The sequence below is a fragment of the Massilia mucilaginosa genome (assembly GCF_011682145.1).
Lineage (GTDB): Bacteria > Pseudomonadota > Gammaproteobacteria > Burkholderiales > Burkholderiaceae_D > Telluria_A > Telluria_A mucilaginosa.
The window spans coordinates 1-48,065 of the sequence record NZ_WHJH01000054.1 but is presented as its reverse complement, the minus strand read 5'-3'; the positions used below and the strand labels follow the sequence as shown (position 1 = coordinate 48,065).

General features: G+C 64.8%; 50 protein-coding genes. 26 read left to right on the top strand and 24 right to left on the bottom strand.

Translation table 11 applies throughout. The annotated features are described in order from the left end of the window. Positions 1-209: 209 nt before the first annotated feature. Both F2P45_RS28225 and F2P45_RS28220 read right to left on the bottom strand, forming a co-directional pair. Complete coding sequence (locus F2P45_RS28225) at positions 210-575, bottom strand: hypothetical protein (RefSeq protein WP_166881542.1); 366 nt, start codon at positions 573-575, stop codon at positions 210-212. 82 nt (positions 576-657) lie between these two features. Beyond that, complete coding sequence (locus tag F2P45_RS28220) at positions 658-795, bottom strand: hypothetical protein (RefSeq protein ID WP_166881541.1); 138 nt, start codon at positions 793-795, stop codon at positions 658-660. 226 nt (positions 796-1,021) lie between these two features. Here F2P45_RS28220 and F2P45_RS28215 point away from each other — a divergent pair, with 226 nt between their 5' ends. Next, positions 1,022-1,327: a hypothetical protein gene (locus F2P45_RS28215; RefSeq protein WP_166881540.1), complete on the top strand. Its 306-nt coding sequence runs from the start codon at positions 1,022-1,024 to the stop codon at positions 1,325-1,327. A 206-nt stretch (positions 1,328-1,533) separates the two neighbouring features. On the opposite strand, the gene F2P45_RS28210 is transcribed toward F2P45_RS28215, so the two are convergent. Beyond that, positions 1,534-1,728 carry a hypothetical protein gene (locus F2P45_RS28210; RefSeq protein WP_166881539.1) on the bottom strand — a complete coding sequence of 65 codons (195 nt, stop codon included), beginning with the start codon at positions 1,726-1,728 and terminating at the stop codon, positions 1,534-1,536. 149 nt (positions 1,729-1,877) lie between these two features. On the opposite strand from F2P45_RS28210, the gene F2P45_RS28205 reads away from it, so the two are divergent. Next, the gene (locus F2P45_RS28205) at positions 1,878-2,561 is read left to right on the top strand and encodes an SOS response-associated peptidase family protein (RefSeq protein ID WP_166881538.1); all 684 of its coding nucleotides are present in this window, start codon (positions 1,878-1,880) and stop codon (positions 2,559-2,561) included. Between the two features lie 41 nt (positions 2,562-2,602). Here the strand turns inward: F2P45_RS28205 and F2P45_RS28200 are convergent, their stop codons facing one another. Then, positions 2,603-2,869 (bottom strand): hypothetical protein, encoded by a 267-nt coding sequence (locus F2P45_RS28200; protein WP_166881537.1) that lies wholly within the window; start codon positions 2,867-2,869, stop codon positions 2,603-2,605. A 145-nt stretch (positions 2,870-3,014) separates the two neighbouring features. Between F2P45_RS28200 and F2P45_RS28195 the strand changes: the two genes are divergently transcribed. Then, positions 3,015-3,926: an alpha/beta hydrolase family protein gene (locus tag F2P45_RS28195; protein ID WP_229505344.1), complete on the top strand. Its 912-nt coding sequence runs from the start codon at positions 3,015-3,017 to the stop codon at positions 3,924-3,926. A gap of 71 nt (positions 3,927-3,997) precedes the next feature. On the opposite strand, the gene F2P45_RS28190 is transcribed toward F2P45_RS28195, so the two are convergent. Next, the gene (locus F2P45_RS28190) at positions 3,998-4,294 is read right to left on the bottom strand and encodes a 2Fe-2S iron-sulfur cluster-binding protein (RefSeq protein WP_166881536.1); all 297 of its coding nucleotides are present in this window, start codon (positions 4,292-4,294) and stop codon (positions 3,998-4,000) included. 106 nt (positions 4,295-4,400) lie between these two features. On the opposite strand from F2P45_RS28190, the gene F2P45_RS28185 reads away from it, so the two are divergent. Beyond that, positions 4,401-5,435: a L,D-transpeptidase family protein gene (locus F2P45_RS28185; protein WP_229505343.1), complete on the top strand. Its 1,035-nt coding sequence runs from the start codon at positions 4,401-4,403 to the stop codon at positions 5,433-5,435. Positions 5,436-5,471: 36 nt separating this feature from the next. After that, positions 5,472-6,203: a M23 family metallopeptidase gene (locus F2P45_RS28180; protein WP_166881535.1), complete on the top strand. Its 732-nt coding sequence runs from the start codon at positions 5,472-5,474 to the stop codon at positions 6,201-6,203. A gap of 12 nt (positions 6,204-6,215) precedes the next feature. Here F2P45_RS28180 and F2P45_RS28175 read toward each other — a convergent pair whose 3' ends face one another. Further along, positions 6,216-7,352 carry an HAF repeat-containing PEP-CTERM protein gene (locus tag F2P45_RS28175; RefSeq protein WP_166881534.1) on the bottom strand — a complete coding sequence of 379 codons (1,137 nt, stop codon included), beginning with the start codon at positions 7,350-7,352 and terminating at the stop codon, positions 6,216-6,218. A 156-nt stretch (positions 7,353-7,508) separates the two neighbouring features. Then, entirely contained in the window at positions 7,509-9,263 is a 1,755-nt protein-coding gene (locus tag F2P45_RS28170) for a M4 family metallopeptidase (RefSeq protein WP_166881533.1), read from the bottom strand. A gap of 206 nt (positions 9,264-9,469) precedes the next feature. Here F2P45_RS28170 and F2P45_RS28165 point away from each other — a divergent pair, with 206 nt between their 5' ends. Then, on the top strand, positions 9,470-10,630 hold the full coding sequence (locus F2P45_RS28165; RefSeq protein ID WP_166881532.1) for a glycerophosphodiester phosphodiesterase: 1,161 nt from the start codon (positions 9,470-9,472) through the stop codon (positions 10,628-10,630). Between the two features lie 63 nt (positions 10,631-10,693). On the opposite strand, the gene F2P45_RS28160 is transcribed toward F2P45_RS28165, so the two are convergent. After that, complete coding sequence (locus F2P45_RS28160) at positions 10,694-12,823, bottom strand: TonB-dependent receptor (protein ID WP_166881531.1); 2,130 nt, start codon at positions 12,821-12,823, stop codon at positions 10,694-10,696. A 127-nt stretch (positions 12,824-12,950) separates the two neighbouring features. Here F2P45_RS28160 and F2P45_RS28155 point away from each other — a divergent pair, with 127 nt between their 5' ends. The 3 genes from F2P45_RS28155 to F2P45_RS28145 all read left to right on the top strand — a co-directional run bounded on the left by F2P45_RS28155 (position 12,951) and on the right by F2P45_RS28145 (position 17,428). Next, a complete protein-coding gene (locus tag F2P45_RS28155; protein ID WP_166881530.1) occupies positions 12,951-14,132 on the top strand; it encodes a PepSY-associated TM helix domain-containing protein in 1,182 nt (393 codons plus the stop codon). Between the two features lie 291 nt (positions 14,133-14,423). Continuing rightward, positions 14,424-17,009: a TonB-dependent receptor plug domain-containing protein gene (locus F2P45_RS28150; protein WP_166881529.1), complete on the top strand. Its 2,586-nt coding sequence runs from the start codon at positions 14,424-14,426 to the stop codon at positions 17,007-17,009. Between the two features lie 131 nt (positions 17,010-17,140). After that, entirely contained in the window at positions 17,141-17,428 is a 288-nt protein-coding gene (locus tag F2P45_RS28145; protein WP_166881528.1) for a hypothetical protein, read from the top strand. A gap of 82 nt (positions 17,429-17,510) precedes the next feature. On the opposite strand, the gene F2P45_RS28140 is transcribed toward F2P45_RS28145, so the two are convergent. After that, a complete protein-coding gene (locus F2P45_RS28140; RefSeq protein ID WP_166881527.1) occupies positions 17,511-18,203 on the bottom strand; it encodes a sigma-70 family RNA polymerase sigma factor in 693 nt (230 codons plus the stop codon). A gap of 160 nt (positions 18,204-18,363) precedes the next feature. On the opposite strand from F2P45_RS28140, the gene clpP reads away from it, so the two are divergent. Then, positions 18,364-18,984 (top strand): ATP-dependent Clp endopeptidase proteolytic subunit ClpP, encoded by a 621-nt coding sequence (clpP, locus tag F2P45_RS28135; protein WP_166881526.1) that lies wholly within the window; start codon positions 18,364-18,366, stop codon positions 18,982-18,984. Positions 18,985-18,989: 5 nt separating this feature from the next. Here clpP and F2P45_RS28130 read toward each other — a convergent pair whose 3' ends face one another. From F2P45_RS28130 to F2P45_RS28120, 3 genes are all read right to left on the bottom strand, one after another. Next, positions 18,990-20,009: a PDDEXK nuclease domain-containing protein gene (locus tag F2P45_RS28130; RefSeq protein ID WP_166881525.1), complete on the bottom strand. Its 1,020-nt coding sequence runs from the start codon at positions 20,007-20,009 to the stop codon at positions 18,990-18,992. Positions 20,010-20,186: 177 nt separating this feature from the next. Next, a complete protein-coding gene (locus F2P45_RS28125; protein WP_166881524.1) occupies positions 20,187-21,551 on the bottom strand; it encodes a sensor histidine kinase in 1,365 nt (454 codons plus the stop codon). Next, positions 21,545-22,204, bottom strand: coding sequence for a response regulator (locus tag F2P45_RS28120; protein WP_166881523.1), 660 nt, complete (start codon positions 22,202-22,204; stop codon positions 21,545-21,547). The genes F2P45_RS28125 and F2P45_RS28120 overlap by 7 nt, the downstream gene beginning before the upstream one ends. 88 nt (positions 22,205-22,292) lie before the next feature. On the opposite strand from F2P45_RS28120, the gene F2P45_RS28115 reads away from it, so the two are divergent. Next, the gene (locus F2P45_RS28115) at positions 22,293-23,522 is read left to right on the top strand and encodes a serine hydrolase domain-containing protein (RefSeq protein ID WP_166881522.1); all 1,230 of its coding nucleotides are present in this window, start codon (positions 22,293-22,295) and stop codon (positions 23,520-23,522) included. 1 nt (position 23,523) lies between these two features. Here F2P45_RS28115 and F2P45_RS28110 read toward each other — a convergent pair whose 3' ends face one another. Both F2P45_RS28110 and F2P45_RS28105 read right to left on the bottom strand, forming a co-directional pair. Then, positions 23,524-24,462, bottom strand: coding sequence for a LysR family transcriptional regulator (locus tag F2P45_RS28110; protein WP_166881521.1), 939 nt, complete (start codon positions 24,460-24,462; stop codon positions 23,524-23,526). Between the two features lie 79 nt (positions 24,463-24,541). Continuing rightward, positions 24,542-25,336: a MipA/OmpV family protein gene (locus F2P45_RS28105; RefSeq protein ID WP_166881520.1), complete on the bottom strand. Its 795-nt coding sequence runs from the start codon at positions 25,334-25,336 to the stop codon at positions 24,542-24,544. A gap of 310 nt (positions 25,337-25,646) precedes the next feature. Here F2P45_RS28105 and F2P45_RS28100 point away from each other — a divergent pair, with 310 nt between their 5' ends. From F2P45_RS28100 to F2P45_RS28075, 6 genes are all read left to right on the top strand, one after another. Continuing rightward, complete coding sequence (locus tag F2P45_RS28100) at positions 25,647-26,939, top strand: NAD(P)/FAD-dependent oxidoreductase (RefSeq protein WP_166881519.1); 1,293 nt, start codon at positions 25,647-25,649, stop codon at positions 26,937-26,939. A gap of 154 nt (positions 26,940-27,093) precedes the next feature. After that, positions 27,094-27,681 carry a DUF2799 domain-containing protein gene (locus tag F2P45_RS28095; RefSeq protein ID WP_166881518.1) on the top strand — a complete coding sequence of 196 codons (588 nt, stop codon included), beginning with the start codon at positions 27,094-27,096 and terminating at the stop codon, positions 27,679-27,681. Between the two features lie 159 nt (positions 27,682-27,840). Further along, complete coding sequence (locus F2P45_RS28090; protein WP_166881517.1) at positions 27,841-28,263, top strand: DUF2141 domain-containing protein; 423 nt, start codon at positions 27,841-27,843, stop codon at positions 28,261-28,263. A 13-nt stretch (positions 28,264-28,276) separates the two neighbouring features. Continuing rightward, the gene (locus F2P45_RS28085) at positions 28,277-29,773 is read left to right on the top strand and encodes a carotenoid oxygenase family protein (RefSeq protein WP_166881516.1); all 1,497 of its coding nucleotides are present in this window, start codon (positions 28,277-28,279) and stop codon (positions 29,771-29,773) included. Continuing rightward, positions 29,773-30,936: a sensor histidine kinase gene (locus F2P45_RS28080; RefSeq protein WP_166881515.1), complete on the top strand. Its 1,164-nt coding sequence runs from the start codon at positions 29,773-29,775 to the stop codon at positions 30,934-30,936. Before F2P45_RS28085 ends, F2P45_RS28080 begins: the two co-directional genes overlap by 1 nt. Further along, positions 30,867-31,703, top strand: coding sequence for a LytR/AlgR family response regulator transcription factor (locus F2P45_RS28075; protein ID WP_188130242.1), 837 nt, complete (start codon positions 30,867-30,869; stop codon positions 31,701-31,703). The genes F2P45_RS28080 and F2P45_RS28075 overlap by 70 nt, the downstream gene beginning before the upstream one ends. Positions 31,704-31,886: 183 nt before the next feature. Here F2P45_RS28075 and F2P45_RS28070 read toward each other — a convergent pair whose 3' ends face one another. Next, positions 31,887-32,984 carry a hypothetical protein gene (locus tag F2P45_RS28070; RefSeq protein WP_223164847.1) on the bottom strand — a complete coding sequence of 366 codons (1,098 nt, stop codon included), beginning with the start codon at positions 32,982-32,984 and terminating at the stop codon, positions 31,887-31,889. A 471-nt stretch (positions 32,985-33,455) separates the two neighbouring features. Between F2P45_RS28070 and F2P45_RS28065 the strand changes: the two genes are divergently transcribed. Then, a complete protein-coding gene (locus tag F2P45_RS28065) occupies positions 33,456-33,995 on the top strand; it encodes a pentapeptide repeat-containing protein (protein WP_166881513.1) in 540 nt (179 codons plus the stop codon). A 230-nt stretch (positions 33,996-34,225) separates the two neighbouring features. Here the strand turns inward: F2P45_RS28065 and F2P45_RS28060 are convergent, their stop codons facing one another. Next, a complete protein-coding gene (locus F2P45_RS28060) occupies positions 34,226-34,609 on the bottom strand; it encodes a carboxymuconolactone decarboxylase family protein (RefSeq protein ID WP_166881512.1) in 384 nt (127 codons plus the stop codon). Positions 34,610-34,913: 304 nt separating this feature from the next. On the opposite strand from F2P45_RS28060, the gene F2P45_RS28055 reads away from it, so the two are divergent. Together F2P45_RS28055 and F2P45_RS28050 are read left to right on the top strand one after the other, a co-directional pair. After that, on the top strand, positions 34,914-35,360 hold the full coding sequence (locus F2P45_RS28055) for a hypothetical protein (RefSeq protein WP_166881511.1): 447 nt from the start codon (positions 34,914-34,916) through the stop codon (positions 35,358-35,360). Positions 35,361-35,373: 13 nt separating this feature from the next. Next, positions 35,374-35,994, top strand: a complete 621-nt coding sequence (locus F2P45_RS28050; RefSeq protein ID WP_166881510.1) for a LysE family translocator — start codon at positions 35,374-35,376, stop codon at positions 35,992-35,994. 29 nt (positions 35,995-36,023) lie between these two features. Here the strand turns inward: F2P45_RS28050 and F2P45_RS28045 are convergent, their stop codons facing one another. Continuing rightward, positions 36,024-36,218 (bottom strand): DUF3606 domain-containing protein, encoded by a 195-nt coding sequence (locus tag F2P45_RS28045; protein WP_166881509.1) that lies wholly within the window; start codon positions 36,216-36,218, stop codon positions 36,024-36,026. 165 nt (positions 36,219-36,383) lie between these two features. Here F2P45_RS28045 and F2P45_RS28040 point away from each other — a divergent pair, with 165 nt between their 5' ends. Together F2P45_RS28040 and F2P45_RS28035 are read left to right on the top strand one after the other, a co-directional pair. After that, a complete protein-coding gene (locus F2P45_RS28040; RefSeq protein ID WP_166881508.1) occupies positions 36,384-37,169 on the top strand; it encodes a hypothetical protein in 786 nt (261 codons plus the stop codon). A 2-nt stretch (positions 37,170-37,171) separates the two neighbouring features. Continuing rightward, entirely contained in the window at positions 37,172-39,445 is a 2,274-nt protein-coding gene (locus F2P45_RS28035; protein WP_166881507.1) for a hypothetical protein, read from the top strand. A gap of 21 nt (positions 39,446-39,466) precedes the next feature. On the opposite strand, the gene F2P45_RS28030 is transcribed toward F2P45_RS28035, so the two are convergent. The 3 genes from F2P45_RS28030 to ybiA form a co-directional block, all read right to left on the bottom strand. Beyond that, positions 39,467-39,940: a DUF6623 family protein gene (locus F2P45_RS28030; RefSeq protein WP_166881506.1), complete on the bottom strand. Its 474-nt coding sequence runs from the start codon at positions 39,938-39,940 to the stop codon at positions 39,467-39,469. A 208-nt stretch (positions 39,941-40,148) separates the two neighbouring features. Further along, entirely contained in the window at positions 40,149-40,592 is a 444-nt protein-coding gene (locus F2P45_RS28025; RefSeq protein ID WP_166881505.1) for a lysozyme inhibitor LprI family protein, read from the bottom strand. Between the two features lie 45 nt (positions 40,593-40,637). Continuing rightward, on the bottom strand, positions 40,638-41,081 hold the full coding sequence (gene ybiA, locus F2P45_RS28020; protein ID WP_166881504.1) for a riboflavin biosynthesis intermediates N-glycosidase: 444 nt from the start codon (positions 41,079-41,081) through the stop codon (positions 40,638-40,640). 131 nt (positions 41,082-41,212) lie between these two features. Here ybiA and F2P45_RS28015 point away from each other — a divergent pair, with 131 nt between their 5' ends. Continuing rightward, positions 41,213-41,509, top strand: a complete 297-nt coding sequence (locus tag F2P45_RS28015; protein ID WP_166881503.1) for a cupin domain-containing protein — start codon at positions 41,213-41,215, stop codon at positions 41,507-41,509. Positions 41,510-41,548: 39 nt separating this feature from the next. Here the strand turns inward: F2P45_RS28015 and F2P45_RS28010 are convergent, their stop codons facing one another. The 3 genes from F2P45_RS28010 to F2P45_RS28000 form a co-directional block, all read right to left on the bottom strand. Continuing rightward, on the bottom strand, positions 41,549-41,896 hold the full coding sequence (locus F2P45_RS28010; protein ID WP_166881502.1) for a YggL 50S ribosome-binding family protein: 348 nt from the start codon (positions 41,894-41,896) through the stop codon (positions 41,549-41,551). A gap of 155 nt (positions 41,897-42,051) precedes the next feature. Then, complete coding sequence (locus F2P45_RS28005) at positions 42,052-42,495, bottom strand: lysozyme inhibitor LprI family protein (protein ID WP_166881501.1); 444 nt, start codon at positions 42,493-42,495, stop codon at positions 42,052-42,054. After that, entirely contained in the window at positions 42,483-43,241 is a 759-nt protein-coding gene (locus F2P45_RS28000; RefSeq protein WP_229505342.1) for a LysM peptidoglycan-binding domain-containing protein, read from the bottom strand. The genes F2P45_RS28005 and F2P45_RS28000 overlap by 13 nt, the downstream gene beginning before the upstream one ends. Before the next feature lie 271 nt (positions 43,242-43,512). Here F2P45_RS28000 and F2P45_RS27995 point away from each other — a divergent pair, with 271 nt between their 5' ends. Together F2P45_RS27995 and F2P45_RS27990 are read left to right on the top strand one after the other, a co-directional pair. Then, complete coding sequence (locus F2P45_RS27995; protein ID WP_166881500.1) at positions 43,513-44,136, top strand: hypothetical protein; 624 nt, start codon at positions 43,513-43,515, stop codon at positions 44,134-44,136. A gap of 157 nt (positions 44,137-44,293) precedes the next feature. After that, a complete protein-coding gene (locus tag F2P45_RS27990; protein ID WP_166881499.1) occupies positions 44,294-45,331 on the top strand; it encodes a DUF4349 domain-containing protein in 1,038 nt (345 codons plus the stop codon). A gap of 36 nt (positions 45,332-45,367) precedes the next feature. On the opposite strand, the gene F2P45_RS27985 is transcribed toward F2P45_RS27990, so the two are convergent. Further along, positions 45,368-45,898 (bottom strand): hypothetical protein, encoded by a 531-nt coding sequence (locus F2P45_RS27985; protein ID WP_166881498.1) that lies wholly within the window; start codon positions 45,896-45,898, stop codon positions 45,368-45,370. A gap of 190 nt (positions 45,899-46,088) precedes the next feature. Between F2P45_RS27985 and F2P45_RS27980 the strand changes: the two genes are divergently transcribed. Beyond that, on the top strand, positions 46,089-47,729 hold the full coding sequence (locus F2P45_RS27980) for a DUF4394 domain-containing protein (RefSeq protein ID WP_166881497.1): 1,641 nt from the start codon (positions 46,089-46,091) through the stop codon (positions 47,727-47,729). The last annotated feature ends 336 nt before the right edge of the window (positions 47,730-48,065 follow it).

The following is a 48,065-nucleotide window of genomic DNA, read 5'->3' as shown; positions in this document are numbered from 1 at the left end:
TGGAGGGGATCGTGGGAGGTCAATGGCAAGAGAAAGGGCATCTGAGAACATAGTTCCAGAAGTTAACACTTCTGGGATTTGTTTACAAGAAGCGACAGTCAAGAGCTTAACTTAACGGCATTAGGGTCTGACCTCGGTTAAGCAAGAATGTTAAATGTTTCGAGTCAGAGCTCTGACCCCGGTTGGCGGGGCAGGAAATAGCCGGAGGCTTATTTGTCCTGGGCGTCGATGTCGGCCAGCGATTCGCGGCCTTTGTCGGTAACGTTGTGGCCGCCCGCTTCGAGCGCGACGATGTGGGATTTTTTGCCGAGGAAGACCAGCACGTCGGCGTCAACCAGCGCCGCCGGATCGGCCAGCAGCGCGCGCAAGCCGGCGATGCAGCGGCGCAAGAACAGCACTTGCTGCCCTTTGTCCGTCAGCGCAAGCTTGCCGTCTTTGCTGTACTGGATCATTTTCAGGCCCGCCAGACGCTTGGCGTTGCGCCCGACGCAGGCGTTGAAGCGGTCATGCCTCGCCCCGCCCAGAATATGTCCGAGCGCGTCGTATTCGTCTGTCGTCAATTTCTCGTTCTTCATTGCTGATTTCCATGTGGCCAATTTTCGGCCCCCATGGTAACCGCGCAGGCTGCCCGGGGCAACCTGCATTCGCTGACAACACTTATTTTAGTGTGCGGAACAGGAACCAGACCGCGCCAATGCTGACCATCGCACACAGCAGCAGCGCCACTTGCACGCCACGCGAACGCAGCACCGAGCCACGGCCAAGGTAGATCTTGTTGTGTAAGGAATTGCCCATCACGTTCTCCCGGAACAAAAAAGCGCTTGATGGATCGATTATAGAAAGCCGCCGTCCTTCGCGGTGTGATGAGGAGCACAAAATATAACAAATGTAGATGGATAGCAACACATCAGCCGACTGCCACCGCGCCATGCCTATTGCGCGCCAGCGAATCCCTTGCACTGTTAGCATCATTGCGAGAGCGCCGCGCCAGTGCGGCACTCCCCATACAAAGGAGAATCCCATGCACGCCACCTCATCCTTCCCGGATCCGGCCCAGGCCAAGTCCCTCGTCGACGAGGCCGATATCGGCAGCGGCGAAAAACCGCCGTCCCAGCTCGACACCGAGGAGATGATCCGCCAGATCCCGGCCCTGCCGCCGTCGGACCAGAACGATGCCGACAACGACAGCGACACCGACACATCGGCCGCCGGACAATTCGACGGCGGCGAGAACCGCGGCAAGCGCGAACACGACGCCTCGCTCGAACGTGACGAGCCGAGCGAACAACTCGACCAGCTCGATCCGGTACCGCCCAAGGGCCAGTAAGCGCCCATCAAGCGGCCGGCGCGCAGCAATGCGTTCCGGCCCGGCATGCAAACAGGCGCGCAACGCTCAAGCCGGATTCGTACGCGAACAGGCACGTCAGGCCAGCCGGCGTCGACGCGACGCAGCGCGGGCCAGCGGCGGTCTCACCCGGACAGCGGCAACGCCATCACGCCGGCGGCGACGCCATCATGCCAACGGCAACGCCGTCACGCCAGCCGGCGACTTGAGCAAGCCTTGATCGGCGGCACCGGCATCACCGGTTCTTCAACCGGCGCATTGACCGGCGGCGGCACGTCGTCCGGTACCGGGCTCGGCTTCGGATCGGTCGGCGGCGCGCCGTCCGGGTCGGGGGTGGAATGTGCGCGCTGCGGCGCTGTGCTCGAAGTGTCGTTGTATGACATGGATTGCCTTTCCTCAGGTGTTATCAAAAGTGGTGCCCGGTCCGGCGCACGGCTGGCGCGCGCGTGCAGCTTGCGGGCCTTTTACGGTATCGTTGATCCTTCCGGGCGCCTCGCCCGGCCTCATGACAACGCGTAAAAGGTGACAACGCATGTGCGGACGTCTCGATCAAAACCATACTGCCATTGAATATGTCGGTGCGATGCACTGGCGCGGCGGCGCGCCCCGCGTCGACACCCAGGCCGCCCCCAGCTACAACGCGCCGCCGGGGACCTGGCGCCCCCTGATGCGCGTGGTCGACGACCAGCTCGTCGTCGAGGATGCCTTCTGGGGCTACCGCGCCTCCTGGGCCGCCGCCAGGCTGCCGGTGTCGATCAACGCGCGCCTCGAAAAAATCAGCAACAATTACTGGGCGCGCCTGCTCAAGAGCGGCCGCGCCATCGTCCCGGCCGACGGCTGGTACGAATGGACCGGCGAAAAAGGCAAGAAGCAGCCCTGGCACATCCACCTCAAAACGCGCGAACCCTTGTTCATCGCGGCCATCGGCGCTTGCGGAAAGGAACGCGAGCAGCCGGCCGAGTCGGGCTTCGTGATCGTCACCGCCGATGCCGAGGGCGGCATGGTCGATGTGCACGACCGCCGTCCGATCGTCTTCAGCGCCGAGGATGCCGCCCTGTGGCTCGATCCGGACCTGTCCGCGCAGCAGGCCGAGCAACTGGCCCGCTCGGTCGCGCTCGGCCCGGATGCCTTCGACTGGCATCCGGTCGCCAGGGATGTCGGCCGCGCCGGCAACGAAGGCGCTCACCTGGCCGCCCAGCTCGACCTGCTGGGCTGAGCCCGGGCCGCGCCGCGACAATTTGCGGGACCTGCGCCGGATCAGCCGGCCGGCGTCTGCGCCAGCGCCAGCGCCAGCAGATTGTCGACCTCGGTCCGCGCGACCTGCACGCCGGCCAGGCAAGCCACTTCCGGCGTGGCATGGCCGCCCGCGGTCTGGCTGCGCGTGATCGCCGGCGCCGGATCGGTATCCTGCCCGCCCTGCCCGGTCTTGGTGATGCGGTATTCGAAGTCCCACAGGTCGCCGCAATCCTTCATCGGCGTGACCACGATGGTGAAACCCTTGTACTCTTCCGTTGTAATTTGCATATCATCCTCACTGTTGTTCGCAGCCTAGCATGGAAGGGCCGAACATTGCCCGGACCATGCCAATCGTGCGCGCGCCGGCGCCATTGCCCACCAGGAGCGGCGACTTGGGTATAGTGGCAATTCCCTTCGCTTCCACCTGCCCGCAATGAAGACCGCCCTGCCCGCTTTCCTGGTCCCCGCCCTGCTGGTGCCCGCCCTGCTCGCCTCGAACGCCGCCGTGGCCGCGCCGATGACCCTGGCCGATTACCTGGCCTTGTCGGGACCTGCGCCGACCGCGAAAATCGCCTACGGCAGCGCGCCGTCGCAGTTCGCCGAACTGTTCCGCCCGGCCGGCCCCGGCCCGTTCCCGGTGGTGGTGCTGGTGCACGGCGGCTGCTGGACGGTGGAGTACGGCGGCATCGGCCAGATGCGCAATGTGGCCGGTGCTTTGGCCGCGCGCGGCATCGCGGTGTGGAATGTGGAGTACCGCCGCGTCGACGAGGAAGGCGGCGGCTATCCCGGCACCTACCTCGACATGAACGCCGCGCTCGACAAGCTGGCCGCCGAGGCCCCGGCGCACCAGCTCGACACCAGCCGCATGCTCGCGATGGGCCATTCGGCCGGCGGACAGCTGGTGCAGTGGATCGCCGGCCGCAGCCGCATTCCCGCCAGCAGCCCGCTGTTCCAGCCCGGAGCGCTGCCGGTGCGCACCGTGATCAGCCTGGGCGGCCTGGCCGACCTGCGCCGCGAACAGGCGCTGATCAAGACCAGCTGCGAGCGCGACATGGTGCAACTGGCCGGCACGCCCAGCGCCAGCCGCCCCGACATCTACGCCGACACCAACGCCGCCGACCTGATGCCCAACGGCAGCCGCACGGTGCTGGTCACGGGCGAACTCGACACCATATCGCCGCCGCGCGTGGCCCACGACTACGCGGCGCGCGCCATCGCCGCCGGCGACCATGCCGAAGTGCTGATCCTGCCGGGCGCCAGCCACTACGACGAAATCGCGGCCAGTTCGCCGTCGTGGAAACTGATCCTGCCGGTGATCGAAAACGCGCTCGGCATGCGCAAGTAGATGGCCGGCGCAGCGGGCGCGGGGTGAACAGGCTGGAGCGATGCCGGCGCTGCCATTCCAGCATGCAATGCTCAAATGGCGTCCACCCGCCGCGCTGACGGCGCCAGCAGCACCACATCCGAGCGCGCCAGCGCCACGCACGGCAGCGTGTCGCCGGCGCGCTTTTCATCCAGGCTCAGCCCCGGCCACGCGATCAGGTAGCCCACCTCCCCTTGCACCAGCCGGCACAGGCAGGTGCGGCAAGTCCCATTGCGGCAGGAACTTGGCAGATTCACGCCGGCCGCCTCGGCCGCCGCCAGCAAGGTTTGTCCCGCTTCCGCCTCGAAGCGCCAGCCGCCCGGCCGCACGGTAATCAGATAACTGTCCATGCGCGCATTTTACCCGCCGCCAGCTTCTCGCCATGAGTACGCTGCCGCACAGACGTTATATCCGACCGGAACTATTCTTCGCTATCCGATTACCAAGGGGCTTGAATTGAAACCAACTTCGCTTTGCCTGATCGCCGCCCTGTTCGCCGGCGCGGCCACCGTTCCTGCCGCCATGGCCGCCAGCGCGCCGACCGCCCTGACAGCCGAGGCGGTCAATAATGCGGGCAAGACGCCCGAGCCGCCCGCGACCGGCGCCAAGCCCGGCAAGGCGACCAAGGCCGCCAAAGCAGCCAAGCCGTCGGCCGCCACCCTGCTGCGCGCCCAGGTCCTGCTCGACCGCGCGCACTTCTCGGCCGGCGAGATCGATGCCGCAGCGGGATCGAACATGCGCCTGGCGCTGGCTGGTTTCCAGAAAAGATCCGGCCTGGAACCGTCCGGCACGCTCGATGAAGCGACCTGGGCCGCCCTGAACGCCGATACCGCCGACGCCCTGGTCACGTACACCCTGCTCGACACCGATGTGGCTGGTCCGTTCGACGCAATCCCCGCGAGCATGGCCGAGAAAGCCAAACTGAGCGCGCTCGGTTACAGCAGCGTGGCCGAAGCCCTGGGCGAAAAGTTCCACGTCAGCCCGGCCCTGCTGGCGCGCCTGAACCCCGGCAAGGACCTGAGCCGCGCCGGCGAAGCGATCCTGGTGCCGAACGTGCTCGACACCGAGCCGCTGCCCAAGGCCGCGAAAATCGTGGTGGACCGCTCCGACCGCTCGCTGACCCTGCTCGACGCCGCCGGCACCATCCTGGCCCAGTTCCCGTCGTCCACCGGCAGTTCGCACGATCCGCTGCCAATCGGCAGCTGGAAAGTCAACGGCATCGCGCGCAACCCGGTGTATCACTACAACCCGAAACTGTTCTGGGATGCCAGCCCCGGCGACAAGAAAGCCAAGCTGCCGGCCGGCCCCAACAATCCGGTGGGCGTGGCCTGGGTCGATCTGTCGAAAGACCATTACGGCATCCACGGTACGCCGCTACCGGCCTCGATCGGCAAAACCCAGTCGCACGGCTGCATCCGCCTGACCAACTGGGACGTGGCCACCCTGACCGGCTCGGTCGGCTACGGCACCGAAGTGCTGCTGCAGGAATAATGAAGAATCACCCTCACAACGAAAAAGGATAATCTTATGAAATGGCTTCTGACTTTCCTGGCCGGCCTGGTGCTCGGCGCCGGCTCCCTGTTCGTCTACCTGCGCGCCGTGCCCAAGCCGGCCGATGTGGTCGTGGTGGCGCCTGCCGCCCCGGTCGTCGCCGCCGCCGTACCGGCCGCGACCGGGGTGTCGCTGCCGAGCGCGGACCTGCCGGGCGCCCCGGTGGTCAGCACCGATCTGACCGAACTCGACCTGCCGCTGCGTCCCGGCATGAGCGAGGTGGCCCTGCCGGCCGTGAATGGCGCGGTCGCCACGGCGGGCGCCAGCGGGGCTGCGGCCGGCGCCAAGCTGTTGCTGCCGGTGGAAGGCATCAAGCTGGCCGACCTGCGCGACAATTTCGACCAGCCGCGCGGCGCCGACCGCCACCACGAAGCGCTCGACATCATGGCGCCGAAGGGCACCAAGGTGCTGGCGGTGGCCGATGGCAAGCTGGTGAAGTTGTTTAACAGCAAGCCGGGCGGCCTGACGGTGTACCAGTTCGATCCAAGCGAAAAGTACGCGTACTACTACGCGCACCTGGACCGCTACGCCGATGGCGTGAAAGAAGGCATGGACCTCAAGCGCGGCGATCTGGTCGGCTACGTCGGCGTGACCGGCAATTCGGACCCGAACGCCCCCCACCTGCACTTTGCCGTGGTTGAACTGACTGCCGAAAAGAAATGGTGGAAAGGCACGCCAATCAACCCATTCCCCTTGATCGGCGAATAATCCCCGTACTGATTAGTTGCGGCCGATGGCGCGCAGGCGCCGTCCGCGCCGCGCGCCTAGCAGCATCAGGCCGGCGCCAAGCAGCATCAGGGCCGGCGTGCCCGGCTCCGGCACCGCCACCGAACCATCGTCCAGGGTCAGCAGGAATCCGCGGCACGCACCCAGGCTGTTGCAGCCGTGCGCGGTGATCTGGCCCAGGTCGTTGATGTCGGCCGCGTAGTTCAGGGTCCAGCCGAAGCCGGGTCCGACCAGCGCGTTAAGGTCGAACATCTGGCCATCCGAATACAAGAACGCATGCAGCGCCTTGCCGCCGGCGATCTCGGAACTTCCCACCGCCTGCCCGGCATTATTGATGCCGTAGCTGTAGCTGTTGACGCCGCCCAAGGTGCTCAGGTCGTTCATCACCCCATTCTCGAATACAAACGCATGCACGCTGGCGTCGCCCGCCAGGTACGAGGATCCTACCACCGCGCCGCTGTCGTTGATCCGGTGGGCCTCGCTGTAATTGCCGCCCAGGGTGCCCAGGTCGGTCATCCCTTTGCCGTCATCGAGGAAGGCGTGATAGCCGCTGGCCAGGTCGGCCCGTCCCACCACCATGCCGCTGGCGTTGATGTCGGTGCCCATGCTGCCGGCGCCGCCCAGGCTGCCGAGGTCCTGCATGCGGCCGTCCGGCATGAAGCGGAAAGCGGCCTGGGTACCATCGGCGCGGTCGGCGCTGCCGCTCACCTGGCCGGCACTGTTGATGCCCGTGGCGAAGCTGTTGCGTCCGCCGAGGGTGCCGAGCGACGCGATCCTGCCGCCGTCAAAGGTGACTGCGCGCGACTCGCCGCTGCCATTGAGCACCTGCCCCGCCGCCACGCCGGCATCGTTGATACCGCTGGCAAAGCTGCGCGTCGCGCGGTCGGGACTGAGGCTCTGCATGGTTCCGCCGCGCGACAGGTAGGCGCTGCTGATATTGTCGCTGTTGAGCGAGTAACCCACCACCGAACCGCTGTTGTTGATGGCGCGCACGTCGCCGCTGGTGCCGCCAAGCGTGCCGAGCGTCTGGACAGAGTAAGCAGGCGCGGCCTGGGCGGCGCTCGGGATCAGGAAAGTGGCGAGGAGACTTGATAGCAGACTGAGCTGAAACAGACGCGGTATGGCAGACATGGGGGACTCCGGGAAACAGAACAAGAAAACGGGCAAACCGGAGTCATCCGGCGTGCCCGTCGATTCTAAACCGGATTTCCGCACGCACTTTATGCTGCCTGTAAAATAGTTCCGAACGCACACACTTTTCCAGCAAGAATCATTAGCTGAATGCCATTACTCGTTCCGGTCCGCGCCCACATTCACGGCCGCGTAGGCGCGCTGCACCGCCACCGCCTCCTTGCTGTCCTTGCCATACAATTCCTCGGCCGCGGCCAGCACCTTGGCGCGCGCATCCTTGTAGTCGGTGCTCGACGTGAAGCGCGTGGTGGCGGCGTTGAACCAGATCCGGTACGCCTTGTCGAGGCCGATGCCGCTCATCGCGCGCGGCGTGCCGGTCAGGAAGGTGCTGTGGGCCTCGCTGGCCGGGTCCGCGTTCGATCCCTGCGCCAGGAAATAGAACATGCGGTTGTTCGGGCCGCTGCTGTAGTGCACGTCCAGCCGCCGCAGCCTGGCCGACCAGGCATCCGGACTGGTGCCGTCCTTGCTCGGGCGAATCATGTAGCGCAGAGGCGTGCCGGTTTTGCTGATTTCCTTGCCGATCATCCAGTCGTTGCCCTCGGCCGGAATCAGCGCGCCGCCCTTGCCGGCGCGCGCATACGCTTCCACCACTTCGCCGGTGATGTCGGACGACGATTCGTTCAGAGCGCCCGACTCGCCGGCGTACACCAGGCGCGAGGTGGCGTCGGTCACGCCGTGCCCCATTTCGTGGCCGACCACGTCGAGCGCGCCCAGGCTGTTGAAGGTCGAGCCGTCGCCGATGAACATGCACTTGCAGGTATCGCTGTAGTAGGCGTTGTCGTAGGCGGTGTTGACGTGGGCGGCGATGTAGGTGGCCGTGTCCTGCCCGTCCAGCGCATGCCAGCCCAGCACGTTTTTCAGCATGTCGTAGGTGTTGGCCAGGCCCCACATGGCGTTCACCGCCGCGGTCTGGCCGTTGGCGTCGGTGGTGCTGCCGCCGGCCAGGTATTGCTTGCCATCGCCCCAGTTGTTGCTGCTGTTGGTGAACAGGTCGCCGGCCCTGGTGCCGTGATCGGCATTGGTGACCGCCAGCCCGCCGAACCTGCCGCCTTTGGCGCGCAGCGGATCGACCATCCGAAAGCCGGCGCCGTCATCGCTGGTGCTCAGCGGCACCTCGCCGTTGTACTGGCTCTTGCCCTTGCCGGTGGCGCTTTGCAGCATGCTCCACTGCGCCAGCACGCGTCCGCTGCGGGCGCTGACCACGGTGTCGTGATACACCGGCTGCGGCCCGGCGCGCAGGCGCGTGGCGACCAGCCAGGCCAGCTCGTAGCCGACCACCACGTCCGTCATGTCGAGCGCGTTGAGGGCATCGTCGGGCTTGCCCAGCGCAGCCGGCAGGCGCTCGCTCCAGACCAGCGGATAGATGATCAGTTCGGCCGTGGGCGGGATCTCGGCCACGGCGCCGGCGCGCACCGAGCGCAGCGCCAGGGTGATGGCGTGCGCCGCCGACAGTGCCGGCAGCACGGAAAATCCGGTCTTGGCCGCACCGGGCTGACCGGCGTTTTCACGCCCCAGCTGCAGGCGCCGCTCCGCGACCGATTCGCGCACGATCCTGCTGGCGGCGTCGAGCAGCAGCACCGATTCCGAACCGAACACGCGCACGCCTTTGTAGGTATGGTGGGCGCGTACCACCGTGCTACCCTGTACGCCAGGATGCTGGCTGGCGACCAGGAAATGATGGTCGCCAGCGAGCCCCTGGCGCGCCCGCTGGGCGCTTAACTGGGGCAGCAGTTGCGCCGTCAGCGCGGCCGCGTTCGGCGCCAGCGGACCGTTCATCAGCGGCGGCGCGCAGGCGCCCGCCAGGTGAAAGGCGCTGATCGCGACAGCCAGCAAGGTCGGGCGAATTGTCATCAGGCATCTCCAGGTTCAAGGTCTTGCACCAGAAACGGCGCGGGCGACATCGATTGTCACAGCAGAACACCATGAAGAATTTGCTCAAACGCAAAGACAGGCCGGAATTTGTTGCACGCCCAGTCATCGTACGGTCATGCAAGCTTGCTACTCTCTGCGTTTTGGCAGTGCTAACGTTTTTCCCAACCCAATCGGAGTCTGTTGCGATGTACCACGCGTCCCGTACCACCCTGTCCCTGATGTGCGCCGCCAGCGTTGCGGTCCTGATGACCGCTTGCGGCGGCGCTGATGCCCCCGACCTGCAAAATCCGGGCACCAGCTGGCCGCCGCAGCCGACCGTCACCGCGCACCGCGGCGCCTCGGCCCTGCGTCCGGAACACACCCTGGCCGCGTACCAGAAAGCGATCGAAGATGGCGCCGACATCGTCGAGCCGGACCTGGTCGCCACCAAGGATGGCGTGCTGGTGGCGCGCCACGAGAATGAAATCTCGGGCACGACCAACGTCTCCGCCCTGCCGCAATTCGCGCCCCGCAAGGTGACCAAGACCATCGACGGCATTCCCGTCACCGGCTGGTTCACGGAAGACTTCACCCTGGCCGAACTGAAAACCCTGCGCGCCAAGGAACGCATTCCGGCCAACCGCCCGCTCAACGCCGCCTACGACGGCCAGTTCGAGGTGCCGACCCTGCAGGAAGTGGTCGACCTCGTGAAAAAGGAAAGCAGCGCCCGCAACAAGACCATCGGCATCTACCCCGAGACCAAGCACCCGACCTACTTCCAGAAGATCGGCCTGCCGCTCGAAAAGCGCCTGGTCGATTTGCTGGTGGCCAACGGCTACCGCGGCAAGCAAGCGGCGGTGTTCCTGCAATCGTTCGAAGTGGCCAACCTGAAGGAACTGCGCAAGCTGACCGACATGCGCATCGTGCAGCTGATCGACAATCCGGCCAACCCGCCGGCGCCGAACGGCGCGCCGCGCAATACGCCTTACGATTTTGTCGCCGCCGGCAGCAAGAGCACCTACAAGGACATGATCACCCCGGCCGGCCTGAAAGAAATCGCCACCTACGCCGACGCGGTCTCGCCGTACAAGGACGTGATCATTGCGCGCACGGCCGCCAATGAACTGGGCACGCCGACCAGCTTTGTCGCCGATGCGCGCGCCGCCGGCCTGAAAGTGCACACCTGGACGCTGCGTCCGGAAAACCCGTTCCTGCCGACGAGCATGCGCCGCGGCGACGTGACCTCGCCGAGCCAGCGCGGTAACGGCGCGGCCGAAATCACGGCCTTCCTCAAGGCCGGCATCGACGGCTTCTTCACCGACGATCCGGCTGTCGGCCGCGCCGCGGTGGATCAGTTCAAGAAGTAAACATGCGAGGCCGCGCCGCGAGGCCGTGCCGCTACCGGCGGCACGGCCTCGCGGCGCCAAGCTTTACCAGGTGCGGTTCCAGCTCAGCGCCAGGGTGCGCCCCCGGCCCGCATAGGTCCCGGCCGCGTCCAGCGCCGCCGTCGACTGCGAGTAGTAGCCCACGTACTGTTTGTCGAACACATTCTCCAGGCTCACCCCAAAACGCCCGTAGGCGCTGTCGAACGTGACGGCCATGTCGGCCAGCGTATAACCCCTGAAGTGCTCTTCCAGATTGCTGGTGCCGGCCTTGCGCCCGAGGTTGATGTCGCGGTCGCGCAAATGCGCCGCCTGCACGCGCAACCGGGCCTTGGGTGCCCACTGCCAGTTGGCGCCGATGACGCCCTTGTCCGGGCCCTGCGCACGCGCCGGCAGCGACAGGTCGAGCGGCGCGCCCTGGGTGGCCGCCGTCTTGCCGTCGGTGACGGCGTAGCTGCCGAATACCGACAGCGTTTTCACCGGGCGCCAGTCGCCCGACACTTCCCAGCCCTTGACCACCGTCGGCACCCGTTCGACCGAGCCGATACCGGCCGCGCTCACGCGCAGTACGCTGCCCAGCTTCGAGCGCGAGTCGTAGCGCGACACGCCCACCTGCCCGCTCGCGCCGCGCCAGTTGACGCCCACTTCGTTGTTGCGGGTGACGATCGGCTTCAGGTCGATCAGGGTCGCCACCGATTTGCCCGCCGTGTTCACGCCGCGCAGCACCAGGCCGACGTCGGGCAGGCCGAAGCCTTCGGAGCTGCCGACGAACGCCGACCACTGCGGCGCAAAGCGCCACACCGCGCCGATGTTCTTGACTGATTTGGAAAACTCGGTCTCGCCGCCCCGCACCTGCCTGTTACCGTAGGCCGCCAGGGTGGTGTAGGTGTCGACCGTCAATTTGGCCTGCTCGTGGCGCACGCCGCCGCGCACAGTGAGCGGGCCAATGTCGTATTCGAGCTGCGCGAACGGCGCGTTTGACGCGAACTGCAGCTGCGGGACCCAGGTGCGGCCGGTCGTGGCCAGGCGCTGCAGGGTGTTGTCGCGCAAAAGATCGAGACCGACCGTCATTTCCAGGCCCTTGAGCAGCAGGTCGGGACGCACCCAGGTCATGCGCGCGCCGCGCTTGTCGGCCACGATCTGCGACTGGTCGTACAGCGCGCCGATGGGCGCCAGGCGCACGTCCTGGAAGGTCGATGCCGGCGTGGCGCCGTACAGCGCTTCGAAATCGTGGCTGAACAGCTGCGCGCTGAAGGCGCCGCCGAACAGCTCGTCGTGGCGGTAATCGAGACTGGCGCTGCGCACCTTGTTCTTCGGCGGCGCGCCCGGCGAGCGCCCCGGCTGCGATGTCGTCGGCACCCCGGCCGCCACCACGCCCGGCGCGTTCTTGTAGTCGCCCTCGCCGCGCAGCTTGAAGCGGTTCAGGCTCAATTGGATGCGCTGCGCGCCGAAGCGCTGACCGATCTTGAAGAACAGGTCGTCGCCACGGCTGTCGAGGGTGTCGCCCTGGACGTTGTCGATGCCGAGGCGCCGGCCATCGCCGTCGTAGCCCATGCCGCGCCGCTGCATGCCGACGTAGGCCAGCAGGTCGAAGCCGCCGTCCTTGTGGGTGACGTGGTAGCCGCTCTTCCAGTCCAGGTTATCGGAGCGCAGCTGGCTTGATGCGCGCACATTCAAACCATGCGTGGTGCCGTCGGCGCGCGCGCTTTTGGTGATGTAGTTGATAATGCCGCCGGTCGCGCCCATGCCCTGCATGGCGGAGGCGCCGTTGATGACTTCGATGCGCTCGATGATGGCGCTGTCGGCAAAGTAGCCTTCGCGCGAGCCGGCGCGCAGCGGGTTCGATTGCGGTATGCCGTCGAGCAGGATCAAGGGCTGGCGCCCGCGCAGCGATTCGCCGGCCGAGGTCATTTTCTGGCGGCTCGGCGCGTAGCCCGGCACGTAGGTCGCCAGCGCCTGCGACGGGTCGTCGGCGATCAGGTATTGCGAGGCCAGCTCCTGCTGGCTGATGACGGAAATCGCGCCCGGGATCTTGTCCACCGACTTGGCGCCGCGGGTGGCGGTCACCACCACCGTGCTGGAAGGCTGCGCCGCCTCGTCGGGGGTCTGTGCGTGGACCGTGGACACGGACAGGCAAGCGAGCGCAACCGCGCGGGAAAGGGGCGAAAGGTGGGGCATACAGGGGAATCCTTGATGGTGGGACAGAGATGTTGACGTTCGCGGTACAATGTGAATGATAACTATTCCCATTCAATTATTCAAGACGCATTAAAATGATCCGCCCCGCCTTCGATTGCTCCGCACCATGAAACCCCTCATCCGCTTTATCCATCTGTGGGCCGGACTGATTTTCGGGACCATCCTGGTCGTGCTGGGGCTGACCGGCAGCGCGCTGGCGTGGATGCACGAACTCGATGTGCTGCTCAATCCCACCCTGCTGCAAGTGGCGCCGCCGCCCGGCCTGGCGCAAGGCAGCCCGATTCGCGTGGCGCCCGCCACCGTGCAGGCGGCCATCGAGCGCCTGCTGGCCGATCCGCTGTACGGGCGCCCCAGCCAGCTGATGCTGCCCGAGCGCGCCGGCGACGTGTTCGTGGCGTGGTACCGCGATCCCAAACAGCAGGCCTCGACCTGGAACGTGGCCGTGTCGCGCCAGGTGATGCTGGACCCGGCCACCCTGCTTGTCACCGGCGAGCGCACCTGGGGCGGCTTCGGCCTCTCGCGCCCGCAGCTGATGTCGACCCTGTTCCACATTCACCGCTACCTGGTGGCCGGCGACACCGGCAAGACCGTGATCGGCGTGACCGGCGTGGCGCTGCTGCTGCTCTCCCTGACCGGCATCGTACTGTGGTGGCCGCGCATGACGGCGTCCGCCATCAGGGGCGCGCTGACGGTGCGCCATGGCGGCAACTGGCCGCGCTTTAACTTCCAGCTGCACCGCGCCGGCGGCTTTTTTGCCGCGCCGGTGCTGCTGGTGCTGGCGGTATCGGGCGTGTACTTCAATATGCCGCAGTGGGTGCTGCCGGTGGTCGGTGCGGTCGCCACGCTGGCCCCGAACGGCAAGGCGGTCAACCGCAGCGCGCCGGATGCGGCGCCGATCGCGCCGCATGATGCGATGGCGGCCGCCCAGGCGCAGTTTCCGCAGGCGCGCGTCTCGCGCGTGGCCATGCCGGCCAAGCCCGGCCAGCCCTACGAAATCCGCCTGCGCCAGCCGGATGAAGTGCGCGCCGGCGACGGTGCCACCCGCGTCTCGGTCGACGCCGGCGACGGCAAGGTGCTGCGCACGGTCGACCCGCTGCGCGCGCCGGCCGGCGACAGGTTGTTGAGCTGGATGTTCCCGCTGCATACCGGCGAAGCCTTCGGCGTGGCCGGACGCACCTTCATCAGCCTGTTCGGCATCGTCCCGCTGATGTTCTTCGTGACCGGGCTGGTGATCTGGATCAAACTGCACCGCCCTAAAAAGCGCAAAGCCAGGGCCGCCGCCGCCTGATCCGGCGGCGATTCATCATTGTTTTTCAGGCAAACTGTTTATACGGTTTAAGCTTGGCGACGCCGAATTTCCTGAATGCACGTCGTTGTATTCCGTTCACTCCTCCTGAGCAATTTGTCAATCTCATAGACATTTTCATAGTCTGCCTATAAATTAGGTCGGCACTCGTCGCTCGGCAATACGCTGCATGACGGCTGTGAAGGTCGTATTTTTCATCTGCTTTCCCAATTCGGGGTCGGGCGCCAGCCTGGGCTTATCTCGTTCGAACTGCATTCGCAAAGAGAGATTTTAATGAAGAAGACTTTTCCCATTGCAGTCATGCTGCTGTCCACCGGTGCCGCTGTCGCGCAAGAACCTGCGCCGCAAGCAACTGCCCCGGACTCTTCCGCCCCAGCCACAAGCAAACCGGACGAAATCCAGAAAGTCGTGATTGTCTCCACCGGCAGCCGGGGTTCGCAGCGCACCGTCGTCGACGCGCCGGTCCCGGTCGACATCATCAACACCAAGGACCTGAACAAGACCGGCCAGATCTCGCTCGACAAGGCCCTCGGCATGCGGGTGCCGTCGTTCAACACGGTGCAGACCCCGGTCAACGACGCCACTTCCCTGCTCGACCCCTACGAGATCCGCAACATGGGACCGAGCCGTTCGCTGATCCTGATCAACGGCAAACGCAAGAACTCGAGCGCGCTGATCTACACCCAGACCTCGCCAGGGCGCGGCGAAAGCGGGTCCGACATTTCCGCCATTCCGCAAGACGCCATCAAGCGCATCGAAGTGCTGCGCGACGGCGCCTCGGCCCAATACGGCTCGGACGCGATTTCGGGCGTGGTCAACATCATCCTGAAAGACAATCCCGAAGGCGGCTCGCTGACCGCGCGCGCCGGCGTGACCGGCGAAGGCGACGGCAAGATGGGCGCCCTGAGCCTGAACCACGGCATCCGCCTGTCCGACAAGGGCTTCGTCAACTACACCATCGACATCTCGAAGGTGGGCCTGGCCGAACGCTCAGGACTGGTCGACGGGCGCGGCGACGCCGCCGACTTCGGCGCCAACCTGCAAAAGGACGTGCTGCCGTTCCTGGCCCAGTACCCTACCGCCGGCAACATCAACGGCTCGCCCAAGACCCGCGCCAACAAGTTCCTGGTCAACAGCCGGCTCGACATCACCGACGACTTCAACATCTACGGCAACGCGGCCTACGTCAAGAAACAGGTCGACAGCTTCGCCAACTACCGCACGCCGTACTGGCGTCCGACCGACTTCGGCCTGCTGCATGCGCCGGGCACGCCGTACGTCGGCTACGGCCCCCAGTTCATCGGCAAACTGGACGACTACAACGCTACCCTGGGCGCCAAGTTTACCGTGGGCGACTGGAACGGCGACGTCAGCGTGACCATCGGCGGCAACAAGCAAGCCTATGAAGTGCACAACTCGCTCAACCGCGGCATCGAAAACGCGCGCGTCGACGACATCGCCGCGGGCAAGACACCCGGCCCGCGTTCACCCACCAGTTTCGAAGCCGGCGGCACGCGGTTTCGCCACACGGTGGTCAATGCCGACGTCTCCAGGCAGGTCAGCGATGCCATCAACGTGTATGCCGGCACCGAACTGCGCAGGGAAAAGTATGATGTCATCGCCGGCGAATTCGCATCCTACACGGCGGGCGGCGCCGATTCGTACGCCGGCAACCTGCCGGAAAACGCCCTCTCGGCCGACCGCAAGAACTACGGTGTGTACGGCGGCAGCATGTTCGACATCACCAAGCAGTGGCTGGTCGACCTGACCGGCCGCTACGAAAAATACAGCGACTTCGGCAACGCCACCGTCGGCAAGCTGAGTACCCGCTACAAGGTCAGCGACCTGGTTACCCTGCGCGGTTCGTTCTCGAGCGGCTTCCGGGCACCGTCGCTGCACCAGATCTACACCCAGAAGAAGCAGTACTCCTTCGTGGCCGGTTCGGGCATCCAGGTATCGGGCCTGACCAACAACCAGTCGGACGAAGCGCGCGCGCTCAAGGTGCCGCAACTGAAAGCGGAAAAGTCGAAGAACCTGACCCTGGGCCTGGGCCTGACGCCGGACGCCAACACCAGCATCACGCTCGACTACTATCACATCGCGCTGAAAGACCGCATCATCCTGGGCAAGGAAATCGCGCCGACGGGCGATGCGACCCAGGAACTGGACAAGATCCTCGCCGCCGGCGGCGTGGTCTCGCTCAGTTTCTTCGCCAATGCGCTCGACAGCCAGACCTCGGGGATCGACTATGTGCTCAGCCGCAGAAATATCCCGGCCATGAACGGCAAGCTGGCGGTGAACCTGTCGGGTAACTACACGCTGAAAAACGAGCGTGACGGCGGCATCAACAACCCGCCGGCGATCGCCGCCGCGCGCCAGTCGGTGCTCGACGCGACCCAGGAAGCGCTGATGTTCACCTCGCGTCCGAAGCACAAGACCGTGCTTGGCCTCGATCTGGATTACAGCAAGTTCAACTTCTCGCTCAACAACACCTTGTACGGCCCGACCCAGTTCCGCAATGCGGGCCTGGACCAGAACCTCGAGCTCAAGTTCAAGACCCGCAACCTGACCGACTTCGCGCTCAACTACCAGCTGAGCGACAGCATGACGTTGACGTTCAACGTCAACAATATGTTCGATGTGTTGCCGAAGTGGGAATTGAAGCCTGTCAACGATACGGCCAAGGGGAACGACATTTTGAACAGCACGGCCCGGGATCCGAAGACCGGGATGACCCCGCGCGAAACCCAGGTCAACCTGATCACGTTCAACGGGCGCTATCCGATCGTGACCTACGATGGCTCGCATTTCAGCCAGTTGGGACGCATGTACAATATGTCCTTGAACGTGCGGTTTTGATGGGATGTTGAGGTCGCCCGTCGGCACGGTCCTGTTGATCGTGCCGGCGCGCGAGCAGTTGCGCACGACGCATCGGCGCCGGTCAGCGTTTCCCCAATCGACCGGCAACTTGCCCACTGACTCGGACACCCATGACAGCCCGTCCCCACAGCGAGCATCTTGCCGCAAACGGTCCATGTGACAAATACGACTTGATGCGTCCAGAGGGAGTTGGCGCCGCACCAGTGTATGCCGCAATGAGATCGGATGGAGCAGACCAGATTGCCGCAATTCGGATGTTGAGACAAGTCTACGGCTTGACGCTGACAGAGGCGAAAAAGGTCTGTGTCGAAGTTGATACCGGTCGATCAATCGAGCATTTTCAGCACGGCTTGGTGCAAGAAATTCTCAAGGTGCTCGACGATATTCCGAAAAAATAGCAGGTGAACCGACAAGGCGGATCGCATAGCGATAGCGCACGCAATACAGGCCGGCGCGTCCGTCAACGCCCTCCCGGGCCTCCTAGGCCGCCGCCACGCGCCAGTACACGGCATCGTTGGCACAGGCCCCCGCGTCGATACGCAGGCGTGGCGATTCGTGCACCGACACAGGCTGCTCATCACCGAGCAGGCTCACCATCGCCGGCACGTCGATGCCATTGATCGCGGCCTGAAAGCGGCGGATCAGTTCGCGGCAGAGTTTCTCGCTTGCCGGCGTTTCCCGATCATCCTCACGCAAGCGCCGCCGCGCACGAGCCAGGTACTGGCGCGCATTCACGGCATTGGTGCCGAGCGCGGCGGCGATGTCGGCATGCTCGCACTCAAACACCTCATGCAGGACCAGGGCCAGGCGCTCGGACGGCGACAGGCGCGACAGCATGCGGGCCAGCGCCTCGCCCAGTTCGGCGCGCCTCAGCAAGCCATCCTCCGGTGTTGCGGGTGGCACAGCGGGCGCCAGTTCCATGGCGGCGCTTGCCGCCACAGACTCGCGGGCACGCTTGCGCAGGCGGTCGATTGACTGATGCCGCACGACCGTGGTCAGCCACGCCGCCGGCGTTGCCACCGCTTCCTGTTCGGCATCGCGCCACTTGAGAAAGCAGTCCTGCACGATATCCTCGGCTTCCGCCGCGCTGCCGACGATGCGGCAACTGATCGCTTTCAGGCGCGGCCGTAACTGTTCGAACAGGGCCCCGTCGGCATCGCTCGTGTACGTCATCGGGAATCTCCTTTGTTGGTGCTGGTGCCACATGACGCTCGGCACTGCCCGGATGTGACACGCCCGCACTATCTATTTTTCGTGTCACACCGCACCTGGCCGCAGGCGTCAAGCAAGCGCAATCGACTCCGTGATTCAACTCTACCGCAAAAGGACCAAGATGACTTCCACTTTTCCACACGCGCTCGGCCTGGTGCCCACCGTCATAGAACAAACAGGTCGGGGCGAGCGCGCCTTCGACATCTATTCGCGCCTGCTCAAGGAGCGCGTGATTTTTTTGGTGGGCGAAGTCACCGAGCAATCCGCCAACCTGATCGTCGCCCAATTGCTGTTCCTGGAATCGGACAATCCCGACAAGGATATTTCGCTCTACATCAATTCGCCGGGAGGCTCGGTATATGCCGGCATGGCGGTCTACGACACGATGCAGTTCATCAAACCGGACGTCTCGACCCTGTGCACGGGCTTTGCGGCCAGCATGGGCTCGTTCCTGCTGGCGGCCGGCGCGATCGGCAAGCGCTACGCGCTGCCCAATGCCCGACTGATGATGCACCAGCCGCACGGCGGATCGCAAGGCGTGGCCGCCGATATCGAGATCCAGGCGCGCGAAGTGCTGTACCTGCGCCACCGCCTCAACACGATCTATGCCGAACGCACCGGGCGCACACTGGCGCAAATAGAAAAAGATTCGGACCGCGACAATTACATGTCGGCCGACCAGGGGGCGCAATACGGCCTGATCGACCGCGTGCTGCTGACGCGCGGCGAACATGGCGACTGATGATACTACGTGCGCTCCCGGTCGAGTTCGGCCCGCAATTCTTCCTCGGTGGGCAAAACCAGTTTGTATTTGCTGGCGAACAAATGTTCGTTGCCGTGCAAAACAGAGTAGCGCACGATCGACGCGTCCTTGTGGGTGCAGAGGATGATGCCGACCGTGGGATTATCGTCCGGGCCGCGTCTTAGTTCATCGTACATGCGGACATGCATATCCGTCTGACCGATATCCTGGTGGCTCAATTCGCCCCGCTTGAGATCAAAAATGACAAAGCACTTGAGCAAATAGTTATAGAACACCAGGTCGACGTAGAAATCGCGGCTCTCGGTGCTGATGCGCTGCTGGCGTGCGACAAACGCAAAGCCCTTGCCCAATTCGAGCAAGAAGCTTTGAAGCTGATCCATTAATGCATGTTCCAGCTCGCTCTCCACCACGGTACTTGCGGGGAACCCAAGAAACTCCAGTAACACCGGATCGCGCAGAAATTCGCGCGCTCCGCCTTTGAGGGCGGCCACCTTCTCGCTGGCCTCGTGCTTGACGGCTGCGCGATCCTGGCTTGCCAGCAGACGCTCATAGTACAGCGTGCCGATCTGCCGCTCGAGCGCGCGCGAACTCCAGTTCTGCTCGGCAGCCTCGTGCATGTACCATGTTCTGGCAGACTCGCTGTCGACGCGCAACAGCGTACGGTAATGTGTCCAGCTCAATTCGCGACGCACTGCGTCCCGAATCGGAAATGCCAAGAAAAAGCCGCGCATGTGACGCAAATTGCTAACGTCGAATCCTTTGCCAAACTCGGCGGTCAACGCCTTGGCCAATTCCGGCAAGAGGCGCTGTCCATAGGTGGCTCGCGCCGCACCGGCTTGCTCGAATTCGACGATATGCCGTCCCATCTCCCAGCAGGTTTGCACCTGAATCGTATCGACGGTTCGCAGCGAGCGCTGACGTGCTTGGCGGATCAGTTCGCCAAGTTCGGATAACAATCCTGGGAGATCGGGTTCCGCCCGTGAAAATAGAGTTGGTTCTCTCATGTCATTGATTCCCCAAGAGATCATGCAGGTGGACGAGTTCACAACGTACTGAGTGTTCGACACCTCCCAGCGGCTTTTGTTCCGTTAGTGATCTCTTAAGATGTAGCGAGATGTTCAATGCCGGTTCAATTCCTCAAGCAACATCTTTGGTGTCAGGTCTGACATTCGGACACGAACTCATCCAGGCGCCGCAATCCGCACCACGAAGCGGCAACCATGCCCGTCCGGGCCAGGCGCCAGCGTGACCGTGCCGTTCATGCGCAACGCGGCCTGTCTGACGATCGCCAAGCCGAGGCCCGTGCCGGTCGTGTCCTGCGACCTGGCGCGGTAAAAGCGCTCGAACACATGCGCCAGGTCCGCCGCCGCAATACCCGGTCCGTCATCGGTGACGACGAGCGTCAGGTAACCGTCGTCCTTAGCCAGTTCGACGACAATATTGGCGCCGGCCCTGGCATAGCGCAGCGCGTTATCGAGCAGGTTGGCCAGGATCGATTGAAACGCATGCACCTCCAGTGAGAACGGCAAGCGCTCGGGCGCCTCCAACGCCAGTTCGATATCATTGTCCATTGCTGTCTGCGCCGCCCGCGCCAGTTCGTGGCGCACCAGATGGGCGACGTCGATGACGCTGGTGTCGCCAATGCGCGTACCCTCCACCCGAGCCAGTTGCAGCAACTGCGCAATCAGGTGCGATGCGCGCGCAATCGCATGATCGAGATGGCGCTGCGCCTCGCGCCGCCCCTGCGCTTCGGGCTCGATGGCCAGTACGTGCGCCTGAACCGAAATGACCGCCATCGGCGTGCGCAGTTCATGCGCGGCGTCCTGGACGAAGCCATGTTCGCGCGCGATCTTTTCGCGCAGTTGCGCAAGCAGGCGGTCCAGCGCGCCCGCCAGCGGCCTAAGCTCGGCATACTTCGGATCGACGCCGGTGGGCGACATGTCGTCGGTGCCGCGCGCGGCGATCCGTTTGCTCATTTGCCGCAGCGGGCGCATGCCGCGCGAGACGGCAATCCAGACCGGCAGCAGAATGCAGGGAAAGGCGATCAGCAGGTAATAGACCAGGTCGCGCGCGATCGAGAGCAGCAAAAAGCTATCCGCCACCCTCGACCCGGCCACCGTGACCGACCAGCGCCCGGCCGTGCCCTTGAAAACCCGGAACGACCTGCCACCCACGCGCACCGTGCTCATCGCGCCCGCGTCGCCGCCCAGCAGTGCGGAGCCGCCCGCGGGGGATGAATACAAGCGGGTTCCATCCTGAGCGTTCAGCTGGATCAGCATGATTGCCGGAATGTCGTAGGCGCGGTACAACTGCTCGATCTGCTCCGACGTGGCAGCGGCGACGGCGCGTGCTTCTCCCGCATTGTCGAGCCGCGCCAGCGATGCGGACAGTCCCAGTCCGACGTCCTGGATGCTCTTGTCGCTGATGGCCGGATCTGTCGCGCCCATGTACATCACCGCCGACAACAACATCCAGGCGATGAAGAACGCCATCATCAGCGCCAGAACCACGCGCCCGACCAGCGTAGGGCGCAGGATCTTCAGCATCGGACCAGCATGTAGCCGACCCCGCGCACGGTGCGGATCCGATGGCCGCCGATCTTGCTGCGCAAGTTGAAGACGTGCACATCGATCGCGCCGAAGTTTACCGGCTCGCCGAGCGGTTCGAGACGCTCGGACAGCGCGCTTTTCGACACCACCACGCCCGGTTCGCGCGCCAGTTCGAGCATCAGCTGGAATTCGCGGCGCGACAGCTCGACGGGACTGCCCGCCAGCCGCGCCAGATAGGACTTCGGTTCCAGTTCCAGGTCGCCGATGGTCCACACTTGCCAGGACTGCTGCGCGTAACGCCGCAGCACGGCGCGCATGCGCGATGCCAGTTCCAGCGTGGCGAACGGCTTGACGATGAAATCATCGGCACCGCCGTCGAGCCCCGCCAGGCGCTCCTCCAATGCGGCGCGTGCCGTCATGATAATGATGGGGATTGCCACCCCGGCGCCGCGCCAGCGGGCCAGCAGTGCTCGCCCATCGCCGTCCGGCAGCGACAGGTCGAGCAGGATGCAGGCGTAATGGAGGCCCTCGAACGAGCGCGGCGCGTCGACGGCCTGGCGCAGCCATTCGCTGCTGAAGCCTTCCAGCTTGAGCGCTTTTTGCAGTGCCCGACCGAGGTCGAGATCGTCTTCAATAATCAGTATGTGCATCGCGCATGCCAGGTGTGCCTGTCTTAAGATTTGCAAAAGATTGGGATTGCGATAATGGCTTTTCACTTTGAACTGACCAAGGAATCGCATGACATTCTTATCGTACTTACCCCACCCGGCGCGTTTCGCATCCGGCGTCGCCGTCACCGCCCTGTTGGCCGGATGCGGCGGCGGCAGTGGCGGCCAGGCGGCGTCGAACGCCGGCAAACCGCTCAGTTGCGTGGCACAGAAGCCCGGTGCACCGCTGGCCGAATTGCTCGCCTGCAGCGGAGAGCTGAATCGCAGAATCGACGCCGCCATGGTGCCCTTCATGGCGGCGAACGGGATCACCGCAGCCACGGTGGCAGTGGCCAGGGATGGCGTCATGATCGCCGAGCGTGGCTACGGCCATCGCGACAGCGCGCGCCAGGTTCCCCTGCCGGCCGATGCCATGTTCATCACCGCCAGTATCGTCAAGCCGGTCACCGCCGCCGCGATCCGGACCCTGGCGCGCGAGGGCAAACTAGCTCTCACCGACCACGTGTTTTGTACCGGCTCGAACGCCCCGTGCTGGCTGGCGCGCGAGCTGCTGCCCGCCGCGCCGGATGCGCGGATCGCCGCGATCACTATCGAGCAACTGCTGGAGCATCAAGGTGGCTGGGATGCCGACATCAGCGGCGATCCGAGCATGTCGGAACCCGAGATCCGGGAATCGCTCGGCTTGCCGGCGCCACCGTACAAGGACGACGTCATTCGCTTTGTCATGCGGCGCCAGCTCGATTTCACTCCCGGCACAAAGACGGCCTACGCGAATTTTGGCTATCTGCTACTTGGACAGATCATCGAAAAGGCATCCGGATCGGCCTATATACAGTACCTTCAAGACAAGATCATGGGGCCGATCGGCATTCCGAAGACCGACTTCGAGGGCATGCGCTCGCTGATGCGCGATCGTCACCCGCGCGAACCGGACTACATCACGACGCTGACCGCCCCCAGCGTCTTCGTACCCGGCACCACCGTCCTGGCGCTCGACGGCGCAATCCGGGCCGAAAACTGGGCTGCGGCCGGCCAGGTGATCGCAACGGCGAAGGCGATGACGATATTCGCGGCGCACTACAGCGTTCCGGGCGGCGCGCCGCTGGCCGGCACCAGGAAAAGTGGTGGGTTCAGCGGCGCCGATCCCGGCGTGGCAACCTTACTGCGCCAACTCCCGTCCGGCATCAGCTACACGGTGATGATGAACAAGCTGGACGAGAACCATTCATCCGGCGACGCTTCGTACCAGGGCCAGGCTTTGCTCCGCATCGAGGCGGCACTCACCGAGGCGGGCCTGTAGCCTAAGCCGCTCTACGCTGGTAAAACCCTTCCAGCTCGCTGCTGACCAGCGCCTGCCCATGCTCGATCACGTAGTCCTGGAAGGCCGCCGCGACCTTCGGAATCGGCTGGCCGGCCAGGTGCATCACCTGCCAGTCGGCGTCCACCGGATTGCCCTTGAGCGGCAACATGCGCAGCAGGCCCGATTTGAATTCGAGCGCGCACGCGTGCACCGACAGGAAACCCACGCCCAGCCCGGCCGACACCATGCGCTTGATCGCCTCGTTGGACGAGACTTCGGAACCGAAATTGAGCGCGTGCCCGCCCTCCTTGAACAGGCGCTCGACGGCGGTGCGGGTACCCGAACCGCGTTCGCGCACCAGCAGGTTGGCGCCCACCACGTCGGCCAGGGTCAGCTTCCTTTTCTTCATCAGCGGATGATCGGCGCTGGCCACGAAACCCATCGGATGACGCGCAAAGCGCGCCGCATTGGTGCGCAGTTCGCGCGGCGGCGTGCCCATGATGGCCACGTCGATCTCCTGGCGCGCCAGCATGTTGACGATTTCGACCCGGTTGCCCACCTGGAGCTTGAGGCGCACGTCGGGCCGCTCGAGCGTGAACGGCACCAGCAGCGGCGGCAGCAAATGTTCGGCCGTGGTGACCGCGCCGATGCGCAGCGTACCGCTGGTGACGCCGTGCAGCGCCGCCAGCTCGTCGCCCGCATGCTCCCACAGGCGCAGGATGCGCTCGGCGAAATCCACCATCACCTCGCCCGCCGCCGTCAGTTGAATGCCGCGCCCGTCCTTGCGCGTGAGCGCGACGCCGGTGATGTTTTCCAGCGTGCGCAGTTGCAGCGATACCGCCGGCTGCGTCACGTGCATGGCCTCCGCCGCCTTCGACACGCTCTCGTGGCGGGCCACGAGGACCAGGGACTGGAGCTGGCGAAAGCTGGCGTGATACATAAGCTATTCCCTATCGATTGGTAAGTTACGCGACAAACCCTGAAGCCACGCCATGATAGACCAGTTGGCGCGGCCGGGTTCAGAACGCGTAGTTCACCGTCACGGCCAGCAGCGGCGCCGTCTTGCGCTTGGCCAGCGGGCTGTCGGCGGCGTCGCCGACCAGGCTGACCACGCCGACCATCGAATTCACCGACCAGTTCTTGTTCAACTTGCGCTGCGCGTTCACGCCCACGTTCACATGCGAAAAACCGGCCTTGGTGTCGTAGCGCTTGTAGCCGGAAGCGGCGCTCTGGGCCGCGGTCACGCCGTAGAACGCCTGCATGTTCTTCCTGTCGCTGTAGGTGGCCGACGCGAACACGCCCAACTGGTAGTTGTCGTTCTTGAACAACGGTGCCTGCGCGCCGAGTTCATAGCTGTTGCCGCGCTCGCGGTGGCTCAAGGCCACCATGGCGCGCAAGCCGACCCCGATGCCGCCGTCGAATTCATAGCCCACGCCGAACGCGCCGATCGCCGACGACTTGATTTCGCCCATGCCCTTGAGCGCATCGGAGCCTTTGGACAGCCCATGATCGCGATCGCTGCGGCTGCCGGCCACTCCCAGGGCGCCGCTCAGGGAGACCTTGCCGACCATGGTCTTGTAACCGATGCCGCTTGAGGTGCTGGCGAAAAAGCCGCTGGCATGCTGATAGTCGGCCACGATGACCGGCACCGCCCGGCGCTTGTCGCCGCCCAGGTATTCGGGCACCAAGGCCACGCCCAGCCCCACGGTCATGGTCGACTGGTCAGGCGGGGTGTCGGCCACCAGTTTTTGGGCGTGAACGGCAGGTGCGAGAGCGCTGAGCAGGAGGATGGCGGCGGCGGATAAACGTGGCATGTGATGGTCCTTGAGAGTGAAAATGAGTGCCGTTTGCTCGGAATGTTGAAACGACGGGCCGGAGTGTCGCAACGATTCCGCAACAGCACCATCGAATCCTCCCGCGTACCGGAAACCGGCCTGAAACGTAGCGTCAAAGGATACTTTCGGCCACGGCAGGCGATACCGGCGGCGCGCGGCCCCATGCATATGTATTAGTCAAAGCTTATGGATATGGATAAATCTCTGATTTTTCTTTTGTGTTCAAGCGCTCTATATTGACAGCTGGTTAACGCCCATTCACATCGCGACACCTACAGGAGGAGACACCATGGAAACCATCGTCATCGTCGGCGGCGGCGCCGGAGGACTGGAGCTGGCGACCCGGCTCGGCAACAGCGCAGGCAGGAGCGGGCGCGCGCGCGTCGTGCTGGTCGACCGCTGGCCGGCCCATTTCTGGAAGCCCCTGCTGCACACGGTCGCCTCGGGCAAGCACGATCCGCAGGTGATGGCGATCGACTACGCGGCCCAGGCGGCCGAACATGGCTTCGAATTCGCGCGCGGCGAAGTGCTGGGCGTGGACCGCGAGGCGCGCCGGGTGCTGCTGGCGCCGTGGATCGCCGACGATGGCGCCGAAGTGCTGCCGGCGCGCTCGATCGGCTACGACAAACTGGTGCTGGCCCTGGGATCGGTAACCAACTTCTTCGGCGTGCCCGGCGCCGAGCAGCACGTGCTGACGCTGGACGACGTGGCGCAGGCCGAAACGTTCCGCCGGCGCTTCATCGACGGCTGCATCCAGGCCAGCGCGCGCCAGGCGGCCGGTGCGCAAAACCCCGGCATCGACATCGTGATCGTCGGCGGCGGCGCCACCGGAGTGGAACTGGCGGCCGAATTGAGCCACAGCGCCCGCACGCTGGCCAGGTACAACGTGCACGCGATGGACCCGGTGCGCCATGTGCGCATCCGCATCCTGGAACGCGGCTCGCTGCTGCTGCCGCATCTGCACCAGCGCCAGTCCAAGCGCGCCGCGCGCCACCTGCGCGCGCTCGGGATCAAGGTCCTGCTCGATACCGCCGTGGCGCGGGTCGACGCCGGCGCGGTGGTCGACACCGAGGGCTGCGTCTATCCGTCGGCGATCACCTTGTGGGCCGCCGGCGTGGAGGCGCCGCCGCTGTGCGCCACGCTCGGATTGAGCACCAACCGCCTGCGCCAGATCGCGGTGGCGCCGTCGCTCCAGGCGCTGGACGATGCCAGCGTGTATGCGATCGGCGACTGCGCCAATTTTGTCTGCCCGATCCTCGGCAAGGTGCCGCCGCGCGCGCAGGCCGCGCACCAGCAAGCCGTGTACCTGGCGCAGGTGCTGGGCCAGGCCTCGCCTTTGAGCGCGCCGTTCGCCTACCGCGATTACGGCTCGCTGGTGTCGCTCGGACCACTGGCGGCGGTGGGCGTGCTCACGCACGCGTCGGGACGAAAATACGCGGTCGGCGGCGCGCTGGCGCGGCTCCTGTATAGCCTCATGTACCGCAAGCACCAGGTGGCACTGCACGGGGTGGTGCGCATGTCGGCCCAGACGGTGGCCGACTGGATTCGCGAGAAGCTCTCGCCATCGGTCAGGCTGCACTGAGCGGGACCGGGGCCGCCGCTGCGCCGGTCGTGCGTTTGCGTCCACACGCGGCGCTGTTTTTTCGGTCGCTCCCACTTGCAGGCGCGTTGTCATGGTAGCATCGCGGGCGATAATAACTGCGGAGGCGATGATGGCAAACAGGCTGATTGGAACGGTGGCTGCACTGTTGGTGGCGACGCTGCTGTCCGGCTGCGACACGATGACGCCCGACGAATGCAAGTCGGCCAACTGGAACGACATCGGCATGCGCGATGGCCTGGCCGGAAAGACCATGTCGGTGCTGAACGACCATGCCAAGTCCTGCTCCAAGGCCGGAACGGCTGTCGATTCCGCCAACTACATCGCAGGCCGCGAACGCGGCTTGCGGACCTTTTGCCGGCTCGAGAACGCCGCGCCGCTTGGCCTGAACGGCAGCGCGTACGCCGGTGTCTGCCCCGCGCCGCTCGACTTCGAATTTCGCCGCCGCCATCAGGCCGGCTACGCCGTGTACACCTTGCGCAGCCAGGTCGACGGCTTGGACAGCCGCGGCGAGCGTTTGCAGCGCCGCCTGCGCGAGGCCGACAAGGACGAAGCGAAGCAGCTGGCCGCCAGCGACAAGGACGACGAGCGCAAGCGCATTCGCAGGGAGTTCGACGAACGCCGGCGCGACGTGCGCAATGAGCTGCGCGATATCGACCGCAACCTGCAAGGCACGCGCGACGCCCTGCGCTCGGCCGAATATTCGCTCGACACCATGCGCTGAAAAGACCACCGGCGGCGCCTTGCACGGCGCCGCGCCGCATTTCGCGCCATCCCGCTGCATTTCGCGCCGTTTTCCCGCATTTCGTCGCATGCCTCCCCGACCCGCCTGCGTTGTCGATAAAGTCACTTCATCGCAACCACGAACTCACCGGAGAACACCATGCGCCACCTGCCCGCCACCGCCTTCTGCGCCTGCGCCCTGCTGACCGCCTCCCTGGCCAGCGCCGCCAGCCTCACCATCCGCATCGACGACGTGCGCAGCGCCGACGGCACCCTGCAGGTCGCCCTGTACGACTCGGCCGGCACCTTCCTCAAAAAATCCGTCAGCGCGGCCGGCGAAAAAGCCGTCAAGGGCAGTACCACCATCATCGTCAAGGACCTGCCAGCGGGCGACTACGCCTACGCCATTTTCCACGATGCCAACGGCAATGGCAAAATGGATGCCAACATGATGGGCATCCCGACCGAGGACTATGCATTCAGTAACAACGCCTTCGGTAAAATGGGGCCGCCCAAGTTCGACGATGCCAAATTTACCCTGCCAGCGGCCGGCCTGGACGCCACCGTCAGCCTGAAACACTAAGCCGGAGAACGCCATGCAACGCCGCACCTTCCTCACTTCCGCCGCCAGCCTGGCCGCCCTCGGCCTCGTTCCCGGCAGCGCCCTGGCCGATGCCGCCACCTACGAGCGCTTCCACGCGGCGCTCAAGCGCGACCCCAGCCTCGCGGTGTACGCCGACACCGTCGGCCGGCAGTCCGGCGCGGCGCGGGTCGTGGGCCGCATCCCGCAAGACCTGAACGGCGTCTTCTTCCGCAACGGCCCGGGGCGTTTTGAACTGGGCGGCGAGCGCCATCACCACTGGTTCGACGGCGACGGCTTCGCCCAGCGCTGGCAGATCGCCGACGGCAAGGTAAGCCACATCGGCAAATTCGTCGAGACCGAACGCTTCGGCGAAGAAAATGCCGCCGGCCAGTTTCTCTACCCCTCCTTCGGCACGCATGTCGGGCGGCGCGGCGTGAAAACCAACGACACCATGAACGCGGCCAACACCAACCTGCTGCCGTTCAATGGCCGCTTGTACGCTCTGTGGGAAGGCGGCTCGGCCATCGAGGTCGATGCGGCTACTCTGGCCACGGTCGGCATCAAGACCTGGAACGAGGACATGAAGTCGATGCCGTTTTCGGCCCATCCCAAGATCGACCCGGATGGCGGCATGTGGAATTTCGGCGCCCTGCCCGGCGGCGAGCGCCTGGCCCTGTACCGCATCGGCGCCGGCGGCCAAGTGCTCAAGACCGCCATGGTCAAGGTGCCGCAACTGGCGATGGTGCACGACTTCGTGGTCAGCGCCAATCACCTGATCTTCCTCATTCCCCCGTACGACATGGTGCGTGCCGACGACCAGAGCTTCGCCGAACAGCATCACTGGGCCGGCAGCGGCGCCAGCGCGCGCCCGCTGCGGGTGGTGGTGGTATCGAAAGCGACGATGGAAGTGCGCCAGGTGTTCGAGCTGCCGCCGCACATGGTTTTCCACTTCGGGAATGCGTTCGACGACGGCGCCACCACCCGCTTCGACGTGGTGCTGCACGAGGGCGACGCGCTGCGCGACGTCGGCCGGGTGATGAGCGGCGAACGGCAGAAAAACACCGCCACGCGCAGCTTTGCGGCCCAGGTCACGCTCGACTACGCGAGCGGCCGGGCCAGCACGGCGCGCTTGTTCGGGGCCAGCGAGTTCCCGCGCGTGATGCCGCACGTCGTGTCGAGCCGACACCGCCAGCTAGCGCTCATCAGCAGCTCGCCGCGCAACGCCGAGATCGTTCTCGACACCGTCAACCTGGTCGGCACCGACACCGGCAAGGCCGACAGCTACCGTTTCGACGCCGGCTGGCAGGTGGAAGAACACGTGCTGGTCCCGCGCGCCAACGCCCGTTCGGAAACCGACGGCTACCTGGTCGGCGTGGCGCAGGACACCCGGCGCGGACAGACCGTGATGACCGTGTTCGACGCCGCCCGCGTCACAGCCGGCCCGCTGGCGCTGGCACGCCTGCCCTACCGCGCGCCGCACTGCTTCCACGGTAATTTTCTGGCGGCTTGATGAACGCAAACAAACCTCCCGCGCATACGTCGTCACACCCGCTCGACGCGATCCCGCTGTTCCGGCGCTGGCCTTGTTCGCCGTGGCGCGACGTGCTCTATACAGGCATCTGGAACTTCATGATCGCCCTGTTCCTGACGGCGGCCAACATGCTGTTCAAGGGCCAGCACCACGGCTTCCTCGACTTTTTCGGGCCGACGCTGGTGATCTCGAACGTGGTCGGCTACCTGATTCACGCGGTGCTGAGCGGCGGCGATTATGTGCTGCGCGGCTGGCCGTCGCGCCTGGCCGGACCGGCGCGCGTGGCGTATTTCTTCACCACTGTCGGCCTGTGCGTGGTCGCGGGCATCGTCATCGGTTCGGGACTGCTGCAGGGGGTCAATCCGCTGCGCTTCCTGAGCGGCGGCGCGAACCTGGCGCCGCTGCTGCCGTTCGCCCTGTTCGCGGCGCTGATCATGGTCGTTGTCCTGGTCAGCGGCGAACGCCGCATCGCCACCGAAACGCTGGCCGCGCGCCATGGCGAACAGATTGCCAGCGCCGCCCAGCTGCTGGCCGAAGCCCGCCTGCGCGCCCTGCAAGCGCAGATCGAGCCGCATTTTTTGTACAACACCCTGGCCACCGTGGTCGGTCTGATCGAGACGCATCCCGTCCAGGCGCGCCACATGCTCGAACGCTTCATCGACTACCTGCGCGCCAGCCTCGCCGCCAGCCGCGCCGACCAGGCCACCCTGGGCGCGGAACTCGACCTGGCGGCCGCCTACCTCGACGTACTGGCGGTGCGCATGGGCGCGCGTCTGTCGTACCGGATCGAAGCGGACGGCTGCCGCGACATCGCCATGCCGCCCATGCTGCTGCAACCGCTCATCGAAAACGCCGTCGCGCACGGGCTTGAACCGAAGGTCGACGGCGGCCGGATCGTCATCCGCGCCACCTGCCGCGACGAGCTTCTATGCATCGAAGTGAGCGACACCGGCGCGGGGCTGGGCAATGCCCCGCCCAAGCCGGGCGGCGGGGTCGGACTATCCAACCTGCGCTCGCGCCTGCGCAGTGTGTACGGCCCTTCGGCTCAGGTACAATTGCTCGAAAATGAACCCTGCGGGATTACCGTGCGCCTGCTGCTGCCACTGAAAGAGACGCTGCCATCGACCATCCACGCGCCCTGATAGCGGACGACGAACCGCACCTGCTCGACTACCTGCAAACGCAACTGGCCACGGCCTGGCCGCAGCTGCGCATCGTCGGCAAGGCCGGCAACGGCATCGAAGCGCTGCGCCTGATCGACGAACTGGCGCCCGACGTGGTCTTCCTGGACATCCAGATGCCCGGCCTGACCGGCCTTGATCTGGCACAGCGCCTGACCAGCGACGGCAACGCGCCGCACATCGTTTTTGTCACCGCCCATCACGAATACGCGGTGGACGCCTTCGAGCACGCGGCGCTCGACTACCTGCTCAAACCGACCACGGTGGAGCGCCTGGCCAAGACCGTCGCCAAGCTCACACTGGCGCTGCGCGCGCCGGCGCCGGCGGTGGCGCCGGACGCCCTGCGGGCGCTGCTGCAGCAACTGGCCGCGCCCATGCCGCTCGCGGCCGCGCCGGCGCCCGCGCCCCTGCAATGGATCCGCGCCGCGCATGGCGACGAAACGCGCCTGATCGCCATCGACGAAGTGATTTACTTCCAGAGCAACGACAAATACACCAGCGTGTTTTTGCAGGAAGGCGAATGCCTGATCCGCACGCCGCTCAGCAAACTGCGCGAGCAGCTCGACGAAGCGCGCTTCTGGCAGATTCACCGCAGCGTGATCGTCGCCGCCAAGTCGGTGGCGGGCACCCACACCGACTTCCGCGGCCGCCTCGTGGTCAAGCTCAAGGAGCGGCGCGAACAGCTCACCGTCAGCCGCAATTACGCCGAGCAGTTCAAGCAGATGTAGCGCCAGGCGCGCAAGATCAGCCCCCGCTTTCGTTCCAGTTCGAACTGGGGGCGACACCGTCGCTGAAACAGTACTCTTTTCCTTTTCCAAAATTTACGGAACCCAGGAAGATCGTCCGAAGACACGGGAACACGCGCCCAGGCCGATGACATCGCCAGGCCGCGACCGCCGACACCGATGCTTTCAGCACGGTGCGATGCTGAACCAGCCCAAGCCGGAGTCCGGCAGGTCGGGGACGATTTGGCGAAGTTGCCCGAGCGCAGCCGTTCGGACGAAGCTGCGCTCGGTCAGCGACCGGATCTCTGCCACGTTCGACCCGGTAGCGAATTGGTAGAACAGAATACCCACGGGGGTATCGATGTCGTCACCTTTGACGTTGTCGACGGTCGCCGGGAAGTCCTCATAGTTCCACACAGTGGTGATTCGATGATCGGGACTGACCCTGCAAACTTCGTAGTGCGGCGGTAACGTGTGCATGCCCCCCGGCACGGGGAACTGGCGCACCCCGCGGTAGAGCACGAGCAGATCGTCATGCGCAGCCATGCCGGTCCAACTCTCGTTCCAGATACGGCTTCCGACGACTGTGCCGCGACGCAGCAATGACACCGTACTGGTCGGCTGCGGGCCGGGCGTCGTCGTCAGCCAGGCATGTGCGCGCGGCAATCCCAGCAGCTTGTCCGGGTGCGCGAGCGCGACGTGCGACCGCCACCACACGATAAGCGTTCCATCAGACTCTAGCTGGCCGAAACCGACCGTGCTGCGTCCGCCGGACAGAGCGCTGGTCAGAAGCAGCTCACCGTTGCCATCGACAGCCACGCGCGTCCAGCCCGGGTGCGCCCCGGCTGGGTAAGTCTTTGCCTGTACGAAGCGGAAGTCAGGGGCGATCCTCCCCGTTGCTGCTCGGCCGTCCTCGTCAAGAAACAGCAGCCATCCATCCTGGGTGGCACGATGCACACCGCTCCAGTGCCCGAACGTGCCAGGCGAGTAGACGTGCGCAAAGTTCAAGCCATCAGCGTTGAGCAGTCCGATGGCGGCCGCACTGCGGATCCGACCATCTGGACCGCCGTGGAGGCCATAGAAAAAGAGCCGCGAGACGCGCAGTGGCGGCAGCCGCTCGAATCGCGGTCCCCGTATCTGTGACACATCTGCCATGTTCAAACTCCTCGAGTTCGTATTTTCCGGTAAGCCGCTCGTAAAGCGGGCCTGAGACAGAATCGCAAGGCTTCCTTGCTTAATCCCTTTCAGTCTGCCCCTTTCGGCGGTGCTGTGCTTGTCGATCATCAGCGCGGCGGCCACCGATGCCGTTGCGATGCACGCTCGCAGGCATTTTGTTTCACTGTCCCAAATATGGATCCACCCTACCGGCTAACTCGCTCTTCCTCATTGCCTCAAAATATGCGCTGCGGCCGGATCGGATTCGGCTGACGCCCTCGGGCTTTTCCATCTTCGGCTAACGCCGCACGGGCGCGTGCCGGGCGTTAAAAATCAATACCAACAGTCGTTGAAAAGTCGATGATGTCAGCACAGGAATCGCACGCATCAGGGGGTTGTTGCTTGAGTTTCCAGTGCCACAGGCGGGCACGGCACGTACTTTGCGTCTGCTTGTTCAACCGCGTCAAGCGGTTAGGATAATTAGCGGCGCGATAGCGCTCCGTGCAGAATGGCTGGCGTCGACACCTACACGGAAAGTTAGAGAGCGGCGGAAAGTGTCATGCAAACGATTTTCACTTTGGAAAAATGGAGGGACGCAGCATGGCCGAAATGACGCGCAAGGAATTTGTCTTGGCAATGATCAGTGCGGGAGATCATCCTCGACTCTCGGGACTGGACCTGGCTGGGCTCAACCTGAACACGCTGGATCTCGCTCGGGTCAATTTGAGTCGGGTGCAACTCCAAGGCGCCCACCTCATTAGCACGCATCTCGACGACGCAACGTTTGATGACGCAAATATGCAGGGAGCAATCTTGAGCGGGGCAAGTCTCAACGGCGCCCGACTCGCTCGCGCCATGATGGCCTACGCGAGTTTTTCTGGAGCAAAGCTGACCAACGCCGACCTCAGAAAATCTTCTTGTCAGCATGCTGTTTTTTCGAACGCTGACCTTACGGGGGCTAAGCTGACCAATGCGAGCCTGACGCGTGCAAATCTGAGCGGGGCAAACCTTACCGGTACGAATCTGACGAATGCAGACCTTTTTGAAGCGAATCTCTTGAACGCCAACCTCACGGATGCGGACCTTACCGGTGCCGATCTCACCCGTGCGACCATGCCCGATGGCTCGATTCACCTCTAGCAAGCCGGCCGACAGCGGCCATGCCGCCGCTACCGCTCGCCGGACCGCACACGTACTGCGGATGAATGTGGTGCAGCAGGCAATTCATAGGCCTTTGCCCTTCAGCGCGCCAAACGAGAGGCGCCTCTCGGCAATAAGACTCGGCCGCATGACGGAAAAACTGGTACCTGAAGCGCGTGTCCGCGACAAGGCGGAGCATCCGCTGCACGTCGTGTAGACCGCTTAGCAGGTCAACGTCGGGACGCGCGCTCTGCGAAGACTTCCTTTGCCGCGAACAGGCCGTTGAGCGCCGCAGGAAAGCCCGCGTACAAGGCCATCTGCATCATCACCTCCACCACCTCGTCGCGCGTGCAGCCGACATTCAGGGCGCCGTGGATGTGCACCCGCAGTTGCGGCGCCGCCGTGCCGAGTGCGCACAGGGCGGCGATGGTCGCAATCTCGCGCGAGCGCAAGTCCAGCCCCGGACGGGAGTAGATGTCGCCAAATCCGAACTCGATCAGCAGGCGCCCAAAATCGGGCGCGATGCCGGTCAGGCTGGCGATCACTTTTTCTCCCTGTTCGCCATCGATTTCCCGCAGTTTGTCCCAGCCGCGCGTGTATCGGTCGTTGTCCATCGTGCTCTCCTTGTTGTGGTTGATGGAGCGACTGTAAAGCCGGGCGCCGCGACGGTCCAATACCATATTGGTGATACTTTTTCGGTATCGGCAAGGCGCGCATGTTGTGTAGAATGCAAGGGACAACTATTCAACGTCGCCACCAGGAGTCAGTACCGCATGAAGCTACGCCGCGCTTTGCCTTTACAACGCTGGTTTCCATTGAACGTTTCCGGCATGCGCCTATGGCCGGTGCTGGTCGCCGCGCTATGGACCGGATCCGCGCATGCGGCCCAGCCGATGGTGGCGGTGCAATTGAAAGAGGGTGCGCAATCATATTACGGAAGCGGTGCTCTACATCGGCCCGACAACCTGGTCGTTCAACACAGCGCGCGAAGAAGAGGATCTTCCCTCCATCTCGTGCCAATACGTCCTGACCACGCCCAATGACTTATGGAAGCTGATGGATATTCTCGACCGCGCCAAGGTCGTGGCGGACAAGCCGCCGAGAATCCTGAACGCGCGCATCGGTATCTATCTCTACCAGGATAACGGCGCGGTATCGAAACTCATTCTCGCCAATTCGTTCAAGGACGAAGGCGCGCGCGGCCTTTATAACGACGCAACCGGCGTCGTTACCGGTCTCGATTTCGAGCAAGAGTTGCGCGCTTTTGCCCTGACACTGCAACAGACCAAGCCAAACTGGTATTGCGACGGCGAGAAAAGCAGCGTCGCGGCACCTGAGCCCAGGACCGGCAACGAACTGAAATGACAAGGAATAGACGATGGACGCCACCACCCTGACCCTGTTCGTTCCGGCCTGCTTTGCGCTGAACATGGCGCCCGGCCCGAACAACCTGCTTTCGCTGAGCAATGCGACGCGCTACGGCTTTCGCCAGTCGTGCGCGGCGGGACTGGGCCGCCTGCTGGCCTTCGCCGGCATGCTGCTGCTCGCCTCGGCCGGCCTTGCGCTCATCCTGCACACGTCCGAACTGCTGTTCTACGCGATCAAGATCGTCGGCGCCGCCTATCTGTTCTACCTCGCCGTGCAATTGTGGCGCGCGCCCGCAAGCGCGCAGGAAGACACGCACACCCCGGCGGCCGGCCTGTTCGGCCTCGCGCGCCAGGAGTTCCTGGTCGCCGCCGGCAATCCCAAGGCGATCCTGATCTTTACCGCCTTCCTGCCGCAATTCGTCAGCCCCACCGAAGCGTCGGCGCCGCAGTTCGCGGTGCTGGGCGCCTTGTTCCTGCTGCTCGAACTGATCGCGATTGCCGCTTACGCGTACATGGGCGTGCATCTGCGCCGCTGGTTCGCCCGCCCGCGCGGCCAGCGTATCTTCAACCGCGGCTGCGCGCTGCTGCTGGCCGGTGCCGGCGCCGCCCTGCTGGCGGCGCGCCGCGCCTGAGAAGGCTGCCCGCAAACGCAGGTGCTCGTTCAGTCGGTGCCGACGACCGATATACCCAGGTATTTTTGCAGGTCGACCACGCGCGGGCCGACCTGTTCGATGGCTTCGGCCAGGCGCGCACGCGGCACGCCGAATTGGTCGGTCCAGTAAACGAGTTCGGCCTCGACGTTGACGTTGATGCGATCGTAGTCCTGCGGATTCGGTTCAAGCGGATTGTCTGACATGGTGGTTTTCTCCAGTGCGGCGCGGTGTGCGCCCGTGTTCCACAGCTTGCCACCGCGCCGCGCCAGGCTCCGTTCGATGACGCACGCAAAGCGGGCCGCGCGCTTTGCACGATGTTCGATAACTCGGAGTAAGATGTTGCCCACCTCACGCCGCCACGACCGCTCATGCAACGCCTCTTCGTGTTTCTGTTGACTTCCCTTGCGCTGCTGACGCTCAGGATGGACAGCGGCGCCGGCCGCCCTCCCCCTGTTCATCCGGCGCTGGCCGGCCTGCCCGTCGAGCTGGTATGGGCGTGGGAGCGCCCGGAAGACTTGCGCTGGCTGCCGGCCAACGTCGGCGTGGCCTACGTGGCGTCCTCCGTGCTGCTGCAGGGCGAGGATGCCCAGGTCTACCGCCGCGCCAGCGCGCTGCTGCTGGCGCCCGGCGCGCCGCGCGTGCCGGTGCTGCATGTGGATATGTCGTGGCGCCGCCCGCCCGCGCTGAGCGAGGCACAGAGCCGGCGCGTGGCCGACGAATTGCTGCGCCTGGCCGCCCAGGCCAACCGCAAGGTGGTGCAGCTCGACTTCGAAGTGCGGCGCTCGCAGCGCCCTTTTCTGGCGCGCACCATCGGCGCCATCCGCGCACGCCTCGATCCGTCCATCGCGCTGTCGGTCACGGCACTGGCTTCGTGGTGCCTGGACGACTACTGGCTGCACCAGATCGCCGCCGACGAAGTGGTGCCGATGGCCTTTCGCATGGGTCCGGCGCAGCACGCCCTGCGCGCGCGCCTGCTGCAACAGGGCGGCTTTACCCGCGCGCGCTGCGGCGCGGCGATCGGTTTCTCAAGCGACGAACCGATGATGGCGGTGCGCGAAGGCCGCCGCTACTATTTCTCACCGCAAGCCTGGAGCGCCGCGCGCTGGCAGGCATTGCGCCGCGCTCCCCGTTCAACCATTCCATCGAGACTTTAATCATGCGTTTTTCCCGCACCTGTTCCCTGCTCGCTTCCGCCCTGTTGTGGACGTGCGCCGCGCCGGCTTCGGCCAGCGGTGGCGACATGTACCAGACCAGCCGCTTCGCCTCCGAATTCCAGCCCGCCAATGCCGCACTGTTCGCCGCCGGCAAGCTGGGCGTGCTGCCGGGCAGTTACTGGCGCGTCTACCACTACCTGGCTTACCAGGCGGCGCGCGGACGGCCGCTCTCCGAACAGCAGGTGGCGGCGCTCAACATCGACACCTGGCATGTGAGCCCGGCCAGCGAGTGGAACCAGGCCGGCATGGACAGTCCCGGCCCGTCGACCTGGCTGGCCGCGCGCGCGCCGCTGGCGGCGCAACTGGCGCTGCCGGCCGGGATGGAGATCGACGTGAGCGCCGTCGCCGCGCGCGGAGACCCGTATCTGAACTGCCATCCGGATGCGTTCAAGCAGGCCGGCCTGACCATGGCCGCGCGCGCCGGACTGGCTGCGGGCGGCAAGCCGGACGCCTGGTTCAAGCTGTGGCTGCAAGGCCAGGATGCCGTGTTCGCCAACTGCGCCGAGCCGCGCCACGAGTGGGACAAGCCGGTGCCGAAACGGGTGGTCAAGCTGCCGCCGCCGCTGCCGGCCGATGCGCCCGCCTGGCTGCGCCACGACCACGCCTACCAGAGCGCCGCCGCCAATTTCTATGCCCGCCATTTCGACCAGGCGCGCAGCCAGTTCCAGCAGATCGCGCGCGAGTCCGCGTCGCCGTGGCACGGGCTGGCGCCCTACCTTGCCGCGCGCACCCTGATCCGCAAGGCCACGCTCGACTTTCCGCTGGGCGAGCAGCCAGCGGCGCGCGAAAGGGTCGAGGCCCTGGCGCAAGCGAAGAAGGAGCTCGATGCGCTGGCGCAAACGTCGGCACCGGCCCGGCACATGACGACCCTGGTGGAAGCGCGCCTCGATCCGGCCGCGCGCCTGGCGGTGCTGGCGCGCGCGCTCGACAAGGAACCGGTCGGAGCGGAGACGGCGCGCATGCTGAGCGACTATCTGGTGCTGATGGACAAGCTGCCGCGCAGCGTCACCATGGCCGCGAAGGAACCGATGACGGCGTGGATCGCCAGCATGCAGGCCGACACGGTGCTCGAACAATGGGCCTCCGAACGCAGCCCGCTGCTGGAGGCGCAACGCAAAGGCGCGCTCGACACCCTGCGCAAAAGCTGGCTCAAGCAGGCCGATCCGATCTGGCTGGCGCCGCTGCTGACCCTGGCGCGTGCGAACGAGCTGAGCGCGGCCGAGCGCAAGGCCGCGTCCGCCGTCCCGGCCGCCCATCCGCTGTACCAGAGCGTGCAATACCACCTGGCGCGCCTGGCGCTGGCCGAACGCGATGGCGCGCGCGCCGACCAGGACCTCGACCGCTTGCTGGCCACCCAGGGCAAGCAGATGTCGGTGGCCACCAGCAACCGTTTCCTGGCGCTCAAGATGCTCTCGGCCGTGACGCTCGACGGCTTCCTGAAAGCGGCGCCGCGCCGTACCGATCCGATCGAACATGGCGAACCCATCGATGCCGCGCCGGACCAGGCGGGCGCCACCGCGACCGACGACGATTTCGATGTCGCCGTCTGGCGCCACCTGCCGATGGCCGAACTGAACGTGCTGCGCGCGCATCCGCTGTTGCCGCCGGCCAGGAAAGCGCAGCTGGAAGAAAGCATGCTGGCGCGCGCCCTGATCGCCGGCGACGAGGCCACTGCGCTGAGCCTGCTCGACGCGGTTGCCAGGACGCGCAAGAGCACCGCGCATTTGTACCAGCGCTACCGCAAGGCGGCCAGCGGCGCGGAGCGCAAGCTGGCGGGCGTGCTGATCCTGGTCAACACGCCGGAATTGCACCCGGCCATGTTCGACAAGGACGAGAAAAAGCGCTACTGGGGTTGCAGGAGGGAATGGGGCGATTCGCCGGTGGTGGTGCGCACGGGCGCGCCGGCCCCGCGCTTTTTGAGCGCGCAGCAAACCCTCGCTGCGGCCAGGGAGCAGGAAGCGCTGTTGCGCCTGCCCCTGCGCAGCGAGTTCCTCGCGCCCACCCTGCTGGCGTGGGCGCGCACCAAGCCGGCCGATGAAGAAGCGCCGAAAGCGCTGCACTTCCTGGTGGCGTCCACGCGCATGGAGTGCCCGTACGGCGCCGCGGTGCCAGAGGCGGAGCAGTTGCGCGCACGCTATTCGCGCGAGGCGTATGACGTGGTGCACAAGTACTATCCGGCGAGTAAATGGACCAAGGCGACCAAATATTTCTATTGAGCCCTGGTCCGGCCGGATCGCTTACGAGGTAAAGTCGCCGCCGGCGGTGGTGAAATGGATGTTGGCCTCGCTGGTGAAGCGCACCAGGATGGAGACGCCGATGCCCCAGAATACCGGTCCGCCGCCACCAGCCCAGTTATTGGCGCCGTCAATGGCGCCGCCGTGGTTGCCGGTATGGCATATGCCATCATAACGCCGGATCTGGTTCGGCCCGTCCCAGATATGGGCTGCGTCCACGCATGCGCCAGCGTCGGCGTTGTACAGCACAAAGACGCGGTCGAGGCGCACCCGCCTATCGTCGGTGATCACCGGTGTGGGAATGGCGAAGTGAAACCAGTTGCTTTGGTTAGCTGCGCCACGGAAAAAGGCGCCCGAGCCGACCCGCAGGCCGGTCACATCGGTCCAGGGAACGCCATTGACCAGGCGCAAACGCGTGTTGCCGGGAATTTCGACCTGGGCGACGTAGCCAGGGACCCACATTGCTTGCTTTGCCATTTTGGTTCTCCTCATACACGTTCAAGGGGACAGGCAGGCAGGCGCAGTGGCGTCGCCTGGACCTGAACCCAGCGTACGGGAGCCGATGGGCGCTTGTTTGGCCGGTGTCAGCCGGGGGCCTGTGCCCGCACAGAGCCGGCGCGAGGTGCTGGGAGGCATTGTCAGACGCTCGCGCAAAATTGCCGGGGCAGGCCATCAGGGCGAACAACTATTTACGTGGCAAGTCAGCGGTCTCACGTGCAAGTTGCAGGGAGCGTTGCGTATTTATGTCTGCTACGCACGCCAGCCGGCTGATCTCATGGGCGTCGCCGGCAGCCCCTCCCCGCAGCGAGGTGGCAAAGGCGCACTGAACCTGCCGGAACCTGGCAAAAGCCGCCACGGAAGCCTTCAGCCTGGCCTTCGCCGCCATGATGTACTTATCGTCTTCATCCCATCCAGCGATCGCAGCGGCGGCCCTGGCCTCTGCCTGCTTCAATGCGACGGCGCTGTCCACCACCATTTTGTCGAGGCAATCGCGCCTGTCTGCCTGGGAGAACTGATTACATTTCTCCGCCGCATCAATGATCGGCGTCGTGGCGGCCGCGTTTGCCTGCAACGCAGTCATTGGCGTTGCCAGCAGCGTCAGCAGAAGGAAGTGGCTTATGGTTGGCATATGTTCCTGGCTGGTTTGGCCGGCGTGGGGTGCCGGTGAGCATTGTCAGGCGCCGGCGACAAGTTCCTGGCGCAGCCGCATCAGCAGCTCACCCAGGCGGTTCTTGCCTTTGCCGTTCGGGCCGATTCCCCAGTAACTGTCGTAGGGCGAGTCTTCGATCAGGCGTTTCTTGCCGGTGCCGAGCAGTAGCGCGCGCAGGTCCGGGTCCTGGAATTTCTGGCGCAGGCCGCACAGCATGATGTCTTCTTTCACCTCGTCCCAGTCGCGCCGGATCGGGGTGGCGCGGCTCTGGCCGAGATCCTTGGCCTGCTTGGGCGAGCCGCACGCAAGAATGCGCTCGAACTGCGGACTGCCTTCGAATTTCATGGCCTGGAAATAGTGCTCCATCGTGCGCCACTGATGGCCGCCGAGGGAAAACGCGCTGCCGGCGAAGTTGGACAAGGCCGCGTAGCGACCGTCCTTACCGAAAAAGTAAATGTCCTTCGCCATTGCCCGGCCACAGAAATGTTATAGATTCGATATTATAATGCGTGCGGATCGGAAAACACGCCAAGATTCTTTTTGGCACTTTCGCTGACCATCCCCCGTGGTTCGTGGAATAACACTCAATGGAGCGGCTGATGCCCTTATTCAATTTGCCCGGCCTTGCCGGCGCACTGCCGGCCGCCTGGCAATCCCAGGTGCTGGGCCAGGTCGGCCCGGCCCGCGTCAAACTGCTCAGGATGGACGAGCTGGCCTACGGCGAGGAAACGCACGACTATAACGAGGCGCTGCTGGTCGTCTCAGGGCGCATGCTGCTGGAGGTGGCGGGAGCGGCTGTGACGGTCGAGGCCGGCAGCATGTACCTGGTCGAGGCGGGCACTGGCCATGCCGTGCTCGCGGGCAGCCATGGCAGCCTGGTGATCATCGATCTTTGAGCGCGCCTGTCGCGGGGCGCTGCCGCGGGATGCCCCGGATCAGTCGAGGTCGGCCCAGGCATCGGTCAGCGGGCCGACGACGACGTCTTCCAGCAAGGGTTGCTGCGTCAGCCAGGCGCCGACCAGCGCGCGGTGTTCATCGCTCAAGGGCGCCGATCCCGCACCCGCCGACACCCAGCCGCTGAAAGCGTCGGTCGAGCCGCCGCCGAACACCAGGCCATTGCCCTCGATCGCGATGTCGATGAAGTCGTCCATGAGTGCGTACAGCTCGGGCCGGTCTGGCGCGCCGCGAAAGCGGGCCTGGACGGCAAAGGTGAACTCCTGAAACTGACCGACATGCTTCTTCTTTTCCTGGCGCCGGTTCGGGCGCTCGCTGGCACGATTCATCTTGTCTGCTCTCCATTTGGACCATTGGCCGGCCACGCGCAAGGCGCCTGGCCCAACCATACAAGGACTATTTGGGTAGTCGTTTGCTCACATGCGATGCCGGCCTGCGAAAACTGGCCGCACTGTTCCCGCCTGGGGCGGCGCGGCAGCCACGCTTAGCGCGGCACCAGCGATTTGGCATCGCTCATCAATCGCTCCGCCCGCTGCGTGTTCAGGTCGGCCACACAAGAAAGCCGGCTGATCTCGTGCGAGTTGCCGGCAGCGCCACCGGCGAGCGAAGTTGCAAAGCCGCACTGCGCGTCGCGGTAACGCGCAAAGACCGTATTGGCCTGCTTGAGTTTGGCCCTCGCCGCCGTGACATAACCCTCGTCTTCGTCCCATTTGCCGATCGCCGCGACCGTCTCGGCTTCCGCATTTTTGAGTAAGGCCGCGCTGCCCGCCGCCTGCTTGAAGAGGCAGTCGCGGATGTCCGCTTGCGAGAATTGGTCACATGCTTCCATGGCATTTTTGGCCTGCACCGGCGCAGCCGTTTTTGGGCTCGCCTGGCACAATGGCGCTACGCCCAGCGCCATCAGAAAACACGTCGTCAGGAAGCGCATTCCGCATCCCTCCCCTTCAGGTAGGTCAGGCAAACGTTGACTTTGTCCGCATAGCGCGGATCACGGCTGCCGTTGTAGCGCACCATCACCGCCGTGGCGTTAATCTGGCGCCAGCCCGTGATGACCTTTTGCATGCTCGCCTTTTGAACTTTGACGACATCTCCCTTGTGCAAGATGTTGAGTCCTGGGTTCAGCTCGCGCACGACCTGGAGCGTGCTTGAATTAGCCGAGGCAATCTTGTCGAAACTGTCGCCGGGACCCACTTTGACTTCCTGGACGCGCGAACCAGGCTCGCGTACGCTGACGAAAGCGAAATTCGCCATGCGCATCAACATATAACCGATACCACCACGAATGTTGTGAGCCGGATTGGTGCGAATGGAGTCGCTACTCAGACTTGCGCGGATATTCGGCGGCATGATCTGCTTGCCACCCTCCTTATCCCCCAGTAAGGCCATCATCCCGGCATCGCCGGGCACGCCGATCTGCATCGGTTTCTTCTTCCATTCAGGATTTGCGCCGCCTGTTTCGGTCCACAACATCGCTTTGACGAAGCGCCAGTCCAAGGGAGAAAAACCCGTCGTCGTGCCGAGGTGACGATTGTATTCGCTGACCGCTGCCTGAATGTCGCAGTCGTAGTCGTTCCAGGCCGGATCGCCGGAGGAAGCTTTAATGCCTTCTAACCACTTCTCGTAACTCATAACTTGTAACCGTCCTTTTTTGAAATGCAAATTGGCGACATCCATACAAGAATAGCACTTGGCATACTCACAATACTAACATTGGGAAAAAATTATCCGATACACATTACTGCAAACAGCACACGGTAAGCCGGCATGCGATTCGTTTCGACTGCCGCGGTGGTGTTTTCTCGCGCTGCCTGTTGTATTTATGACTAAATTTGCATATTTAATGATCATTGCCCGACTGCATCCCTAGTTGTACATTGATTAATGCGCGTAACGCCGCCATACTTTCTGCTCGCCCACACGCGGCGCATCAATCATCGGAGTGAACATGTTTATCATCTGGGGCAAACGCACCTATGGCGCGGTCGACAAGGTCGGCACGACGTCGGTCAAAACCGTTTTCGGGCATCTGTACTATCTGCCACTGTTCCCGATGAGCAGCCATTACGTCGACTTCAAGACCGGCAATTCGTACGAACTGACCCGCATGGATGGGCGCTCGGTCCTGTGCGGCTACCTGCGCATCTGGATGCCGCTGATGCTGGCGATTGCCCTGGTCGTGTTCGATATACTCGATGGCACCCTGAACAAGGTACTCTGCGCACTGGTCATGGCGCTGACCGCCGTGGCCGCCATCGGCTCCTTCGTTTACGACAAAAAAGTCGTCCGCAAGGAGAGCGCCCAGGTGCGCGAAATGATGCACCGCCATTTCGGGGTGGCGCTCGATCCGTACCGCTGCCGTTCCAGCTTGCAGGCCGACATCGAAGAGCGGGTCCGTGCGCACAGCAACGACGCGCTCGACGCATCCTGGTACAAGCGCACGCTCGATGACGCCGTCAGCCAGCCGCACCTGGTCGAAATGGCCGTGCTGCGCGCGCGCTGCGACCAGCACGACGGCACGCTGCAAACGCGTGCGCTGCAACGCCTGCCGGGCGCGCGCAAGGCCGCGTAAGCGCCCCCTTGCGGTGCGCCGCAGCGGTGGCGCACCGCGCTTAACCCCGTTTGTCTTCCCGCATCGTTTACATGACAAGGACGCCGCACCGGTCCCTGCCCGTCGGTGCACGCCCTGCCGCCCTGCCGCCGTTTACATCGATCAAACAAGGATTGCCATGATGAACCTGACTCCCGCGACGCGCGTCGCCGGCTGCATTACCCTGCTCGCCCTGATGGCGGCGTGCTCCAAAAAAGAAGAATCGGCAATGCAGGCAAGTCCCGCTCCCGTTCAGTCGACCGAGAATGTCAGCGCGCAGCCAATGGCCGACGCGCCGGCGCCACCGGCCGAGATGCGCAGCGCGGCCGGCGAAGAGAAGCCGGCGGCGCCCGTCAACGCCCTCACGGCGGCCAGCGCGGCCCAGCAAATGGGCGGCGGCGCGACCGCCTACAACGACGGCGAGCGCAAGTTCATCCGCACCGCCAGCGCGAACTTCCGCGTCAAGGATGTGTACGTCGCCGCGCTCGGCATCGAAGACACGGTTGCCAGTCACGGCGGTTTCGTGGTCAAGAACGCGATCAGCACCGGCACCACGCGCGTCGAGCGGCAGCCCGCCGGCGACGGCAAATTGATCGAGTTGAAGGAATATACGGTGCAGGGGCACCTGGTCGTGCGCGTGCCCAGCGCCAAAACCCAGGAATTCCTGCGCGCGATTGCCGGCCACGTGGTGTTTCTGGACGAGCGCAAGTACGCCGCGCACGATGCGCAGTTCGACCTGCTGCGCCAGCAGCTCGAGGCGATGCGCAGCCACGAAACCCAGTCCGAACTGGGCGAGGCGGTCCGGGAAGGCGGCAAGCTGACGCAGAAAACCGATGCGATCGCCATGCGCGGCGATGCCAGGGCCGTGCGCGATGCCGCCCTGCTCGCCAAAAAGGAATTCGAAGACCAGGTGGCGTTCAGCACCATCGAGCTGACGCTGGCCCAGCCATCGCGCGTGCTGCAAAGCGAACTGGTCGATACAGACAGCATCTATCGCCAGCTGCGCCCGCATTTTGGCAGCCGCCTGAAAGACCAGTTGCGCGGCGGCTGGGACAGCACGCTCGACCTGCTGCTGGCGCTGGCCGGCATCTGGCCGCTGCTGCTGCTTGCGGTCCTGGGCGGCGCACCGGTCTGGCGCGCCTTGCGCCGCCGCAACAAAGCCAGCAAGCCAGGCTGATCCGCCTGGGCGGGCACGGCGCGCTGCCGTGCCCGCTTACTCCCGCGCGCCGCGCGCGTCCGGCGCCGCTTCGGCCTCGGCCCGCGGCACAGGCGGCGACGGCATTTCGCCCATAACGGCCGGCGGCGGCGTTTCCGGCCTGGTATCGCCCTGGCTGACGGGCATATCGCCTAAAAACAGCACACCAACAAGCATATCCTCCGGCGCCGGTGGGCGCTGGGCACAGGCGGCCAGCGACATGGCCAGCACGGCCGCTGTGGCCTGGCCCGGCAGCGCGCGCCATGGCGGACGCGCGCCGGCGGACGGCGCGCCGCAATCGCTGGTCATCACGCTGCCATCGGCACGCCGGTAAAAGCGCACGCACATGCCGCCCGCGCTGTGCTCGGCCACCAGCATCGCCGCTTCCGCTTCGGGCATGGCCGACAGGTTGAACACCTTCTTGTCGCAGTCGCCGCAGTGGCGCACGCGTGCGTCGCCCTGCATGGCGTCCCAGGAAGCGGTGCAGGGAGAGGCAACCGTGATGCGATGCAAGGCAATCACCCTGGCGTCGTTGTTGAATTTTGGCATGTTGCAATCCATATCTTGTCAGTTAGTTAAAGCTCACACAAGGAGGCGGGGCATGGCTGCACAATGAAACGGCGCAAGCGCGAAGGCGGGGTTAAACACATGCAGAAATTTGAATCCGATCAGCACGTCGATGCGTATCTGGTGGTGCGCTCCCGCAATCCGGGTGATTTTTTACAAAAACGAGGCCACCATGCACAACGTCCCCTTCACCAAACTCCTGCTCGCTTCCGCCATCGCCATGACCCTTGCCGCCTGCGGCAGCGACGACAACCACACCCCCGCCCCGCCGCCGCCGCCGGTGGTGCAACCCGTGGTCGAGGCGGGCGACACGGTCATGCTGACCGCGAGCGGCCGCATCGTCTCGCTCAACGCCGACAATACCGTGCGCACGAATGTGGCGCTGTCCGGCCTGCAAGCCTCCGAAACCCTGCTCGGCATCGATTTCCGCCCGCTGGACGGCCTGTTGTACGGGGTGGGCAGCAGCGGACGCATTTACACGATCAACCCGAGCACGGGCGCGGCAAGCATGCGTTCGACCCTGGCGGCGGACGCGGCCGACACCAGCGCGCCGTTCACGGCCCTGGCCGGCGGCGACTATGCGGTCGACTTCAACCCGGCCGCCGACCGCCTGCGCGTGGTCAGCGACAGCGGCCAGAACCTGCGCATCAACGTCGAGTCGGGGGCGACCACCACCGACGGCAATATCAACGGCGGCCCGGCGGCGGCGAAAATCACCTCGGCCGCCTACACCAACGCGTTGGCCGGCACCGGCAGCACCACCCTGTTCGCCATCGACGCCGCCGGCAGCACGCTGTACACCCAGAACCCGCCCAACAACGGCACCCTGAGCATGCCGGTTGCGCTGGGCGTGACGGCCAGCGCGGTGGGTGGCTTCGACATCGACGCCCGCAGCAACCGCGGCCTGGCGCTCCTGACCGTGGGGGGCAAGGCCGGCCTGTATGCGATCAACCTGAGCGCCAGCGCCAACCCGGCCACCCTGGTCGCCGCGCTCGACCTGACCGACGCCGTCAAGGGCCTGGCCGTGCGCTCGCCAGCCACGCCGGTGGTGCTGGGCCTGACCGACGGCGCCCATCTGGTGTCGTTCAAGCCGCAAACCCCGGCCAAGTTCGATACCGATGTCGCCATCACGGGCATGAACAGCGGCGAAAAACTGCTCGGCTTCGATATCCGGCCGAAGGATGGCTTGCTGTACGGTATTACATCGAGCGCGCGCATCGTCACCATCGATGCCAACACCGGCGTGGCGACGGCCAAGGCGACCCTGACCGCCGATGCGGCCGATCTCACGCAGCCGTTCAGCGTGATCGCCGGCAGCCAATTCGCGGTCGATTTCAACCCGGTGGCGGATCGCCTGCGCGTGATCGGCAACAGCGGCCAGAGCCTGCGCATCAATGTCGACACGGGCGCGACCACGACCGACGGCGGCATCAACCGCGCCGGGGCAGCACCGGTGGTCACGGCCGGTGCCTATACCAACAGTTTTGCCGGCACCACGGCGACCATGCTGTTCGTGCTTGATACCGCCAGCGACAACCTGGCGCTGGTCAATCCGCCCAACGATGGCACGCTGAGCAATATCGGGGCGCTGGGTGTGGATGCGATGGGTGATGGCAGCATGGATATCGCCGGCGGCGCCAACGGCCTGGTGCTGGCGGCCTTGCGCAGCGCGGGCACGGGGCCGACCACGCTGTACCGGGTTGACCTTGCAACGGGCGCGGCGGTGCCGTTCAACGGCACGGCCAATCCGGCGAACTCGGTGATCGGCTCGGGCAGCGCGGCCGTGCTCGATATTGCGGTGGTACTGAAGTAAGAGCGAATGCAAGCGGGGCCGTCGCCAGGCGACGGCTGCCGGGGACGGCTTAGAGCCTGTCTCCGTAGATCGGGGGAAGCTGGTGGCGATGCCTGACAAGCGCGGGCAAGGCGCGAGGAGGCCGCATGGCTAGCCATGCAACGACGAACAACGCAGGCCCCGCTTGCCAGGGGCGCCAGCAGCGACTCCGATCTACGGAGACAGGCTCTTAGCCTGAATTTTGCATAAAAAAGAGCAAGAATGCCGTAAGTGATTGATAAAATGTGAGTTATCCCTAAAACACAATTTCAACACGAACGCACCTTGCCCGGCATGAATTCTACCTCAGAGCAGCTA

Bases quoted from the DNA above. Each gene is read 5' to 3' on its own strand.
- F2P45_RS28225 (WP_166881542.1), bottom strand. From the start codon at position 575: ATGAAGAACGAGAAATTGACGACAGACGAATACGACGCGCTCGGACAT.
- F2P45_RS28220 (WP_166881541.1), bottom strand. From the start codon at position 795: ATGGGCAATTCCTTACACAACAAGATCTACCTTGGCCGTGGCTCGGTG.
- F2P45_RS28215 (WP_166881540.1), top strand. From the start codon at position 1,022: ATGCACGCCACCTCATCCTTCCCGGATCCGGCCCAGGCCAAGTCCCTC.
- F2P45_RS28210 (WP_166881539.1), bottom strand. From the start codon at position 1,728: ATGTCATACAACGACACTTCGAGCACAGCGCCGCAGCGCGCACATTCC.
- F2P45_RS28205 (WP_166881538.1), top strand. From the start codon at position 1,878: ATGTGCGGACGTCTCGATCAAAACCATACTGCCATTGAATATGTCGGT.
- F2P45_RS28200 (WP_166881537.1), bottom strand. From the start codon at position 2,869: ATGCAAATTACAACGGAAGAGTACAAGGGTTTCACCATCGTGGTCACG.
- F2P45_RS28195 (WP_229505344.1), top strand. From the start codon at position 3,015: ATGAAGACCGCCCTGCCCGCTTTCCTGGTCCCCGCCCTGCTGGTGCCC.
- F2P45_RS28190 (WP_166881536.1), bottom strand. From the start codon at position 4,294: ATGGACAGTTATCTGATTACCGTGCGGCCGGGCGGCTGGCGCTTCGAG.
- F2P45_RS28180 (WP_166881535.1), top strand. From the start codon at position 5,472: ATGAAATGGCTTCTGACTTTCCTGGCCGGCCTGGTGCTCGGCGCCGGC.
- F2P45_RS28175 (WP_166881534.1), bottom strand. From the start codon at position 7,352: ATGTCTGCCATACCGCGTCTGTTTCAGCTCAGTCTGCTATCAAGTCTC.
- F2P45_RS28170 (WP_166881533.1), bottom strand. From the start codon at position 9,263: ATGACAATTCGCCCGACCTTGCTGGCTGTCGCGATCAGCGCCTTTCAC.
- F2P45_RS28165 (WP_166881532.1), top strand. From the start codon at position 9,470: ATGTACCACGCGTCCCGTACCACCCTGTCCCTGATGTGCGCCGCCAGC.
- F2P45_RS28160 (WP_166881531.1), bottom strand. From the start codon at position 12,823: ATGCCCCACCTTTCGCCCCTTTCCCGCGCGGTTGCGCTCGCTTGCCTG.
- F2P45_RS28155 (WP_166881530.1), top strand. From the start codon at position 12,951: ATGAAACCCCTCATCCGCTTTATCCATCTGTGGGCCGGACTGATTTTC.
- F2P45_RS28150 (WP_166881529.1), top strand. From the start codon at position 14,424: ATGAAGAAGACTTTTCCCATTGCAGTCATGCTGCTGTCCACCGGTGCC.
- F2P45_RS28145 (WP_166881528.1), top strand. From the start codon at position 17,141: ATGACAGCCCGTCCCCACAGCGAGCATCTTGCCGCAAACGGTCCATGT.
- F2P45_RS28140 (WP_166881527.1), bottom strand. From the start codon at position 18,203: ATGACGTACACGAGCGATGCCGACGGGGCCCTGTTCGAACAGTTACGG.
- clpP (WP_166881526.1), top strand. From the start codon at position 18,364: ATGACTTCCACTTTTCCACACGCGCTCGGCCTGGTGCCCACCGTCATA.
- F2P45_RS28130 (WP_166881525.1), bottom strand. From the start codon at position 20,009: ATGAGAGAACCAACTCTATTTTCACGGGCGGAACCCGATCTCCCAGGA.
- F2P45_RS28125 (WP_166881524.1), bottom strand. From the start codon at position 21,551: ATGCTGAAGATCCTGCGCCCTACGCTGGTCGGGCGCGTGGTTCTGGCG.
- F2P45_RS28120 (WP_166881523.1), bottom strand. From the start codon at position 22,204: ATGCACATACTGATTATTGAAGACGATCTCGACCTCGGTCGGGCACTG.
- F2P45_RS28115 (WP_166881522.1), top strand. From the start codon at position 22,293: ATGACATTCTTATCGTACTTACCCCACCCGGCGCGTTTCGCATCCGGC.
- F2P45_RS28110 (WP_166881521.1), bottom strand. From the start codon at position 24,462: ATGTATCACGCCAGCTTTCGCCAGCTCCAGTCCCTGGTCCTCGTGGCC.
- F2P45_RS28105 (WP_166881520.1), bottom strand. From the start codon at position 25,336: ATGCCACGTTTATCCGCCGCCGCCATCCTCCTGCTCAGCGCTCTCGCA.
- F2P45_RS28100 (WP_166881519.1), top strand. From the start codon at position 25,647: ATGGAAACCATCGTCATCGTCGGCGGCGGCGCCGGAGGACTGGAGCTG.
- F2P45_RS28090 (WP_166881517.1), top strand. From the start codon at position 27,841: ATGCGCCACCTGCCCGCCACCGCCTTCTGCGCCTGCGCCCTGCTGACC.
- F2P45_RS28085 (WP_166881516.1), top strand. From the start codon at position 28,277: ATGCAACGCCGCACCTTCCTCACTTCCGCCGCCAGCCTGGCCGCCCTC.
- F2P45_RS28080 (WP_166881515.1), top strand. From the start codon at position 29,773: ATGAACGCAAACAAACCTCCCGCGCATACGTCGTCACACCCGCTCGAC.
- F2P45_RS28070 (WP_223164847.1), bottom strand. From the start codon at position 32,984: ATGATCGACAAGCACAGCACCGCCGAAAGGGGCAGACTGAAAGGGATT.
- F2P45_RS28065 (WP_166881513.1), top strand. From the start codon at position 33,456: ATGGCCGAAATGACGCGCAAGGAATTTGTCTTGGCAATGATCAGTGCG.
- F2P45_RS28060 (WP_166881512.1), bottom strand. From the start codon at position 34,609: ATGGACAACGACCGATACACGCGCGGCTGGGACAAACTGCGGGAAATC.
- F2P45_RS28050 (WP_166881510.1), top strand. From the start codon at position 35,374: ATGGACGCCACCACCCTGACCCTGTTCGTTCCGGCCTGCTTTGCGCTG.
- F2P45_RS28045 (WP_166881509.1), bottom strand. From the start codon at position 36,218: ATGTCAGACAATCCGCTTGAACCGAATCCGCAGGACTACGATCGCATC.
- F2P45_RS28040 (WP_166881508.1), top strand. From the start codon at position 36,384: ATGCAACGCCTCTTCGTGTTTCTGTTGACTTCCCTTGCGCTGCTGACG.
- F2P45_RS28035 (WP_166881507.1), top strand. From the start codon at position 37,172: ATGCGTTTTTCCCGCACCTGTTCCCTGCTCGCTTCCGCCCTGTTGTGG.
- F2P45_RS28030 (WP_166881506.1), bottom strand. From the start codon at position 39,940: ATGGCAAAGCAAGCAATGTGGGTCCCTGGCTACGTCGCCCAGGTCGAA.
- F2P45_RS28025 (WP_166881505.1), bottom strand. From the start codon at position 40,592: ATGCCAACCATAAGCCACTTCCTTCTGCTGACGCTGCTGGCAACGCCA.
- ybiA (WP_166881504.1), bottom strand. From the start codon at position 41,081: ATGGCGAAGGACATTTACTTTTTCGGTAAGGACGGTCGCTACGCGGCC.
- F2P45_RS28015 (WP_166881503.1), top strand. From the start codon at position 41,213: ATGCCCTTATTCAATTTGCCCGGCCTTGCCGGCGCACTGCCGGCCGCC.
- F2P45_RS28010 (WP_166881502.1), bottom strand. From the start codon at position 41,896: ATGAATCGTGCCAGCGAGCGCCCGAACCGGCGCCAGGAAAAGAAGAAG.
- F2P45_RS28005 (WP_166881501.1), bottom strand. From the start codon at position 42,495: ATGCGCTTCCTGACGACGTGTTTTCTGATGGCGCTGGGCGTAGCGCCA.
- F2P45_RS28000 (WP_229505342.1), bottom strand. From the start codon at position 43,241: ATGGATGTCGCCAATTTGCATTTCAAAAAAGGACGGTTACAAGTTATG.
- F2P45_RS27995 (WP_166881500.1), top strand. From the start codon at position 43,513: ATGTTTATCATCTGGGGCAAACGCACCTATGGCGCGGTCGACAAGGTC.
- F2P45_RS27990 (WP_166881499.1), top strand. From the start codon at position 44,294: ATGATGAACCTGACTCCCGCGACGCGCGTCGCCGGCTGCATTACCCTG.
- F2P45_RS27985 (WP_166881498.1), bottom strand. From the start codon at position 45,898: ATGCCAAAATTCAACAACGACGCCAGGGTGATTGCCTTGCATCGCATC.
- F2P45_RS27980 (WP_166881497.1), top strand. From the start codon at position 46,089: ATGCACAACGTCCCCTTCACCAAACTCCTGCTCGCTTCCGCCATCGCC.